Here is a 57,671-nt window from a genome sequence, read left to right as displayed (position 1 = left end):
GTATTCGGGACGTCTGAAATCAAAGGCTTACGGTCGGAGCGGATGCAATTGATCAATACCGATCCAAAAGGCGATGTCTACATATTGTCAGAAGGCGGCCAAATCCTGACGGTTCGTCCCAAACGGTCTTTTGGTATACCAGTTCCAGCCATCATATCCACCAAATCAATCCTACTTCCTACCCAGGGTTTCGCCAGCCTCGACTCGTCAACCTACAATATCCTCAACCAATTTTATAGAGACTACCCGGAGGGACGCCACTATAGCACATACATTACCACCAGCGGGCAGGTTTATTTGTCGGGAGCGTCTGGTGTTTTATATCTTTCAAAAAGCAAAAAAAAAATAATAGAGCTTGCCCGTTATTCAAAAAGGCATTCTCAAAAATACGCGCTTGTGAAGGGCCAAATTCTGATATCCATCAGTAATGGGAACAGCGTTGAGGCATGGGAGCATGGAATTTTGCTTAGAAGAGTACAAACGATTAGGGGCTCACTTGAAAGGGAAAAAGAATTCATCCGGGGCAATTTTATTGTCCTGATTAACCAGTCTGATTGCTTCATTTACGCCAATCGAAATTTACACGAACTAACCTTTAGCGGTAAAACTATCCTATCGGAACTGGCCATCGGGAATATAGATGTATCGACGCTGGGGACTGTATATCACGCGAAAAAGCAGAAAAAATACTATCTAGGCTCCTATACGGATGGTTTATTTGTTATCCAGAAGCCTTATTTTTCATACCCTATCCTCCCGAAAACAACGGGTGAAAGTTTTTACTCTCAGGCCAGAATAAACGATTCTACAATCTTCTGCCAAAATCTGATAGTGACACCAGGTGTCAAAACGGCCAAATTGAATTTAAATCACGAGCCCTTCGCCGGCGTTGAGGTATCGCAAAATCAACAATTATATTTTCAAAAAAGTAATCTTTCACTGGCCAGGTATGATTTCCAAATCAACAGGCTGACCAACCTTTTTCCACTCAACTACCCCGTTGTCTATCTACATCACAACAAAGCGGATGATGGATCATACTTTTTTTTCACGCAGAGAGAGTTTGGCAAAGCTATTCATGATTCATTATATGAACTCCGGACCTTCCCGCACGCTACCCAGATCAAGAGTGTAGCCCAATTGGGTAAAGGCAACTACCTTGTAGGCACGAATGACGGGTTGAAATGGTACGATAGCGATCGAAATAAAATCTATAAATCAGTTTTAGAGTCAATACAAGTACGGGCGATTCTACCGGAAAACGACTCGCTGCTTTGGATTGGCACCTATGGAAAAGGATTCTATCTACTAATGAACAACAAACTTCATAAAATGCCCTTCGGCCCAAAGCAGGCGCTCAAAACAGTGCATTCGTTTATCGATGACCGTCATGGCTTTTTCTGGCTGCCTACCAACAACGGATTATTTAAAGTTAGGAAAGCAGATTTGATCGGTTATGCGCAAAAAAAAGTGAGTAGTGTATTCTTTTTTCGTTTCGACAGATACGATGGTTTGAAGACAAACGAATTCAACGGTGGGTGCGACCCGTCTTATGTGTGGCTCAAAGATAGCCTGCTTTCTATATCCTGCCTGAAAGGATTGACCTGATTCTACCCCAACAAATTAACCGTAAATTATCCATCCAGGCCCATTTATATAGATAGTCTGGCTATCGACAACAAATTGGTTTTAATGAAGAACGGACCGATTGAGCTTCGGCCTGATTTTACCAGAATCTCGATGTTGGTATTGTCTCCATTTTTCGGAAATCCTGCCAATCTACACCTAGAATATCGGATAGACGGGCTAGACCCCAGTTGGCACCCGCTGGGAGACCGTGGGCTTTTTACGCTTAACAACCTCCCTGCTGGAGATTACAACCTACTATTTCGAAGAAGCGGTATCGATAACCCTGGCGCCACAGGCCGACTCTCCATCCCCATAAAAGTGTTGCCGTGGTTTTACAATACAATCTGGTTTAGGACTTTAACGGCTTTCCTGATATTTTTCATTTCGTATTTGATTTTCAGGCGCAGAATACGGCTGTTAAAGGCCAAATCCGAAGAACTTGAAAAAATCGTGAGTTCACGTACCCATGAGCTCAAACTGGCCGTCGAAGATCTGGCAAATTCGGAAATGGCACTGCTTGAAAGCAACCGCTTCAAAGACCTTGTCATCACCATGGTACTCCACGATATGAGATCTCCGATCCGGTTCCTTTCCCTGATGACCGGCAGACTATATAGAAATCATGCACGGATAGGCCGTGAGGACCTGCATGAGTCCTTGTCCGACATGTTTATCGGAACCCAGAACCTGCTGGGATTTACGGAGCAATTTTTCCTTTGGGTGATGACACAACAAAAAGGATTCAAGGCAAACAATACCTGGTTTTCGTTGCAAGATCTCTTCGATGAGATCGGAGGTTTATACTATGAGATCCTTAAAATAAACCACAACCAGCTTGTCATCTGCGACACCAAATTGCGCTGCCACGCCGACTATCAGGTTTTGTCCGTCATCCTTCGAAACCTGATAGACAACGCCAATAAAAACATGACAGATGGACGCGTATTTGTTTCAGCGCATTCGAGTGACGCCAAGATTACGATTTCGATTAGTGATTCGGGTCCTGGGTTGAACAAAGAGCAAATCCTGGCGTTCATGGACAGGAAAAAAGAAGTTGGTAAACAAGGTACTGGAAGCATACTCATTCACAGGATGCTGGATCACATAAAAGGTTTGCTGGACATCGCCAGTGAAGAAGGAAAAGGAAGTACGTTTTCCATCATTTTTCGAAATCCGCCAGAACCTGATCCTGTTGCGCAAGATGAGTAAGCTCGATCAGGCTTTTGACTTCCAACTTTTCAAATACCTGGTTTGACAGCTTATCGAAAGGATATTCTCGACATTATGATTACGGTATTGCAAAGAGAATCCTGGAAATTCGACTAGCCGAGAAAAGGAGCGCAGCCCAGCATCCAGTTTACCCTGGGACTATGCATCTAAGCCGAAATGCTGGTTTTGACTATGATTCTATAGTCAAAACCAGCATTTCGGCTTTATTCTCTTTTTACGATATCACCTTCAACCCATCGGCAAAGGCTTTCATCTGGTCCATTGTGCCCAGACTGACGCGGCACCAATACTGACCGTCGAATTTCCACTGGCGGATACTCACTCCCTGTTCCAGCATCCGGCCCACAAAATCTTCACCCTTCATCCGAATCGGGAACATAACGAAATTGGCGCCCGATGGTAATGGTTCGTAGCTGTGCTGTTTCAGTACGCCAAGCAAATAATCCTTTGATTCTTTGGCTTTGCCAAGTGAGAATTTGACAAAATCCTTGTCCTGCAAGCTAACCGATGCAGCCCGCAATGTAGTCATGCTGATACAGCTACCGCCAGTGGCGAATTTGCTGATCTGCTCCAGCAATTCAGGTTTGGCAACCATATAACCGGTCCGCAGACCAGCAAAACCATGCACTTTCGAGAATGTCTTGGTGATAATGACGTTGCTGCCTTTTTTCACCATATCAACCATCGAGTATGCTTTCGGATCGGGCGTATAATCGATGTAGGCTTCATCGACCAGGATTGGTGTCTTCGCTCCAACCGATTCGCAAAAAGCGCGCAGTTTGGCGGGATCAACAATGATAGCGGTTGGGTTATTCGGGTTACAGAGGTAAACCATTCCGGTTTGGCTACCTACGCGTTCGTTAAGCTTATTCAGGTTAATGTCATATCCATCGGCAGCAACGAGTGGAACACGATCCATCGTAATTCCGTGTTTTACGGCTGTACGTGGCAGAGCATCAAATGTCGGATCAGGCGCAACGATCGTACGGCCGGCATTCGGGCGGTAGGCAGCCCAAAGCGAAGCCGCTGTCAGCAACTCACCCGAACCGGCTCCTAACAGAATGTGATCTTCGGGAACGCCTTCGGTTTCTGCAACCAGTTTACGGAATTGCCGGGCATACTCCATAGCATAGAGATAGCCATCTGGAGCGGCTTCCGTAATGGTTTTGAGTGCTTTTGGCGAAGGACCATATGGGTTCTCGTTTGCAGAAAGCCGTGCCTTCAGCGTTCCTCCCTTCGGGGCTTTGTAGCCCGCAGGCATTTCGGGTTCTGGTTCACAAAAAGCAGCTGGTGCAGCAGCCAGGCTCAAACCAGATAACATACTGGCACGGAGCCAGTCACGACGATTGATTGACATAGGTGAGCGTTGGTATTAAGACAAAAGGAATGTTGAGAATAAGTACGAATAACTTAATTCATCGAGCGATTACTGCCTGTAATCCGGCGATAGGTAATCGATATAGAAAGACTGTTTTGTTGCACCAACTTTAATACAACAAATATAGGCACTTAATACGATTGTCAAATAATATTTTGAGTCAAACTCGATAAATACAAATAAAATTCTACTTAAATAGGTAAAGTCAAAATATAATCCAATATGACATAGCTATTTTTTCTGGATATAGTTCAAAAACAATCCCCTACTAGTCAATTCATCCTATATAGTTGCGTCTTTGGCTTTTTTAAGCCAATTTTGAGATAGTTTTCATCAATATTTTCTTAACCTTTTCTGCTTATGCAATCACTTATACGCAGCCTTGTACTGCTATTGGTTGGATTATCAGTGCTGGTAGAGGCTTATGCCCAGGATCGAGTGGTCACGGGTAAGGTCACATCAGCCACCGATGGCGCCGTACTGCCTGGCGCCAACATACAGGTCAAAGGCACCAGCCGGGGTACGACAACAGATGGTAATGGAAATTACAAAATTGCCGTTGGCTCAAATTCATCGCTCGTTATTAGCCTGATCGGCATGGTCAGTCAAACGGTTGAAGTGGGCTCCCGAGACCAGATCAATGTCACTTTACTTGAATCTTCCTCTGAACTGAACGAAGTCGTTGTCACAGCGCTTGGCATCAAGCAGGAGAAGCGGGCGTTAGGCTACTCGGTTGGCGAAGTCAAAGGCGCCGACATTTCCAATGCTCAGCGCGACAATTTTCTGGTAGGTATGCAGGGACGGGTAGCTGGTCTGACCATGACAACGACCTCCGGTACTCCGGGGGCTTCGGCCTCGATTCAATTACGTGGAGCCAGTTCCATTGGCGGCAACAACCAGCCACTGTTTGTTGTCGACGGTCTGCCCATCGATAACCGCACCTTCAATCAGGGAGCACTGGTGTCTAACCGCCCTAACCGCGACAATGACTACCTAAACCGGGCGGCCGATATCAATCCTAACGATATTGAAAGCATTACCGTACTGAAAGGCCCGGAGGCTGCTGCTCTGTATGGTATCGATGCCTCATCGGGTGCCATTGTTATTACGACGAAAAAAGGCGCTAAAGGCCCCGGACGCGTAACGTATGATAATCGTTTTCAGAGTACTGAAGTATACCGTTTCCCCGAAGCACAAACAACCTACGGACGCGGTACGCTCGGCTACCAGAATGCGAATGCAACAACGTATTTTGGTCCTAAATATGCGGCCGATGCACCGATCTATGACAACGTACACAGCTTTTTCAAGAAAGGGTTTACGCAGGTACACAACGTCGGCATCGAAGGCGGAAGCGATAATGCAACCTATCGGCTGTCGACGAACTACACCAACCAGTCGGGAGTAGTACCCACAACTGGCTACAAGCGCTTGTCGGTACGCTTGACCGGAACAGCTAAAATTAGCCCTAAGCTGGATGTGATGACATCGTTCAACTATGTTAACACACAGGTTGACAAGGCCATCCGGGGTAACAATGGCTTTTTGCTGGGTCTGCTGAGCTGGCCTGCCAACGACGATATAACAAACTATCTGAATCCCGACGGAACTCGCCGGATTCTACTCGGCAGCATTAACCAGCAGGAGCCCGACAATCCATTCTTCTCCGTCAATAAAAATAGGAGTGGTGATATTACGAACCGGACAATTACCAACTTCCAGCTGAACTACAATCCTACCCCCTGGCTAAGTCTGACCGGTCGGTTTGGTGCCGATATTTATTCAACCCAAAGCAACCTGTTCCTGAATCCGGAATCGTGGCAGGGAACCGACGCCACGCTCGGCGGTTTTACGACAAAGGGGTCAGTTGAAAATGCGCTTGAAAACAATCAGTTATTGAATGGCAACTTGCTGGCTACTGTAAAGAAAACCTTCGGCAAGCTGAGCACATCGCTGTTGTTAGGGACTACAATTGACGACCGCAGTTATAAAGTCACAACGGCTTACGGGGAAAAACTTTATCTGCCCGATTTCAATTCGACCAATAACACCGATCCGACTACCCAACGCAATAAATACACCCAGACCATGCAGCGGTTGCAGAGTGTACTGGGAAGTCTGACGCTGAACTACGATGAGTTGCTGATTCTAACCCTGACGGGCCGGAATGACTGGTCGTCGACACTGCCAGCCGCCAATCGGAGTTTCTTCTACCCGGCGGCCTCCCTGGCATTCAATTTCTCTGACCTGCCAGGGTTAAAAAATCGGGGCAATGTGTTCTATTACGGTAAACTGCGGGCCAGTTATGGACAAACAGGCCGCGATGCTCCGCCTTATCAGGTTAACTCAACGCTGGTTCCGCAGACATCTACCGGCGGTGGCTTTGCCTATGGCTTCTACGGCAGCAACCCAAACCTGAAACCAGAGCGGGGCGAAAGCTATGAATTAGGTACAGAGTTGATGTTTTTTGGTGGCCGGTTAGGACTCGACTTTGCTTACTACAACAAAACCCTGTCGCAGCAGATCGTGACCCAGCGTCTTAGCTACGGAACGGGCTTTATCTTCGGCCTGCTCAACGGTGGCACGTTTAACAACCGGGGCGTCGAGCTTCAATTAAAAGGGTCGCCGGTTAAGAAGGCGGATTTTGGCTGGGATGTGATTTTAAACTTTACGAAGCTGAAAACAGATGTTAAAAACCTGCCAGCAGATGTCCCGGAATATTATAACTCCGATACATGGGTATACCTCAATGCCCGCTCCAGTGCTTTTGTGAATAATCTCCAGTCGTATTTTCCCAGTGATAACCCGGCTTACCGGAGCTACAACTTTAACTATTACCAACGGGGAAGCGGCTCGGCAACCGCTATCGGCGGTTACAGTTATGCCCGCAACAAAAACGGGGATATTCTGGTCAATCCCGCCAATGGATTGCCCATTACGAACGCTAACTTTCTGCCCATTGGCGACCGGAATCCTGATTTCAGCATTGGTTTAACTAATTCGTTCCGTTACAAATCATTGAGCCTGTCATTCCTGCTCGACATCCGCAAAGGAGGTGATGTGTTCAACGGTACGGCCATGTATCTCTGGCGCAATGGCCTGAGCAAGAAATCGCTGGATCGCGATACGCCTGTCGTATTTAAGGGTGTACTGCGTGATGGTAAAGAAGACTCGGGTACGCCAACGCCAAACACAATTCAGGTAATACCATCGCTACGTTCGACCGATTATTACAACTCGATCCCAGAGTCAGAATTTGTTGAGAAAGACATTAACTGGCTTCGTCTGCGCGATGTAACGATTAGCTATGTGCTGCCGTCGTCGGTGCTGAACAAGGGGAAGGTTTTCAAGCAGGCCAGTGTTTTCGTGAACGGTACGGATCTATTTCTACTGACGAATTACACCGGAGCTGACCCGAACGTAAATGGCACAACGGCAACCTCAGGCGGTGTCGGTGCAGCTGGTATCGACTATGGTACGCTGTCTGTTCCCCGCGGTTTATCAGCAGGTTTCCGAATTGGATTCTAGAAATGGAATGTGGAGTCGATTGTCCATTTTCTGACTGAGGTAAAGTAGAAAACCGCTGAATACCGAAAATGGCCAATACAATTCCACAGCTAAATCCGACACTATAAACGTCATAACATCAATGAAACGACTGACAATTCTCACGTTACTACTGGGCCTGCTTACGCTAAGTAGCTGTGAAAAATACCTCGATATTAACCGTGACCCTTCGAATCCGCAAATTGCAGAGGGCTACGTCTTATTGCCACCCATGTTGGGCAATCTGGCCTTTGCCGAACAATTCGACTCCCGCTTTATCGGCAAATACATCCAGAACTGGGGCGAAGCCACAGCTAATGATACGTGGGATCGGATGGGTTATAATGCGGGTTCCGATAATGCCGGTAACATCTGGCGGACGCATTACTGGAATCTTGGCGCAAACATCCAGCTCATGCTGGACGATGCCACGGCCAAACAAAAATGGGATTACAGTGGTGTCGCAAAAGCCATGTTTGCCTGGAGCTGGCAGACGACTACCGACTACCACGGCGAAATTATTCTGAAAGAAGCCTTCGAGCCAAACCGTTATGTGTTCGATTATGACACGCAGGAAGAAGTATATGCGTATGTTCAGAAGCTGGCCAATGACGCGCTGACCGATCTTAACCGTACCGATGGCAATGTGTCGCAGGCATCACTGGCGCGGGGCGATCTGACCTATGGTGGCGATCGCAGCAAATGGATCAAGTTCGTTTATGGTGTATTGGCTCGTAATGCCAACCACATCAGCAACAAAAGCACATACAAACCCGACGCCGTCATTGACTTCTGTAATAAGTCGCTGGCCAGCAATGCCGACAACTTCAACGTCCCATTTACAGCAGGTGGCAATTCGGCTCTGGCAAACTTTTTTGGTCCTTCCCGAAGCAATCTGGGTACCTATCGGCAAACGGATTTTCTGGTGAGCCTGCTGGATGGCCGTGTTTTTAAAGGGGTTGTCGATCCACGTCAACCCATTTTGACGACTGCATCTCCCGATGGTGTTTATCGCGGTGTTACGCCAACGCAGGGCGACCCCAACAACCTGAATGGCAATACCAAACGCATTCCAACCTTCTGGGGCGAATTACCGAACCTGGTCGTAGCAGGCACCACGCCGGGTAAGTACGTTTACAAAGACGGTGCGCCATTTCCAATCCTGACGTACTCCGAAATCCAATTCATTAAGGCAGAAGCCGCGTTTATAAAAGGCGATAAGGCGATGGCACTGAGTGCTTATCAGGCCGGAATTGGGGCTGCCCTCGACTATGCTGGTGTGGCTGCGGCCGATAAGGCAAAATACCTGGCCAGTGCAGCGGTAGCACAATCGGCATCCGATCTGAAAATCAGCGACATCATGCTGCAGAAATACCTCGCCTTAGTCGGGCATGGTATCATCGAAACCTGGGTCGATATGCGCCGTTATCGCTATGCACCAACTGTTTACACCGGTTTCACACCGCCATCAACAGAGCAGCTTTTCCCTGATAACAACGGAAAAATTGCCTATCGGGTACGGCCGCGTTACAATTCAGAGTATGTCTGGAACCGGGCATCGCTGGACAAATACGGCGGAAACGCACTTGATTATCACACCGTTGAACCGTGGTTTATCCAGAAATAAATTGGGTGGTGTCGATTTTCTGGAATCGACACCTGCTTAAGCAAACTAAGACAGGTACTAATAAAAGCCGATACCACGTCAACATGAAACATATTCTAAAATCAATATTGCTCTTTAGCACAGGCCTGCTATTGCTCGCGTGTGGCGATGAAGCTAATTTTTTGGATTCAGTAGCTCCCTCAGCAGGTGCCCGGGTGAAATTTTATAACCTGGCCCCCGACGTGACAGGAGTCGATATTTACGTAAACGATCAAAAATTTTCGGGCGTAAATACCGTACCACCAGCCACGTCGCTTCCACTGAGTTACACAAACTCATTTCCAAGTCTGGACTACGCTCGCGTAACCCCTGGCACCGCTAAAGTGAAAATTGTAGCACCTGCCAGCACCACTGCCAGTTCGGATGCAACATTGGCTACAACCGACCTTACGACTCAGGCCGATACATATACATCGGTGTTCTTCTACGGTAATGCCCCAACTTACAGCAGCCTGGTTCTGACCGATAACCTCACGGCAGCCGATCCAACTAAAGCCTACGTTCGCTTTATCAATTTGGTTTCGGGTGCCGATGCGAGTGCCACGTATGACCTTGCCATAAACGGTGTTGTTGTGGCAACCGGCATAGCGCCATTGAAAGGAGTCGCTACGTTCACGTCTATTCCGGCCATTGCCTATAATACCACTGCCGTTCCTGTTCAGCTTCGGACAGCAGGTACAACGACGGTTGTCGGTGCGGCAACGACTTTACAGCCATACGCTGGCCGATTCTACACATTTATCGCCAGAGGAAATGTTGGCGGAACAGGCGCGAGAGCAGTCGGCATAACGGCATCTACGAACCGTTAATCGTCCAGTAAACTTTCCAGGGTCTTCATGTAGATATGCATGAAGACCTTTTTTTATGCTGCCGTTTTCCTGATACTGTCCCATTTTCTGGCTATCCCTACTGATTCAACCAGAACGAATTCGATATCATTTTACTTCTCGTAGCTGGGTCATGTGGGTAGCGATTGGTTACAATCGTTAGTGCCCACTATATCATCGTATCAGAAATTGAGTAATCGGGCAATCCTGGTGGTCAATTATGTCGTAAGTACCACACGGGAAGTTGTATCCTTTAGCGCGTGGTTATTTCTGGGTAGTAAACAATCATGAGATCATCCGACTTTTGGCGAAGCTTTCTAGTAACTAAAGGGCAGTCCCGAATTGCGGTATATAGGTGAAACCTGTTAATTGATTATGATGCTTAGCGTTATAATACCAACACTTAACGAAGCCAATAACATCGGGCAACTGGTGCGCGACATTAAAACGTATGGCGGTCAGTATGTAATTGATGTGCTCGTCGTTGACGGAGGCAGCTCCGATCAGACCATAGAACGAGCGAAACAGGCAGGGGCCAGCGTTGTTGTTTCACCCCGGCCCGGACGCGCCTATCAGATGAATTATGGAGCCCAACTCACTACGGGCGATATACTTTATTTTGTCCATGCCGATATAAAAATCCACCCTGATTTTGTGGCCGATATTACTAATTCACTGGCAGATGGGAATGAGGCTGGGTGCTATCGGTTTCGTTTTGCGTCGTCTCATCCTTTATTACGGCTGAACAGTTATGGCACTCGCTTTCCAGGACTAATGAGTCGCGGGGGCGATCAAACGTTGTTCATTACACGGCCACTTTTTGACAAATTGGGTGGGTTTCGCGAACGCTACGTTGTCATGGAAGACTTTGATATTATTGCCCGTATACGGTCTATTGCCCGATTTTGCATTATTCCCAAGGATGTTATTGTCTCGGCCCGCAAGTATGAAGCGAACAGTTGGTTGCGTGTCCAGATAGCTAACCTAACCGCATTTTCACTATTTTTTATGGATGTGTCGCCAATGCGAATTGCCCGCACGTATAAACGGATGCTGAAAAATGTATAGAAAATGAAGTAGAACAGAAACAGTTTGTGCCCTGCACTTTAGATCATGCATTGATAAGCGTATGAAAACAGTTTTACTGACGGGCGCTAACGGTTTTCTGGGTGGACATTTATGCCGGGAATTACTCCAGCGTGGTTATGCCGTCCGGGCGTTTGTTCGTCCAGGAAGTGACAACCGCGCGCTCGACGGATTACCATTAGATATCTGGACGGGCGATCTTCGTGAACCAGCGAATGTACGGGCTGCTACTTATGGTTGTGATTATGTTATTCATGCTGGTGCTTTGGCGCAGGTTAATCCAGCCCGTTCACGAACAGTTGTCGATAGTAACATTGGCGGTACGGCAGCCGTTTTAGCCGCTGCCGTGCAGGCCGATATTGAACGGCTGGTCTTTATAGGAACGGCCAATGTCTTCGGATTTGGTCCCAGGAATAATCCCGGCGATGAAACACTACCTTATATGGGAGCTCGCTATGGCCTGGATTATATGGATAGCAAACGAGCAGCAACCGATCTGGTCCTTCAGGCGGTTCAAAGCGATGCACTTCCGGCAGTACTCGTCCATCCGACATTTATGATTGGCCCTCTTGACTACAAAATCACATCAAATTCGCTGCTCCTGGCTCTTTATCGACGGCAAGTGGCAGGCATTCCGGTTGGCGGAAAAAATTACGTTCATGTCGCTGATGTCGCCACCGCAACGGTGAATGCCTTAACAATGGGGGCCGTTGGCGAATCGTATATTCTGGGCAATGAGAATTTGAGCTATCGCGATTTCTTTTCGCTTGTGGCCGATGTATCAAAAATAAACAAACCTGCCTTCTCTATTCCTCCCATACTGACTACATTAATTGGCCAGTTTAGTGAAGTACAGCATCGGTTACTTGGGCATCCAACCCGTCTTAATTCAGCGATGGCGATGGTCGCCAATGACGGCCACTATTTCCGTGTAAAAAAAGCAATTGATACACTCAACTTACCCCAGACTCCAATCCGGGTCGCTGTTAAGCAGGCTTTTGACTGGTTCCGAGCCCATAATTACCTCTAAACGGTTGAACATTGCCACTAACCCACCCTATCATCTCTGAGCAGCAGAAACTCAAAAAAAGTAGCTCTGGGGCATCCGCTCTTTTTGCCGCGAAAGTAGCAATAGTCACCGGTTCCGAATCAGGAATTGGTCGTGCCACAGCCCGTGCACTCTGCCAGCAAGGGGCTAGTGTGATGCTAAATGGCCTGCATCCTGAACGACTGGAACAAACCCGAATTGACCTTCAACGGGAAGGGCATCAGGTGGTTAGTTGCCTGGCAGACGTGACTGATTTCGCCCAGTGTGAATTACTGATTTCGACGACCGTAAAGGCATTTGGCCATATTGATATCCTTGTTACGAATGCGAGCATATCGATGCGAGCCTATTTTGTAGATCTCGCACCGGGTATTTTTCAACGTGTATTAGACAGCAATGTCTATGGCTCGGTCTATCCGCTTCAAGCCGCACTCCCCTACCTTATCCAGTCTGCCGGAAGTGTCACATTCATTTCGAGTATCTCGGCGCTGAATGGAATGCCTAGCGGTTCAGCCTATTGTGCCGGTAAAGCCGCACTTGTCAATCTGGCGCATACGCTACAGCTCGAGCTTCATCCCACGGGCATTCATTTTGGTGTGGTTCACATTGGTTTTACCGAGAATGACCCCGACAAACGGGTACTCGACGGCAATGGCAACCCCGTGCCCATTGCTTATCGAAATCCACGCTGGCAAATGACCCAGGCTGAAGTAGCCCAGGCCCTGTTAAAGCATATTCGTCGACGACGAAAAAAAACGATTCTCTCGCCCGCGGGTAAACTCAATTACTTCATGAATCGGTATTTTCCACGCCTGGCCGATCGTATTGTTCTATGGACAATGAAAAACTGGGCGCGCTTCTATGAATAAAGCGTTACCGCTTCACGAATCGTTGACGCAAGACACGGTTATCTGTTGTTCGGACTTCCAGTATATAGATTCCGGCTGGCAATGCCGACACGTCAAGCTGATTTATTGCACTCGTTGACTGGCTTACGTGGTGGCCCTGCATTGTATATACCATGACCTGCGCGATTTTGGCACTGCTGTTGATACGAATAGTCAAATCACGATCAGCAGGATTAGGCGACAGGCTGAGTTCATCGCCGGTTAAAGTAGCTTCATTAAGAACAGCTATTAGTTTAGAGTAGCTTGTTTTACCATCAAGGTCGACCTGTTTCAGTCGGTAATAGTTCCAGCCAGCCATAGGCACTTCATCGGTGAAGGAATACTGCTGCTTTGCATCACTTGTGCCTTTTCCCTCGACACGGCCAATCAGTTGAAACGACTCAATATCAGCACTACGCTCAATATCAAAATGTGCATTATCATGTTCTAATGACGTTGCCCAGGTAATTGCCACTGTTTTTGACTCTGTATAGCGGGCATTGAAGCCGGAGTAAGTGACGGGGAGGGGAATATCTGTGCCCTGTACAGTTACCATGTCGAAGCGATAAGTACCGCTTGTACTATATGCACCACTAACGCCTTCATAAGCAGTTCCGCCACTACCACTCATTGTCGAAACGACACGAAAACGAGCATTAGCATTGTTATTTAGTGCCGTAATTGATGAGAAATCATACGTGTTACCATTAACCCAGGTAGTAGCAGACCCTATTGTAAGGGTGCTAAAGTCGACAAAGCTAACCCCTCCATTTATGGAGTACTGGATCGTGGCCAATTTTGCGGCTGATGCACTCAGGCGAAGGTCAAACGAAAGTTTTATGTTCTGCTTGCCAGCCGTTGATACTCGTATCTCGAGGCCTGCGCTTTTGTTGTTTGTTCCCGGTGCAGGAAAGGATGCCAGGTTATCCCCGGAATTTAGAAGTAATGCGGGATCAGAGCTTCCTGCTCCACTGTTAAATGCCGTTGTAGTTCCGCCAACATTGACTACGGTACCCGTTCCTACAGAAGGCGTTGTCGTCCCAAGCCCAAGCAGTCCGTTAAAGTTCCATTGGGTGATTATCTGTGCCTGTACAGCCAGCGTTAAAAACGAAAAAATGATTACTAGATAAAAATGCTTCATAGAACAAACAATAGTTTATAAACTAATTAAAGTCAAATGTATAAAAATATATATTATCTTACTCATATCAAGATTATTTTTTGTAAAAAATAATTAATTATTAGGCACAAAAAAAGCTCCTGACGTTGAAGTCAGGAGCTTTCAATCTCTATTCTGCTTGTAGCAAAAACTAAGCTACAGTTTCCAGTTCTCTGTTCACTTTACGACTACGTGAACGATCAGCCGGTTTTAAGCGAAGCAGAATGCGTTCTTTAATGCGCATCCAGCGTTCATATAATTTAGATTCTTTCAGAAAATTCCACTTTTCTGTTTTCTCTTCCTGCTTATGCTCTTCCGGATCATAAAGCATACCGGTACAGAGACAATGCTTGCGGTTAGTGCGGGTCAGAATATCGAAATTAGCGCAAGTCTGACATCCTTTCCAGAATGCCTCATCACCTGGCAACTCACTAAGTGTCACGGGTTGGTATCCTAGATCAGAGTTGATTTTCATCACGGCCAGACTAGTCGTAATACCAATAATCTTGGCATCCGGAAACATTGTCCGGGAAAGTTCGAAGGCTTTCCCTTTGATCCGTGTAGCGATACCACTCTTGCGATGTTCAGGATGAACAATCAGACCGGAGTTCGCCACGAATTTACCGTGCTCCCATGTCTCGATGTAGCAAAACCCAACCCAATCACCCGAAAGGGTCATGGCAATAATGGCTTTACCTTCGAGCATTTTCTCCATAACGTAAATGGGTGAACGCTTGGCGATACCGGTTCCCCGGGCTTTCGCGCTCTCTTCCATTTCATGGCAGATTGTTTCAGCTAACCGCAGATGATTTTCATTGGCGACCTGAACAATGTATTGATCGTTTACTATTTCTGGCGTAATCATCGTCGTTAATAAGGCGGTTAGTTAACCGCAAACGGAGACGGCGTAATCCGTGCTGTTTGTTAAGATGAAAAATTGAGAAAAAGGCGGAAAACGTTTACCACATAGGCAAACAAAATGAAATGGTCCTTTCGGACCTAAACCGAAATGGCGTAGTATGGAAGAAGGTCGGTATGTATACGAGCTTAGCCATCGGTTTTTCGCTGAAAACGCGGACAATGTTAGAGAGATTATCCGGGTCTTGCAATAGAATAACGGTTTTTTTTTAAGATAGTTCGGCAACGGTCAAAACATTATCATTAATTGCTGTTCATACGCATCGCTCCACGAATTTCTGTCTGTTAATCAGCTTCATTTACTTATTATCGTAGCCCAAAAACTTTTATTAACTTACGTTCTAAGGCTTATTAACCCTTTCGACACGCTGGCCAACTTTAAGCGAAGGCTTTCTATTCTTCAATCTTACTGATTCCTTTACAAAGGTGTAGTGTAGCAAAAAACGGACCTATCCTCACTTTAGTATAAAGGAATGGTAAAATTGACCTGATCGCCGTACTTGATTATGGAGGTAACCACCTGTTTGACGATCTGAATCACACCAACGGTGGGACTCCTCGTGCTAGTATAGATGCGATTCGTGACTACTTTAGGAATAATAAGCTTCCGATTATGCCGATTACACGTCTACAGCATGAGTTACTGTATACTGGTTTAACCAGTGTTTTTGGTGAATTTGATGATCGCTTTTTTGCTTTAATTGAGCCTAAACTTCAGTGGGTCGAGATGAGCGGGGGCGATGTGCTCTTTAATCAAAATGATCCCGGTGATGCCATGTATTTTGTGAGTAGCGGACGATTACAGGTTTTCGTGGACGATAGCGATGGAAACCCCAGGCGAATCGGCGAAGTCATGCGGGGTGGAATCGTGGGCGAAATGAGTATTCTGGCCAATGAGCCTCATTGGGCTACCGTCATTGCCTTACGCGATAGTGTCCTGATAAAGCTCTCGAAAGAGGTTTTTGAGCTACTCATCGCGGCCTATCCAAAGGTGGCGATGAACCTGAGCAAACGAATAATTGAGCGGCTTAAGTTCGCTCATCTTCCGCAGAAATCCATTAAGAAACGGGCCAATATCTGTCTGCTTGCCCTTCATGAACATATTGATCTGGAGAAAATAGGCCATGCTTTAGGTCAGGTACTCCAGCAGAAAAGTACCGTTTACATTGCATCCAGTAAACTGGCGAATCAGCTATTTCAGAACGATATAGCCCAGACGGCTAAAATTGACTGCGAAGAAAACTGGCAACTTTCCAACTGGCTCGATGAACAGGAATTGCAGCATGATTTTTTGATTTTGCTGGCCGACAAACCGGCGCATCATGAACCTTATAGCGAGTGGACACGGCGGTGTTTACGTGAGGCTGATGAAATCGTGCTGATTGCCGATGCCCAGCAATCTCCCCAATTGACCGATGCCGAAAAATACCACCAGCCGGGGCGCTTGGTAACTGACCCCATGCAGACACTGGTGCTGGTACACCCCGCCAATACGGTTACTCCCCGCCATACCGCCGACTGGTTGCATCACCGGCCACTGGTAAAACAGCATTATCATATTCGGCAGGGGTTATCCCGTGATATAAGTCGTCTGGCCCGACTGCTTAGCGGAACGGCCATCGGACTTGTCCTGGCTGGGGGTGGCGCTAAGGGGTTTGCGCATCTGGGCGTATTAAAAGCCCTTCAGGAGTTCAATATTCCGGTTGATTTTGTGGGCGGTACCAGTGTAGGTGGTCTTCTGGCAGCTTCCGTCTCGTTCGATCAACCGCTGGATATTATGCGGCAGCATTTGAAAAAAGCAGCATTTTTTAATCCAACCAAAGATTATAACTGGCTACCGTTGATTTCGCTTATCCGCGGGAAACGAATCGACCAGATGATTCAGGATACGGTCAGGGCTTTTATCGGACATTCAGAAGCGAATATTGAAGATATGTGGCTGACCTTGTTTACGGTATCGAGTAATTACACCCTGGCTCGCGAAGAGATCCACTCGCGGGGGCCACTGGTAAAATACCTGAAAGCGACGACAGCTATTCCGGGCGTATTTCCCCCGGTTATCGATGGCGACAATCTGCTGGTCGATGGTGGGATGTTCAATAATTTTCCGGTAGATGTCATGAGCCGAATGCCGGTCGGCAAAGTGATTGGCGTTGATTTGAGCATCGATAAACTCCATAAGATGACTATCGATACCATACCAAGCCCAACTGAACTGTTGCGCGACCGGCTCCGTCCCAAAAAGCTGCGAAAATACCGGCTTCCTTCGTTACTCGCGATTATGCTCAATGCCACACTATTGAGTAGTGCCGCCCGACGCAACGAAACCAAACAGCACCTGGATCTTTACTTTAATCCCGATGTAACTCAATTTGGGCTGATGCAGTGGGCTTCGTTCGATAATGTAGTAGATATGGGTTATGAGCACGCCAAACGCATATTACTGCAAATGACCGAAGCTGAACGGGAGGCTTTTCGGGGATAAATTCGTCCTTATGTCCTGTCGGTCCTGATACATAAAGACGACGAATACAAGTCTCCAGTCAGTAGCTAAAGGTCGGCGATACGGTTCGGCTGGCGGCCGGTTCGGCAAAAGCATCAGATTGCTGCCCATAGAGCTACTGATTTAACTTACTGTAAATCAGAAGCAATAAATCTACCTTCACAACCTGCCAGCCATTCATCTTTAGATAAATCGTACTACTGTTACCGGAACCAGGTGATTCAACTTTCAGATTTGGTAAGTAGCTTGCAGTACTACCGGCCGTACTGTTATGCTACATCTCCGTAAATCCCTTTTCCGTATCCTCGAGACCTCGGCTGGCAAGCGTCGGGGAATCAGTTTGATCTTCAACCTGCTGCTGATTACCATTATTACGCTAAACGCACTTGCGATCGTACTTCATACTGTTCCGGAATATAATCAGCGTTTTGCCCGATTATTTTACGATTTTGAAGTGTTTTCAGTCGGGTTCTTTACCGTCGAATATTTGTTGCGCATATGGGTCTGCGTCGAGAATGAGAAGTATCATCATTGGTTCTGGGGACGGCTGCGCTACATTTTCTCTACCGCAGCCCTCATCGACTTTCTGGCCATTTTCCCCTTCTACTTTACCTTATTTGCCACTGATCTTGCCATCGTGCGGATTCTGCGGTTATTCCGAATTTTTCGTCTGTTTCGTATCTCGCGCTATTCCCACGCCTTCCGCATGATACAGAGCGTTGTCAATGACAAAAAAGAAGAACTGATCTTGAGCACAATACTTGTCATTTTCATGCTGATCATTGTCTCCAGTGTCATGTATTATGTCGAACATTCGGCCCAGCCCGACAAGTTTTCGAGCATTCCGGCTACCATGTGGTGGGGTGTTACGGCGATGACAACGGTTGGTTACGGTGATATTCATCCAATAACCCCGCTTGGAAAATTGCTGGGTGGTATTGCGGCTATTGTCGGAATTGGACTGTTTGCTTTACCAACCGGTATTTTAGTATCAGGTTTCAATGAACATATCCGTGTTCAGAAGAAACCAAGAATAACCTACTGCCCTCATTGTGGAAAAGAGATCGTCAATCATTAATCGATGGCAGAATAGCCAGTTTCGTAGACCGCAAAACAGGGATTTCATACTATTTCTGTCCTATTTTGATGATCGGATGACAGGCCTGCAAAAATCACGTTCATAGTACCAGAGGCCCTATTCTGGGTCATCTGCCATGAATAAAACAACGCTTGCCGACAGAGAATAATCGAGCAAACAGGGCCATCTGACCCAATCTCTCGTTTGAAATCCGGCCTGACCTTGCTAACTTTGAGTATGGAAAATTTCGTGGTCTCGGCCCGCAAGTACCGTCCTGCCACCTTCGACACCGTCGTAGGACAGGAGCACATTACCACCACACTTAAAAACGCCATCAAGACCAATCACTTAGCGTCGGCGTTTCTATTCTGTGGGCCGCGTGGAGTCGGCAAGACAACCTGCGCCCGTATTCTGGCCAAGACAATTAATTGCCAAAATCTAACTGCCGAGGGTGAAGCCTGCGATACCTGCGAGTCATGCGTGAGCTTCAACCAAAGTGCGTCGTTCAATATTCACGAACTGGATGCGGCTTCGAATAACTCCGTTGAAGACATTCGTAATCTGATCGATCAGGTTCGTTATCCGCCCCAGTCGGGTAAGTATAAGATTTACATCATTGACGAGGTGCACATGCTCTCGTCGGCGGCTTTTAATGCCTTTTTGAAAACACTGGAGGAACCCCCCTCCTACGCTATTTTCATTCTGGCAACGACCGAAAAGCACAAAATTCTGCCGACAATTCTGTCACGATGCCAGATTTTCGACTTTAACCGAATTCAGCCGCAGCATATCGCCAGCCACCTTGCCCAAATCGCCGAAAAAGAAGGCATCGTGGCAGAAAGTGAAGCGCTTGACCTGATCGCACAAAAAGCCGATGGTGGTCTTCGCGATGCGCTGTCGATGTTCGATCTGAATGTCACGTTCGCTGCCGACCGAATCATCCGGTATAAGGAGGTGCTGGATAATCTGCACATCCTCGATTACGACTACTATTTCAAACTGACCGATCTGCTGCTGTCGGGTAATCTACCGCAGAGTCTGCTTACGGCAGACGAAATACTGCGCAAAGGGTTTGATGGTCACCAGTTTGTGGTTGGTTTATGCCGCCACTTCCGCGATTTGCTGGTTTGTAAGGATGCGGCAACCGTTCAGTTACTGCAAGTGACCGAGAACGTTCGACGGCAATACCTCGACCAGTCGGCACGGGCCCCTATGTCATTTTTGCTGTCGGCGCTGAGCCTGGGCGGGCAGTGTGATATGAATTACAAACAAGCCAAAGACCAACGGTTACATACCGAACTTTGGCTGATGAAACTGGCCAATCTGCGTAACCTGCTCAACTGGGACGCCGTACCTGAGTTACCGCACAATGGCTCACTAGCCAGCGAACGTTCTACTGCCGATCAGCCGGCAGATGAAAAAAAAAACAGCGATCCAATTCACGAACAGCCCATTCAGTCAGCAGCTAGTATCGGCCAACTGATCGAGCAGCACCCAATTACCAGCGAACCCATTAATGGTTACAGGACTGCCCCGCCAACAAACGGCACCAATGGAACTGCATCTACAGGTAGCCATACAAACGGGAATACAGCCGCAGGAAATGCATCAACTACCGATACGGCTACCCTGCCAAACCCTTCTACAATAAAGCCAAAGATTGCTCCGCCAACACGCCCGGCCACGAGCCGTCTTCGGTCAACAGTTGCGCTTACTACCGGGCCTGTTCAGCCTGCGGCAGAAACGGCAGAAGAAGTTGTTGTAGCCGCACCCAGTCGGCCAGATAAACCATTCAGTCTGGAGGAGTTACAGGATTCCTGGCTAACATTTGCCAAAATCCGGCACAGCCAGAATGATTCCGCTACGGAACAGTTGGTATTGAATCGGACGATAACGCTCGATGGCACTACTATTCATATAACGCTGGACAACACGTTGCAGGTCGGCTACCTCACCGAACTAAAGCCCGAATTGCTTGGCTACCTGCGCACCGAACTACAGAATAGCAGGATCCAGGTTGAACACACAGTGATGGTTCAGGAGGTTAAGAAGATGATTTACAGTTCGCAGGACAAATTTAATTACCTCGCCGAAAAAAATCCGGCCCTGCATGAACTCAGAAAAGTGTTGAATCTGGAGGTTGATTATTAATCCAAACCGGGATTTAACTGATTCTAAGATTTACAGGAGTTTGTTAGTCTCTTTCCTGAATACGTGAATAAAGCTAAATCCGATTAATCCTAAAATCACTTAAATCCCGGTTCAGACAGGCTAAACGCTTCTGCTGGATTATCGACCAGAATCTGTTTCCAGTCGTTTTTCGTGAATCCCTGTTTATTCAGGGTAGGCATAAGCCGTTTAAACAGGACTGTATAATCCCGGTCAATGGAGCCTCCATCTGGTTTCGCAGGATCATACCAGCCCGCATCGTGCGAAAGGAGCGTCCGGTGAAGAAATCGGTTTTCTTTCATCAGCAATAGTGTTTCGGCATATTTATCCACATTGCTGTTGTCTAAACCGTCCAGGCTAACCCAGGCACCTTCCCGAACAAAACGGGCGTAATGAACTGAATTACTGCCCTGCGCATGAACCCACACAAATGCATCAGGCCGAACACCTTCCTTTTTCAGGATAGCTAACTCCTCAAAAGCGGGGACGTAAGGACCTGTATGCGAGCAGATGGTCAGACCTGTACGTTTGTGCGTACGGGCAGCCGCCATGACGAGCTTCCGGTGAAGTTCCGACAATGATCCGGGGTTAACGCCGATTTTGATAAACCCCGGCCGAACACCTGTCCCGTCAATCCCCCTCTCAAAATCAGCGACCCAGCGTTCGGCCAGTTGGTCGGCGGTTTCGGTTAGGCCATGAGCCGGTAAAAATTTATTATCGGACGCTCCATAATAACCCGTATTCGTCAGTATCCGGACGCCCGACTGCTGTGACAGCTGTTTTAATAAAAGTGGATCTTTACCCAGGAAAGATGGGGTACAATCCAGTATGGTCTGACAACCCAACTGTTTCAACTCCGTCAGATGAGGTAGCATTTTTGCAACGACCTCACTTCGATTCCAGCGATCCGGACTAATCCTGTCCGCGCCAATAAAGTCTACCAGCACGTGTTCATGAATGAGTGTCAGACCCATAGCCGATGCCGATAACGGTCCCGTTACGGTCTGAACCATCCGTTTGGGTTTGCGAACAAACAACAGGCCAGCCAGCGAGCTTTGCAAAAACGAACGACGAGAGTACATGGTCTAACAGTGAAAGACAATCAATACAGGGTCAGTCATAAAGTGTAAAGCCGTGCCACGGTTGAGCATCATTCACGGATGAACCGTGGCACGGCTTTACACTTTATGACTGACAGAAGATTCTGCACAGAACAAGTCAATCATTGGCCTGTTTTACCTATATGCTTTCGCTTCCCGGATCAACGACTTATATTCCCCAACAGCCAACGCTTTTTTATAGTATTGTCTGGCCCGGTTCCGATCGTTGGAACGAGCGGCAATCCGGGCAATTCCGCTATAGGCAAAGGCATGATATTCCTTCGTATAGGACTCACTGAAGGGTAATTTAAGCGCAGCCTCGTAGAACTGGGCAGCCGCTTTATCATCTTTATCAGCATATTCGGCCAGCATACCCTCGAATGTATTGACAGCCAGTGGTACGAGCTTATTGGGCATTTGCTTCAACCGTTGCACGTAAAGTCGCGCTTCGGCATACCGCCCCGACAGCAATAAAGACTCTGCGTTGATCATACCAAACAACGGGTTATTTGGGTATTTATCGGCCAGGTATTTCGTGTAAACAACCGCCCGGGCGGGGTTCATCTCATGCTTAAGGTAGATATGAGCCAGGTAATAATTGGCCACTGGTCGCATAAACATACCTTTTTTGCTGGCCACGTCCATCTGTTTCAAGCCTTGTGCCATATCGCCATCCTGAAAAAAAAGCATGAACGGCCGAACAACCGAATGATCCATCGGGTAGCGTTCTATATAATAATTGTATAGACCCGACGTGAAATGAAAATCGGGGCTCTTATTCACTAAGGCGAAACCCGTCCGTAGAAAACTATACGCTTTTTTCGACTCACCGACAGCTTTCAGAGACTCGCCTTTGTTATTATACAGCGAAGCCAGGTAACTGTGGGCCGTCAAGGCAAAAAACACGCCTTCCGGATCATCTTCGTTTTTATCAAGCATCTTCTTAGCCAGTTCCAGCCCCTGATTAGCTGCCTGAACGAATTGCGCTGTAGCCACTTTATTTTCGTGAAGGGGCAAATATTGCAACTCCAGTTCAGTAGCTTTAAGAATGGGACTGACGGGGTGCTGTGGATAGCGGGACTGAATCTGCCGAATTAACCCATCGGCTTCCGAAAACTCGAAATTATAGATATGATCCAGCGTTTTCAGAACAGTTTGTTGGAGGCCCGAGTCAGTTAAGGCCTGAGCCCGCATCAGTAGCGGCAGGCACAACAGGCTGAGAAAAAAAAGGATATTTTTCAAGATCAATACTATTGGAGTCAAGAACCATCGTTTGATTCTATACAAGCAGGACCGTACTTTTGTTAACGGCGTATTATCTAACGAGGGCTATACGCAAAAGTTTTACCATGATTTATTACGAACAGTTTGTGCTGGACAATGGCCTGCGGGTGTTTGTTCATGAAGATGAATCGACGCCCATAGCGGCTGTTAATATTCTCTATAATGTTGGTTCCCGCGACGAAGATCCGTCACGCACAGGCTTTGCCCACTTGTTCGAGCACCTGATGTTCGGCGGATCACGGCACATACCGAGCTACGATGAACCGTTGCAGAAGGTCGGGGGCGAAAACAATGCCTTTACCAGCCCCGACATTACGAATTATTACATCACCCTTCCGGCTGCTAATCTGGAAACGGCTTTCTGGCTCGAATCAGACCGAATGCTGGGCCTTTCTTTCGATCCACAGGTGCTCGATGTTCAACAGAAAGTAGTGATCGAAGAATTTAAACAGCGGTATTTGAATCAGCCTTATGGCGATGTATGGCTGAAACTGCGACCGCTGGCCTACCAACAGCATCCCTACCGCTGGGCAACTATTGGCAAAGACATCAGTCATATTGAACATGCCACACTGGACGATGTGAAAGCATTTTTCTTTAAATATTATCTGCCCAATAACGCGATTCTGGTGGTGGCAGGCAACGTAACCGTTGAGCAGATCAAGCAGTTATGCAAGAAGTGGTTTGAGCCGATTCCAGCGGGCGAGCAGTACATCCGACAGTTGCCGTCGGAGCCGATCCAGACCGAAGCCCGAAAGCTGGAAACATCGGCAAAAGTGCCCTTAAATGGCTTATATAAAGCCTACCACATGCCCGGTCGTTTTGATCTTGATTTCTACCGTACCGATCTCCTGAGTGATATGCTTGGCCGGAGTAAATCGTCACGACTCTATCAGAAACTACTGCGCGACAATCCATTATTCAGCAACGTAGGCGCTTACCTTACCTCGTCTATCGATCCTGGCCTTCTGGTCGTTCAGGGAACGCTGAATGCGGGTATTTCTCTCGAAGAAGCTGATGCAGCTGTCGAAGCCGTTATCCAGGAATTCGTTGAGCAGACCGTGCCAGAAGATGAGTTGGCCAAAGTGAAAAATCAGGCTGAAGCAACGCTTGCCTTTGCGGAAGTTGAACTGCTGAATCGGGCCATGAATCTTGCCTTCGCAGCCAATTCGGGAAATCCGGATCTTGTCAATGAGGAAGCTGCTCACATTCAGGCCGTCACCGCCGATGATGTACAGAGCATAGCTGGTAAGGTGCTGCAGAAAGAAAACTGTTCGACGCTGTATTACCGGGCTGCGTAAACGCTAAACGAACTATATGGAAACAACCTATAAACCCAAAGCACTCACTCCGGATGAATTGCAAGCCTTATCGCAGGAAGTCAGACAGGCGCTGACTGAACTTTATGGTGACCGTCTTGACCGGGTGATCTTGTTCGGCTCGTATGCAAGAGGGGATTTTCGCCCCGAATCTGATGTGGATTATATGGTTGTTCTATATGATAAAGAGGTAAAAGCAGGTAACGAAATTTGGTTTTTTGGCGAACGGGCAAGCGATTTAACGGACAAATTTGGGGTTTTTGTTTCGTTCAAGCCCGTATCACTGACAAAGTATATGTCTTCTGATCTGCTTTTCTACCAAAACGTTCGTCGTGAAGGCAAAACCTTATGAGTACAGTTGGGAATTATATGTTAATTGCTGAAGACTGCTTACAGGAGGCAATTATTTTATATCAGAATGGGAAATTCCGAGGAGCTTGTGGTAGAGCCTATTACGCTTACTTTGATGCGATTCGAGCCTTACTCGCAACTAAACGTATTACAACAAAATCGCATGCTGCCGTACGTGGGCTGTTTAGTGCTAATTTCATAAAGGGCCATTTGTCAAAAAAGACTCGACTTTACTCAACGAGTTATTCGAATTATGTCAGACTGGTGAGTAGGATCCAGATGAAGACGTTTCAGAATCAGATGCCCAGAAAGCCATTGACATAGCATCCGAATTTCTCCTCCAGACCGAAGCCTATTTACGAGAACACGGGTTTACCTTATGAAAATACGAGTAGGACAAGGATACGACGTTCACCGCCTTGAATCAGGACGCCCCTTCTGGCTGGGAGGCATTCTGATTCCGAGTGCATTTGGACCCGTTGGTCATTCCGATGCCGATGTAGTATGTCATGTGTTGTGCGATGCGTTGCTGGGTGCTGCCAACATGCGAAATATTGGCTACCATTTTTCGGATAAAGACCCACGCTGGAAAGGTGTAGACAGCAAATTACTGCTGGCCGAAGTACTCAAAATGGTGCGCGGGGCTGGCTACGAAATCTCGAATGTGGATGTGACCGTCGTTTTGCAGGAGCCAAAACTCAATCCGCACATTCCGGCCATGAAAGTGTGTCTGTCTGAGGTTATGGCCATTCCGGAAGATGATATTTCAATTAAAGCAACCACCTCCGAGCACATTGGGTTTGTGGGGCGGGGCGAAGGTATTGCAGCTCATTGCGTGGCCCTTATCTTTAGGGGTTAGTTTGTAAATACAATCTGTCTATGAAGAACCTCCTCTACCTTCCGGCAATCCTGCTGACAGGATTAGTTGCCTGTGGTCAGCCTAAACCTGCCCAACCCGCCGAGCCCCTGGGCTTTGAAGAATATGATCCGGTTTCGACGCTAAAAGTGCCGGAACATAAACTAACACGCTCGAAATATCCATTCATCGATGTGCATAACCATCAGTATCAGATGGATAATGCCGATCTGAGCAAGCTGATTGCGCAGATGGATAGCCTGAATATGGGGTTGATGGTTAACCTGAGCGGACGCGGATTTAGCAGCAACGAAACCGAAAGCACTAAATTTTTCGACAATGCGCTGGCCAATGTTCAGAAAAGTAACCCGAAACGACTGGCTCTGTTTACGAACCTTAATTTCGGCGATGTGAACGATAAAGACTGGACAGCCAAGGCCGTAAAAACTCTTGAAGATGACGTAAAGAAAGGAGCCAGGGGGTTAAAGATCTATAAAAATCTGGGGTTCAGCGTTAAAGACGACAAAGGCAAACGCGTTCGGGTTGATGATCCTCGTCTTGACCCCATCTGGGCCAAATGTGGTGAACTGGGCGTTCCGGTCCTGATTCATACGGCCGATCCCAAATCGTTCTGGGACCCCATGGACCGCTACAACGAACGCTGGCTCGAACTGAAGCTCCACGCTGGTCGCAAACGCTCTCCGAATGATCCTGTCCCCTGGGAACAACTCATTGCCGAGCAGCACAATGTATTCCGCAAACATCCGAAAACTACATTCATTGCAGCACACATGGGCTGGTACCCGAATGACCTCAATAAACTCGACAGTTTAATGAAGGTTTTCCCGAACATGAATGTCGAGATTGGGGCTGTTATTGCCGAACTGGGCCGCCAGCCACGAGCCTCCCGGAAGTTCTTCGAGAAATATCAGGACCGGATTTTGTTCGGCAAAGACAGTTGGGTTCCGGCCGAATATGCGACTTATTTCCGCGTTCTCGAAACCGACGATGAATATTTTCCTTACCATAAAAAATACCATGCGTTCTGGCGCATGTATGGCATGGGGCTTCCCGATGAAGTGCTGAAAAAGGTGTATTACAAAAATGCCCTGCGCATTATTCCCGGTCTTGATAAAGGCCAGTTCCCGAAGTAATTTTTAAACGCACAGGTCGCAAAGGGCAGCGTTCATTAAGCTGAATGACTTTGCGACCTGTGCGCTATCCTTTGCTTGTAAGCATGAAAATCACCCAGATTGCCCTCTATCGCTTCGATATTCCGCTGAAAGCGCCAATTGCCATTTCACTGGGTACGATTGAAAACGCCCGGAACATACTAGTCGAAATTCAAACCGACGAACATATTACCGGTTGGGGCGAAGGGTCGCCTTTCTGGATGATCGTCGGCGAAACGCAGGCATCGGGCATGGCCGCTGCCGATGACATGGCCCGGCTGCTGATCGGTCGTGACCCGCTCGATATAGAAGGTTGTATCAATGCACTGACACGATACCTGCCCGGCCACCCGACTACGCGATCGGCGTTCGATATGGCTCTTTATGACATTGCTGCCAAAGCCGCCCGGATGCCGCTCTACCAATTTTTAGGCGGATCGAAACGACCACTCGTCACCGACGAAACGATCTATATCAATACGCCCGAACGGATGGTGGAAGATGCGCTTCGGATTCAGGAAAAGGGCGCAGATGCCATCAAAGTAAAGTTAGGCACCACATTGCAAGACGATATTAGACGCATCGAAGCCATTCGAAAAGCGATTGGCGATAGTATACCCATCCGCACCGACGCCAATCAGGGATGGGATGTGGTGACTGCTTCAGGTGTGCTCCGTGCTATCGGTAATTGGAATGTACAATACTGCGAGCAACCGATTAAGCGTCACGATATTGCCGGATTACGCCAAATTCGTCAGCTTTCGACCGTGCCGATCATGGCCGATGAAAGCCTGTTCGATTCGACGGATGCGATCCGGCTGGTACGTGAAGAAGCCGTTGATTACTTCAATATTAAACTCTCCAAAAGTGGGGGTATTTTTGAAGCCCTCAAAATCAACGCCATCGCCGAAGCCGCCGGTATACCCTGCATGATTGGGTGTATGTCGGAGTCACGGTTGGCATTAACAGCCAATGCCCATTTTGCTGCTGCCCGGCAAAACGTGCGTTTCTGCGACCTGGATGGCTGTTTTGAGCATGCCCATGATCCGATCTACGGCGGCATTACCTACAACGGTTATCAGATTACACTACCCGATACGCCCGGCATTGGCGCTGAAGTAGATACCGCATTCCTGGCAAAATCTGAGCGAATGACAATTAGTTAAAAATGAAGGGTCAACACGTTTCACTCTTCATGCATAATCCTTCATTAGATGACCATCACCACCGTCCAGTCTGAAGCTGATGTGCAGGGAATTCTGGCACTGCAACAGGCAAACCTCCGCAAAAATGTATCCGTCGAGGTGCAGGTCGATCAGGGATTCGTAACGGTCGAGCATGACCCCGCCATTCTGAGTCGCATGAATCTGGCGGCTCCAAGTATTATTGCCAAAGATGGCGAAACGGTAGTCGGTTACGCCCTGACGATGCTGCCTGAATTTGGAGCCGATGTTCCGGAATTATTACCTCTTTTCGGATTGATCGACACACTACAATACGACGGCAAACCCCTACGCGACCATGCCTGGTATGTAATGGGTCAGGTTTGTGTGGCGGAGGGTTATCGGGGACAACGGATATTCGACCGGATGTTTCAGCACCACCGCGATGTCTATAGCGATCGCTATCAGGTATTAATAACCGATATTTCAGCCAACAATATCCGCTCCCTTCGCGCCCATGCTCGCGTTGGCTTCGAAACACTACACGAATTCTACGATCCAGCCATTGGCGAAACCTGGGTGATTGTCTTGTGGGACTTCCAGAAGTGAAGTTAATCCAGATGAGCAATAATCTGTAACGTTCTGTTTTTCAGCATCAAATTATACTTACCAAACAAACGAACTCCTTCACGTTACTACCGCGATTTTGCCAAAAGTTTCGAATCATAGCCGGGCAGGCATTGGAGTAAACACAACCTTCAGGGTACTTTAGTTAATAAAGAACCGCTCGTCCACGTTCCAGATAATACAGAAAGGCATTCGCTGAAGAATACTAACAAACCTTTAAAACCAAACCGTCATGAATCCGCAAAAAACCGCCGTCGTCCTGATCGAATATCAGAACAATTTTACGTCGCCGGGTGGTAGCCTGCACGATGCCGTTAAGGGTGTAATGGAATCAACCAACATGCTGGCCAACACTCTCGATCTGGTCCAGAAAGCCCGTGAAGCCGGAGCCGTTGTTATTCATTCGCCGATTAGCTTTCAGGAAGGCTATTTTGAGATTACGAAGCATCCATATGGCATTTTGAAAGGTGTGGTCGACAGTCAATCGTTCCGGAAAGGTTCGTGGGGCGTTGACATTATCGACTCGCTGGCCCCACAGCCCGGCGATATTGTGCTGGAAGGTAAACGCGGTCTGGATGCGTTCGCCAGCACCAATCTTGACTTTATTCTTCGGAGTAAAGGCATCGAAACGATTGCGCTGGGTGGTTTTCTCACCAACTGCTGCGTGGAATCGACCATGCGTTCCGGCTACGAAAAAGGCTTTGAAGTCGTAACGCTTACCGACTGCACTGCCACCCTTAGCGAAGAAGAACAAAAATTTGCCTGCGCCAAAAACTTCCCCATGTTTTCTAAACCCATGACTCACGATCAGTTTTTAGATGAACTGACAGGTGAAGCTGTTCAGGAAGTAGAAACACGGGGTTACTCGGCCTGATTCTGCTTGAAATTCTACAGTTTCGGGAGACGCGACTGGTGCCGATAGATTAATGCGGTGCCAGTCGCGTTATTTTTAGTTGATTTATGAACAAATTCTGTTGACGAAACTTAGGTGATAGCTGCCATTCTCGTAAATGAGTAGGCATACACCCTCAGATTCTTATCAGAGAAGGCGCGTAAAACGTTCTGTTTCTGAACACGGCAGGAAAGAGCAGGAAAGTTCTCTCGTCATTACGTATCATCTTTACAAGTTACTGTCTTTTTCCCTGACCGGTGGGCGGTTGATCCGTCTGACATTTTCCTAAACCGTTTTTCTATGAATGCCATTTTGGGAGTTTTTTATCATGCTGTCGGCGGGTTTGCTTCCGGCAGTTTTTATTTGCCCTTCCGTAACGTTAAGCAATGGTCGTGGGAGAGTGCCTGGATTGTGGGCGGGGTGGCATCATGGATCATTGTGCCCTGGGTGATGGGGAGTTTAACCGTACATGGGCTGATTCCAAGTATCACATCGGCCAATAGCAATACCCTCTTCTGGACCTATTTTTTTGGCGTTCTTTGGGGCATTGGCGGATTAACCTTCGGCCTGACCATGCGATATCTGGGTATCTCTCTGGGTATGGCTGTAGCATTGGGTTATTGCTCGGCGTTTGGAACCCTTGTACCACCGATCTGGGACGGAAAAATAGATATGCTTCTCCACACCAGTACGGGTCATTACACACTGGGCGGAGTGGCGTTATGTCTGGCTGGAATTGCCGTTTGTGGCTGGGCTGGTGTCTTGAAAGAGCGGGAACTCAACCCGGCGCAACAAAAAGCCACCGTTGCCGAATTTAACCTCAAAAAAGGAATTATCGTCGCCACCATTTCGGGCATTCTGAGCGCCTGTTTCGCTTTTGCGCTGACAGCAGGAAAACCGATTGCAAAAATGGCCGTTACGAACGGAACCGACCCGCTCTGGCAAAACAATGCAATTTATCCGGTGCTGATGTTCGGTGGCTTTACAACCAATTTCATCTGGTGCATGATTCTAAATCGCCGAAATCGGTCATTCGGCGATTATACGGATAGTCAGACACCGCTGCTTCGTAACTACATCTGGGCAATGCTCGCCGGAACGACCTGGTATTTCCAGTTTTTCTTCTACGGCATGGGCGATAACTACCTGCCAGATGGCATTCGGTTTGCGGGCTGGACAATGCACATGGCCTTTATTATTACCTTCAGCACACTCTGGGGTTTAGTACTTTGGGAATGGCGGGGAGCCAGCCGCCGAACCTATAGCGTGGTGTTTGCTGGTTTACTATTGATTGTTCTGTCGACCGTATTAATCGGTCTGGGAACCCAGGCTTAATGAGCCTGTCGTTGAGTTTATTCACAGAAATAGGCCCGTTCATGCGCCATATTTCGTTATTTTCGTAGGTGATTTCATGTAAAAGATGAACGTAGGCTTATTTATTCCCTGTTACGTCGATCAATTTTATCCGAATGTGGGCATTGCCACACTACGCTTGCTCGAATCACTCGGTGTTAAGGTTGTGTTTCCAATGGAACAGACCTGCTGCGGTCAGCCAATGGCCAACTCTGGTTTCCAGAGTTTATCGGCCGGTTGCGACAAAAATTTTATCCGCAATTTCGCTGATTGCGACGTTGTTGTCGGGCCTTCCGGCAGTTGTGTCCTGCATTTAAAAGAGCACCTTCATTCCGACGAACAACCCGCGGAAGCAACCCGGTTACGCAACAACGTTTACGAACTCTGCGAATTTCTGACTGATGTTCTGAAAGTCGAAGAATTGCCCAAAGCGCGTTTTCCGCATCGGGTCGGGTTACATACCAGCTGCCACGGCCAGCGGGGTCTGAAATTGTCGTCAATGTCAGAACTGGTCGCGCCCAAGTTTTCGAAACCCGAACACTTGCTGAATCTGGTCGATGGCCTCGACCTCGTACCGCTCTCTCAGCCTGACGAATGCTGTGGCTTCGGTGGCACGTTCTGCGTGTTTGAAGAAGCGTTGTCATCCAAGATGGGAAAAGATCGCGTCGATGATCACCTCCGTCATGGCGCTGAAGTAATTACAGGTGGCGACATGTCGTGCCTGATGCAGTTAGAAGGCGTATTACGTCGTCAGAAGAGTCCGGTACGCGTGATGCACATTGCCGAAATTCTGACCTCAGGAAATTAAACAACAAACGAATGGATACTGCTTCTCCCAAACACGCCAAAGCCGCTGAGGCTTTCCTGCGTGACGAGGAAAATACAGACTGGCATAATGAAACACTCTGGTTTGTGCGCAGCAAGCGCGACCGGGCCGCTCAATCGCTGCCTGAGTGGGAGCAATTGCGTGAACAAGCCTCGCAAATAAAGGCACACACCCTCTCGAAGTTAGACGATTACCTGATCCAGCTGGAAGAAAATGCCCGGCAAAATGGCATTATTGTTCACTGGGCAGCCAACGGCGACGAACACAATCAGATCGTGCTGGATATAATGCGGAAGCATAAGGCTACCAAGATCGTCAAGAGTAAGTCCATGCTCACCGAAGAGTGTCATTTGAACCCTTTCCTGATCAAGGAAGGAATTGAGGTTATCGACACGGATTTGGGCGAGCGGATCGTGCAGCTTCGCAATGAGCCGCCGAGCCATATTGTTCTGCCCGCCATTCACCTCAAAAAGAAACACATAGGTGATCTGTTTCACATCCATTTAGGCACCGAAGCTGGAGCAACCGATCCGCAATACCTTACCGAAGCCGCCCGAATTCACCTTCGCCAGAAATTCCTGCTGGCTGATGTAGCCATTACGGGTGTCAATTTCGCCATCGCCGAAACAGGTGGTTTTGTTGTCTGCACCAACGAAGGTAACGCCGATCTGGGTGCCCATCTGGCCAAAGTTCACATTGCCTGCATGGGTATCGAAAAAGTCATTCCGCAGGCCGAACACCTTGGTGTATTCCTCCGATTACTGGCACGATCAGCTACAGGTCAGGCAGTAACGACCTACTCCAGCCATTTCCGGAAACCCGCGCCGGGCCAGGAAATGCACCTGGTACTGGTCGATAACGGCCGGACACGCCAGTTGGCAAGCCCCGATTTTCGCAACTCGCTGAAGTGCATTCGCTGTGGAGCCTGCATGAATACCTGCCCGGTCTATCGGCGCAGTGGCGGGCATAGTTACCATACGGCTGTTGCGGGGCCTATTGGCTCCATTCTTGCCCCAAACATCGACATGAAAGAGTATGCCGATTTACCTTTCGCGTCAACGCTCTGCGGCTCATGCACCAATGTGTGCCCCGTTAAGATCGACATCCATCAGCAGTTATATAAATGGCGGCAGGTATTGGGCGAAGCAGGCGCTGTGGAGTCTACCAAAAAGGTGGGAATGACCGGTATGGACGTTTTATTTAGTCATCCGTGGCTGTATCGGTTTGCCGGTCGGGCAGGGCGTTGGTTCATGCAGAAATTTCCGTCGCTGGCCAACAAACCCAGCCTGAATCCGTGGGCCATTCATCGCGATATGCCTAAGCCCCCCGAGCAGAGTTTCCGGGATTGGTATGCTCAACAAAACCAGAAAAAAAATGGCTAACCCAACCACCCGAGAAACCATTCTGGCCGCTATTGGCCGGGGCAAACCCGATTTACTGCCCTTACCTGAAACGATCGGTTTCCCGCCCAATATTTCGGCGGATAATCTGGTAGACTCGTTCATGAAAATGGTGCAGACCAATGGGGGCCAGGCCATACGGGTAACTTCACTGGCGGAGGCAAGCGCATTCCTGTCCGAAGAGTATGACCTTACGTTACCGATACTAAGTCGCGTTCCGGGCCTTGAAATTAGTAACTTTACCCCGCAGGAGGATCTCCGCCTTTTAGTTGATCTTCATCTTGTTGTCCTGCAAGGTATTGTTGGCGTTGCCGAAAATGCAGCGATCTGGCTCGATGAAACAGCTATCGGTATTCGTGCCATGCCCTTCATTACGCTCAATCTATCGATCGTTTTGTCAGAAAAGAATCTCGTTGGCAACATGCACGAAGCTTACCGGCTCATCGACACCAGTACGGGGTTCGGAACGTTCATTGCGGGCCCATCCAAAACCGCCGACATTGAACAGTCGCTGGTGATTGGTGCTCATGGCTCCAAAACATTAACCGTATTTTTATTGCCCTGAAAAGGAGAATCGGTTCAGGCCAGGCTTTTGACTGCATACTTTTATCTAAGAACGTATGCAGCTCAATCGTAGGCTTTTTCTGAAACAATTAGGTTTTGGTGCCGCGGGTATTGGCCTCCTCTCATCGCTTCCCGGCGAGGTATGGGCCAAAGGCACTACCAGGCTTCTCCGCAGTACGCCCGAAGCACAGGGCATATCATCGGCGGGTTTGCTGAATTTTGCCAATGCTGTCGAAACGCAGAAACTAAACGTGCATAGTATGATGGTGCTGCGTCATGGCAACGTAGTAGCCGAAGGCTGGTGGGCTCCCTATGCACCCGATCTCAAACACACGCTTTATTCGCTGAGTAAAAGCTTTACATCAACAGCCGTTGGCATGGCCGTTGCCGAAAAACGCCTGACGGTCGACGACAAAGTTATCAAGTTCTTCCCGGACGATGTTCCGGCTACAGTCAGCGAGAATCTGGCGGCCATGCGTGTGAAAGATTTGCTCACCATGTCGACAGGTCATGATAAAGAACCTGCCGTTCGTGCTGAAAAGAACTGGGCGAAAGCATTTCTGGCCCAGCCGGTTGAGCATCAGCCCGGCACATTTTTTCTCTATAACAGCATAGCCACCTACATGCTATCGGCCATTGTTCAGAAACTAACCGGCCAAACGGTGCTGGCTTATCTGAAACCCCGCCTTTTCGACCCGCTCGGTATCGAAGGAGCTGACTGGGAAGTCAATCCACAAGGAATTAATACCGGCGGATGGGGACTTCGCGTCAAAACCGAAGACATCGCCAAATTCGGACAGCTTTATCTGCAAAAAGGCGTCTGGAATGGCAAGAAATTATTGCCCGCCAACTGGATTGAGGATGCTACCAAATTCGAAATCCAATCGAAAGGCGGATCGCGAAAAAAAGAAGAAAATGACTGGCTACAGGGTTACGGCTATCAATTCTGGCGCTGTCGGAATGATGCCTATCGGGGCGATGGTGCCTACGGTCAGTATTGCATCGTTCTGCCCAAAGTAGATATGGTTGTTGCGATCACAAGCGAAACCAGCGATATGCAGGCCGTTCTGGACAATGTCTGGAACCACATTCTGGGAGCCGTGAAAGAGAAAGCACTGCCAGCGGATGCGAAAGCACAGACTGACCTGAAACAGAAACTAACGTCGTTGGCTCTTCCTGTACAAAATGTGCAGTCGACTTCGCCAATCATCGCACAGATCGACAATAAGACGTTTAACATCGCCGAAAATGCCCTCCATGTCAAAGCGGTTTCGCTGAATTTTGGGAAAGACGGCGGCATTTTCAGAATTCAGGACGATAAGGGCGAACACCGCATCAACTGCGGCATGGGTCGCTGGGTCGAGAAAGAAACCGACCTGTCTGCGCTGCCGCTAAAATTGACACCAACGCTGATTCCGGGAGAAACTCAGACCAAAATTGCCTCCAGCGGCACCTGGACCGACCCCAACACCTTTGTGTTGACTGTGCGGTTTATTGAAACAGCCCACTACGAGACCATAACCTGCAACTTCGACAAAGACACGGTCAAGGTCGAATTCAAGAAAAGCCTGGCAATTCTCAACTCAGCCATAAAAGACGACCGGCCTGTATTGCAGGGGCGTTTGCTGGCCTAAATCCATTAGGTAGTCGACAGTAGGCAGTGGGCAGTATTCAGTTGGCGCAGGCCCATTGTTACTGCCCACTGCCTACTGTCGGCTGGATCTTGTATGTTTGTAGTCGGATTCTCCGATTTTGTATGTGGAAAAAGATTGCTTTAGGGGTACTATTAATTTTAGTTGTCTTAGCTATATGGCAGCGGGAACTGGTCAGTTATGGATGGATGCAGGCCCGTGGTCAGCTACGCATTTTATGGAATACAAAGCCCGTTGATGAAGTTCTGGCCGATAGGACTTATCCGGACTCATTAAAACGAAAAATAGAACTTATCCGCGAAATTAAACGTTTTGCTATTGACTCGCTTGGGTTAGACAAGTCAGGTAGCTATGAATCCTTTTATGACCAGCATGGAAAGCCAATCCTGTGGGTTATTACGGCGGCAGAACCCTACCAACTTGTTGCCCGACAATGGCATTTTCCAATAATTGGCACGTTTTCGTATAAAGGTTTTTTCGAAAAAGATCGGGCTGATTCAACAGTTGCCGAGTTGAAACGAGAAGGCCTCGATACGCGTATAGGTGAAGTGTCGGCCTGGTCGACTTTAGGATTTTTGAATGATCCGGTCCTGTCCAGTTTTCTCGACCGACCGGTAGGAAGTCTGGCAGAACTGATTATTCACGAATTGACGCACGGGACATTGTTCGTCAAAAACAGTTTAGAATATAACGAGAATCTGGCTGATTTTGTGGGCGAGTACGGTACGTTGCGCTTTCTGGCTCAGAGATATGGCATAAATTCAACGCCCTACCGTGACTATTTGGCCACGAAAGCGTTTTATGAACGGTACGACCAGCACATACTGCGTGGAACCCAAATGCTTGATAGTCTCTATCGAACATTTAACATTACAACGGTTGTATCGGTTAAAGACTCATTGAAGTGGCAAACCATCCGGCAGATTGTTGTCTCGTCGGATACAATTACCGACGAACGGAGCAAGGATGCGATACGTTCAATAAAAAAACGACGTTGGGACAAACTAAACCTACCGAATAATGCGTATTTTATTGGTTATCTGACCTATAGAAAGCAACAAAATCGCTTCAGGCAGGAATTTGAGCATAAATTTGGCGGAGACTTTAAACGGTATCTGACTTTTCTTAAACAAACTTATCCATCTTTATAAACGATGCCCGAAGTGGGCGGTTGTTCCTATGAAGAAGTACTTAATTGGCCTTGGTATCATCTCCATTTTGGGAACTGGTTTTTCGGCCCTGAACGCTTACCGGCGCGTGGTCAATACCAGCTTTGGACCGGGCGAACATCTTGAATACCGGGTTCACTACGGGTTTCTGAACGCGGCCGAAGCTATTGTAGACGTTAGTCCGACGGTTTACAAAGTTAATGAACGGCCCTGTTATCGCGTCAATGTGGACGGGCGTACTGTTGGCGCTTTCGACCTCGTAACGCGTATTCGTGATACCTGGCGGTCATACATCGACACCTCGGCCATTCTTCCACAGAAGTTCTATAGCAACCTTCAGGAAAACAATTATCGCAAAGAGGAAAACATTACCTTTAACCATGAAGCCAACACGGTAAAAGCGGAAGAACGTACTGAACGCGACGTGTTTAAGGTTCCCGATAACGTCCATGATTTTATTAGTGGCTACTATTTCCTGCGAACGTTTGATTTCAGCCGAATCAACAATGGGCAGGTCATTGAGCTGCCTGCGTTCTACGACGATACGGTCTACAACATGAAGGTTCGTTACCGCGGGAAGGATGTTATAAAAACGAAATTCGGCAAAATCAACGTCCTGAAACTCAACCCTGTTCTCCCTCAGAACAAACTATTTAAGGACGAAGAATCGATCCGTATTTTTGTGTCCGATGACGCCAACAAGGTTCCGGTTAAAGTTGAGGTTGATTTGTGGGTTGGCTCGATGGTGATGGACCTGAAACGTAATGGTGGCCTGAAACAGCAACTGAAATATTACTAGGCATCTGTATTTCCTTTTTTTGACGTGACCAGACGACTTAAGCGGATTAACACTCGCTCGAATGCCGTTAATCGGTTCCATCGAAAGGAATAAAATGGTTCTCTGGCCGAGCCAAAGCTCTCATAGAAGCCTGCAATAGAGGGCTTCTCCGGACTCTCGAAATCGAACACGAATTTCTGACCTGCATAGTCCCGGATGACCTGATCGATCAGGAGCGTCCGGGCATTTTTTTTTCGTCCGGTCTCCGATGCCGCATTAAACAGGTAAATAATTCGGTTGCCTTCCCGCACGAATAGGGCTCCCGCTTCAACGCGTCCATCTCGCGTAGCATACCGCAAAATGCCGAACCCTCGCCTAAATAACTCATCACCAAGACCAGCAAAGATCGTATAGGCCCAATCGGCTACACCACCCCGAATGGCATCAGCATGGTTCAGGCGAAACAGGTCTAGAAGCGGATTCAAATCGGAGGAGTCACTAACAGTCCAGTTGGCGGCTTCGGCCCGACGGAGATTCAATCGGCGATCAGACGAATACTGACTAAACACGGTATCGTAACCGACCGACAAGTCAAGTACATGCGTCGTAAGCGTTCGTACCTCAGAGGAAAGTGGTTTCGATACATTCAGGCTTAATGAAGACCCATAGCGAAACCGCTGCTGAACCACCAACAAAAAAAGTGTAGGGTCAATGGTTGTATCAAGGCTGAAAACGGATAGGAACTGACAGAAAAACGGCTGATGAACGACCCACTGGTGCCGTATTCCGAAAACCTGCTTCCGGCGAAGTGGCACAGGCATTACAGCCCGATACTTTCCTCGCTCATCGTACACGACTAACCCCATCCAGCACCAGTCGGGGGCTGGCAACACGGCATCCAGATACCACGAATAGCCATAGACGATTCGTTGCGGTGATTCCAGCACACAGGCATCCCAGGCAGCTATATCCAGTTGCTGCCGAGACACAAACGTTGGCATTATAGGATCAGCAGGTTGCCTGGAAGAGAGTTGGCTCATCGATTATACTACCTGCTATAGACTTCTCGAAGCCTATTTAAAAAGTGCCTTTAATTTTTCGATCGAAGCACGGGTTTCGGCATTTTTAGACACCTGATCGCTGATTGTCTGAATGGCGTGAATAACGGTGCTATGGTCTCTCCCACCGAAATGATAGCCAATCGATTTGAGTGATAGATCCGTTTTTTCTTTAGCCAGATACATAGCCACCTGACGCGGATAAACCAGTTCACGTTTGCGGCTCTTTGCCTTTAGATCGGCGATTGTTACGTTAAAAAAACCAGCAACAGTCTCCTGAACCGAATCGATCGTGACTTCACGTTCCGAATCTACGACGATGTTTCGAAGCGTATGTTTGGCTAATTCCAGGTCGATTTCGCGTCGGTTCAGCGATGCCTGCGCCATCAGTGAAACAATAACACCCTCTAATTCACGGACGTTAGTATTCACGCTATGAGCCAGATACTCGATCACGGTATCTTCGATATAAATACCTTCAGCCTGAAGTTTTTTCTGAATAATGGCAATGCGCGTTTCCAGATCGGGCGTCTGTAAATCGGCCGAAAGCCCCCATTTAAACCGCGACAGTAGCCGATCTTCCAATCCATCTAATGCCCGCGGAGCACGGTCGGACGTCATAATAATCTGTTTACCAGACTGATGGAGATGATTGAAGATATGGAAGAAAATTTCCTGCGTCTTCTCTTTTTTCTGTAAAAACTGAACGTCGTCAATAACGAGCACATCCACCTGCATATAGAACGCCGTAAAATCGCGTATACCATCGCTACGGATAGCGTTCAGAAACTGGTTGGTGAACTTCTCCGACGTTACATAAAGAACAAACTTATTCTGATTGTTATTCTTGATGTAGTTCCCAATTGCCTGAACCAGATGCGTTTTGCCAAGCCCTACTCCCCCGTGAATCATGAGCGGGTTGAACGACGTAATGCCCGGACGTTCGGCCACGGCATAGCCAGCCTGCCGCGCCAATCGATTACAGTCTCCTTCCACATAATTGTCGAAGGTGTAGGTGGGATTCAGATACGAGTCAAGCGTGAGCGAATCGAGGTCTTTAAGCTGGAACGGGCTTTTTAAAATGTCGGGATTGACGTTATCGGGTTTGGATGTCTGGGGAGATTTTGTCGTTGGCACATTAACCGTCAGCGGGCGATTTTGCTCATTGCCTTTGTCAACGATGATTGAATACTCCAGCTGCCCATCGCGCCCAATGGCCGTATCCAGCGCTTTACGCAGGGCATGAACGAAGTTTTCTTCAAGCCATTCGTAAAAAAATTCACTCGGGACCTGAATCGTCAGTACATTACCACTGAGCCGAAGGGGCACAATTGGCTCAAACCATGTATTGAAGCTTTGTTCGGGTACAATCTCCCGAATAACGCTCAGACAGCGATTCCATACCGTCATCACTTCACGCTGCATGGTTGTCTGGGTAGTTACATTCACGGGAGTACATTTCTGTTACGTTGGTGTCGCAAAAAAAGGGAGACAAATGTAGGGAATAATCTGACCGAAACTACCGGGCCGGATGGCGTTTTTTTTGAACCACTACGCCTACCCCATCATTCATTAAGCTAAAATTAATTGTTTCAGACGGAACGTCAATGACTTACGGTAATCCCTTTGAATAATGCAACAGACTCGTTACCTACGGGGATAAGAAAGCGTTTTTGTCCCCAAAAAGAGAAAATACTACTTTTACTTACGCACTTTATAATTATTCAATGGAGCCACTTTTGAGTGACCTCTTTCCGGACGCCGACAAGTCTGCCTGGCTGATGCAGGTTCAGAAAGAACTGAAGAGCACAAGTACTGGCAATTCTCCGTATGAGAGCCTCCGTTGGCCTACTGACGAGGGTTTTGTTGTTGACCCCTATTACACAGCCGATGACCTGAATGGCCTGCCCCTCGAAACGATACAGGCGGCACAAAAGCAAGTTCCTGGCTGGCTCAATGTGCCGGAGCGACAAATCACCAACGAACGAACTGACGGTATAATTTTACGTGATTCGATCAATCGAGGGGCCGATGCGCTTATTCTTAACCTGCCCTCCTCGGCCGATATTGATTTATCCTGGCTACTGAACGGGATAAAATTAAGTGACACCCCTGTTTTTTTCAAAACCAACCACCCGACGGCATTCGTTGAATCATTGAAAACCGTTGCCCCTTATCAACTGCGGGGCGGCTTACTCACTGATCCGATGGCACGATGGCTACAATCCGGACAACCCATTGGTGCTGATTATCAGACTGTAGCTGATGTCACGAAAGCCACTTCCGACTCTCCTCAGTTCCGTACGATCTGCGCCAGTAGCCATTTATTCCACAATGCCGGGGCGACCGCAACGCAGGAACTGGCCTTTCTGCTGGCATCACTCGCCGACCAGTACGACCATCTGACCAATCTGGGCTTGACGATTGAACAGCTCGTTGCCAAAACGCTGCTGTCTGTATCGGTTGGCACCCATTATTTCATGGAGATCGCCAAGCTTCGTGCCCTGCGCGTCCTGCTGGTCCGATTTCTTACAGCCTATGAGTCAGTTCAGTCATCGTTGTTTATTCACTGCCAAACCTCAACGTTCTACGACGCAGCCGTTACTCCTTACGCCAATTTATTACGGGCAACAACCGAAACAATGGCGGCCGTTCTGGGCGGCTGTGATGCCCTAACCGTTCATCCCTACGATACAGTTTCAGGCATCGCATCCGATCATGAGTTTGCTGACCGCATTGCCCGAAATATATCGATCTTACTAAAAGAAGAAAGCTATTTGAACAAAGTCGCTGATCCGGCAGCCGGTTCGTATTACCTCGAAAATCTGACCCAACAGCTGGTCGAGTCAGCGTGGGCATTGTTTCTGGAGGTTGAAAAACGGGGAGGATTTGAACGAGCATTTGCCGATGGGTTTATTCCCGGCGAAATTGAGCAAGCTTATCAGGCTAAAGTCGACGCAATAAGGGCTGGTAAGGTATTGGTTGGCGTCACGAAGTTTCGATCCGATGAAACCACGAATCAACTGAATCAGTCGTCAGAAACGTCGGCAAGTTTATTACCCGATCGCCGATTAGCCGCCGAATTTGAGTAAACTCACCGATCTATGAAACCCGACTTCAGCAAGATACAAACCCAGTTGCCCGTTCAGCGTGAGCCGTCACCCAATCTCACTCAACAGCCTGACGCCTTCGCCACCGCTGAAGGCATCAGGCTCAAACCTCATTTTTCGGCTGGCGATATCGAAGATGCCAAACACCTGAATTATGCGGCTGGAATTCCGCCGTTTCTGCGTGGGCCATACGCGAGTATGTACGTCCGCCAACCCTGGACAATCCGCCAATATGCAGGTTTTTCAACCGCCGAAGAGTCGAACGCGTTCTACCGCAGAAACCTCGCAGCCGGACAAAAAGGCTTATCTGTTGCTTTCGATCTGGCCACGCACCGGGGCTATGACTCCGACCACCCACGCGTTGTGGGTGACGTAGGCAAAGCTGGGGTAGCCATTGATTCTGTGGAAGATATGAAGATTCTGTTCGACCAGATCCCACTCGATCAGATGTCGGTGTCGATGACGATGAATGGGGCTGTATTACCGATCATGGCGTTTTTTATCGTTGCGGCCGAGGAACAGGGCGTTCCATCCGAAAAGCTATCCGGTACAATTCAGAACGATATTTTGAAGGAGTTTATGGTTCGGAATACCTACATCTACCCACCCGAACCGTCGATGCGAATCGTTGGTGACATTTTCGCGTACACCAGTCAGCATATGCCCCGGTTCAACTCCATCAGCATCAGCGGCTATCATATGCACGAAGCGGGTGCACCGGCTCAGCTCGAACTGGCCTATACGCTCGCAGACGGACTCGAATACATTCGTACAGGGTTACGCGTGGGTATGGGCATCGACGATTTTGCGCCACGTTTGTCGTTCTTCTGGGGTATTGGCATGAACCACTTCATGGAGATCGCCAAACTACGGGCAGGGCGGCTCCTTTGGGCAAAAATTGTGAAGCAGTTCGATCCTAAAAATTCAAAATCACTGGCGCTGCGAACCCACTGCCAAACCTCCGGCTACAGCCTGACCGAGCAGGACCCGTTTAACAATGTTGCCCGCACAACGATCGAAGCGCTGGCAGCCGTACTTGGTGGCACACAGAGTTTACACACGAACTCACTGGATGAAGCCATTGCGCTACCAACCGATTTTTCGGCCCGCATTGCCCGAAACACGCAGCTTTACCTCCAACACGAAACCGAAATAACCCGCGTGGTCGACCCGTGGGGCGGCTCTTACTACGTTGAATTTCTAACAAAAGAATTAGCCGAAAAGGCATGGGCCCTGATTGACGAAGTCGAGAAATTGGGTGGCATGACAAAAGCCATTGAAACGGGTTTGCCCAAACTACGCATTGAAGAAGCAGCGGCTCGTAAACAAGCCCGTATCGACGGGGGTAAAGACGTGATCGTGGGCGTTAATCGCTATAAACCCGCATCTGACACCCCGATCGAACTCCTCAACATTGACAATCAGGCTGTGCGGGAAGCTCAGATTCAACGGCTGGAGCGAGTAAAGGCAACTCGGGACAATGATCGGGTAAAAGCCGCGCTTGCCGCACTTACAGAAGCAGCCGGGAACCAGGTTCCGACTGCCGGAACGAATCTACTGACCCTTGCTGTCGAGGCCGCCCGCCAACGCGCCACGCTGGGTGAAATTTCTGACGCTATGGAAAAAGCATTTGGCCGCCATAAGGCCACGATCCGGGCTGTATCGGGTATTTACTCGGCCGAAGTATCGGATGATGAGAATTTCCGGTTAGCCCGTGAGATGAGTGATCACTTCGCCGAACTCGACGGTCGACGTCCCCGGATTCTGGTTGCCAAAATGGGGCAGGATGGTCACGACCGGGGTGCCAAAATCATTGCCACCAGCTTCGCCGATCTGGGCTTCGATGTTGATATGGGGCCGCTATTCCAGACACCCGCCGAAGTGGCCCGACAAGCCGCCGAAAACGATGTGCATATTGTGGGCGTATCGAGCCTGGCAGCAGGCCACAAAACACTGGTGCCCCAACTCATCGACGAACTGAAAAAGATTGGCCGCGACGATATTCTGGTTATTGCCGGGGGTGTTATTCCGGCACAGGATTATCAGTTTCTGTACGACGCGGGCGTAAAAGGCGTTTTCGGGCCGGGAACCGTCATTTCGATTGCCGCCCAGAAGATTCTGAGCGAATTGATGAAGGAGTGAGTTTTTTGTATCTTCACGTAAGAACCCTATTACAACATGACCGACGAACTCATAACCGAACTCCTTGATGCTCCAGACGCACAATTGATTATCAATCGCGTTCAGGCAGTTCTGAATGATGAGAAAAAACGACGGCAAGAGTTCTATGAGTGGCTAACAGATGATGTAAAAGCTGAGTTTATCAATGGTAAAGTCATTATGCATTCGCCTGTTAAACGTGGGCATTTACGAGCGAGTAAGTATCTCTTCAATCTGTTACAAAACTTTGTAAGTCAACACAATTTGGGAGAAGTCGATATTGAGAAAGCGATGGTTTCGCTGACCCGCAACGACTATGAACCTGACATTTGCTTTTGGCGTAAGGAGGTAGCCGACGAGTTCGATGACGAAACCATGCAGCATCCAGCCCCTGACTTAATCGTTGAAGTTCTATCGAAAGGAACGGCCAAACGCGACCGCGGGATTAAGTTCGAAGATTATGCGTCGCACGGTGTCCGTGAATACTGGTTAGTTGATCCGATACGGCAAACTGTCGAGCAATTTCAACTAGATGAGGAATTTATGGCTTTCGACGCTGTTGGGAATTTTCATCTCAATGATACAATAACAGCGCTGACTATTCAGGGGTTTATAATCCCGATACGGGCTATTTTTGATAAAGACGCGAATCAGAGTGCTTTACAAAGTCTATTAAACTAGCCATGCAATCCTCCCTCCGTTGCGTCATTATTGAAGACGAACCCCTGGCGCAGGAGCTACTCGAAAAGTATGTTCGTCGTGTGCCATCGCTTCAATTAATCGCCACATTCGACGATGCCATTGAAGCATTTGAGCAATTGCCCGCCCTCCAGGCCGATCTTATTCTGTTGGACATCAATATGCCTGAAATGACAGGCATTGAATTTTTGCGGGCCTACCCAACCCCTCATCCCGCCGTAATTCTGACAACGGCCAATCCCAATCATGCACTCGACGGATTTGATTTTGGCATAACCGATTACTTGCTCAAGCCCATTCCGTTCGACCGATTTCTGAAAGCTATTGGCCGGGTCAAAGAGCGATTCCCACAAGCGAAAGCGGGTATTACTCCCCCCTCCCCTCCAGCCGTAGCGGATCAACCGGCCCCTGAGCTTACGAATGAATTCATCTACTTGAAAACGGATAAAAAGCTGGAGCAAATTCGATTCGATGACATCATCATGGCCGAGGCTCTGGGTGATTACATCAAGATTTTCCTGCCCGATCGGTTTGTCGTTACGAATCTTACGATGAACAAACTAACCGAAAATCTGCCTGCTGACCGTTTTTTGCGTATTAATCGTTCATTTCTGGTTCAGTTGAAGCATGTCAAAACAGTCGAAGGAAATTCAATAGTACTCACCAATGGCCGTGATCTGGTTATTGGGTCAAGCTATCGGGATACGGTAAAAGATCAGATTCGACGGTGGTTAGTGGCCTAGCTTTTACGGCTTGGCAGGCAGCTTTCCGGACTGGAGCTGCTTTACGGCGACGTCCAGCCACTCCGATTCGGGCAGGTGAGCCAGGCTGATATCGGGCAGAATACCCGTTGGATCGATTGGAGCCGTGTCGGTCCAGGGCGATTTGGCCATCGGGACCACCAATCGTAAGTCGGGGCAGGGAAGCGGTAGCGGGTGTCGTAGATCGCCGTAATCCATCATACCCGACGTGGGGCTACCTATCACCGAAACACCGGGACTCTGCTTGGCAATCTGAATGATAAACTCTGAGCTACTGGCGCACACATCGTTGATAAGCACGACTACCCGCCGGGGATTTGGGCGAACATTGTCGAGTTTTATCGTTACATCAGCACTACCATTATTGACCAGTTCGCCCATGTGTTGCTTCAACTGCTCCACGAATAGCTTTTCTTTGGCCCATTGGGCTGGTGTATAGTAGCCTGAATCCCGTTCGATCATCTGGATGTTATCGACCGACGATCGCATGAGCCACCCTCCCGGCCACGTAACAGGTTTCGAATAAACGTAGGGCAAGAGTTTTTCCCAGGTATTATTCCCTCCGCCGTTGTCGCGCAGGTCGATAATCAGGTTGGGAGTTTGACTAAGCATAGGCTCATGATAGCGCAGCACCGAATCCATAACTTTATCGGAGAGCGAAAAGCCACGGCGCAAACTGATCAGGGCAACATCGTTGGCCAGCGGTTTTACATAAAACCCGTTATTGATCCGATTGGCAGCGAGTTCGGCCTGTTCAGCGGCTGTTGATGTAAACGGGAATTCGCGAATAAGCGTCATCCCCCAATAGGCATAGAAAATATTACCATGCTGCTTTGTTGGGGGCTGGTGATTACTGCGTCCAGCCAAGATGGCTTTTACGTAATAGGACTGCCCACGCCGTTTGGCTCTGAACAATTCCAGCCCCGGCCGAATAGTAGTGTCCTGGCTGCTCAGAACAATACCCTGATAATCGAATCCATTGGTGGAACGGCCCGGCTGATGCAAAATAGCAACCTCAACTTTACCATTCTCGCTGCGCCAAATGCCCACTGGCTCTTCTCTGCGGGCATTACGCGTCAGCTGTCGAGCCTTATCCAGTGTTAGTGGCTCGTAGGTTCTGGGTAGTTTGGCGGTTTGATAGTTGCCCAGTTGCAGATGCCTGTCCTGGAAAAATAATGTGTAGGCAGTCAGCAAATCAAAACAGGTACCCTCAACAGTCGTGCGGGCAGCCACCGTACGAAGGCTATCGCACAACCGATTATAGGCTATCTGTTTCTTTCCACTGGTCTTATCCATAAAACCAGCATAATTGAGCTGAACTTTCCTGACAATAGCATCAAAATTACTGACGCACCCGCAATTGGGCTGTGCTTTCAATACAATTGCATTTAGTACCAGAAACCAGAGCAGTAAAAAACGTAAGTTGGGCATCGGAAGCGTTTCGTTTAATAGATGATGGCCTAAAATTGGTCATCTGTCAAGCCCTGGTCTATTTTTTTCGATGAACATGCTTTTTTTTTCGATGAATCTATCGCCTGGCATTTCAACGATTAACTATCGACATCCAGCGAATGTATTTGCTTTAGCCGGACAGGAGTCAAATCTTTGTCTTAAAACCAATCAGCCTATGCTACTAAGCCTGCTCACGAACGAAATCCGATACCGGGGTTATATACGGCTTCTGTTTCATGCCCTGATGCTGGCTGGTATTGGCACCTTAGTGGGCATTTTCTATCTATCCTGGTTTGGGCAAGGAGGATTTACAATAGGTACCTGGGCGCCATATTTACGCGAAGTGGCCGGTGTGGCGATGCAATATTATATGTTGGTCTGGCTATTCCGAAACGTTGGGACCAGACTTATTTTCCTGCTTCCTGGCCTATTGGCTTATTACTGGCTTACGTATACCTATTATTTTGTAACAGCCATTCAGGTCTATCACTACACAAATGTCGATGACTTTTCGGGTGCAGCCTATCACTTTATCCAGCATAAAGACCAGTACTGGCAAACGCTGTTCTCCTTCAATACTCTGATGCGACTGGTGCGTTTCCCGATGCTGATGACGCTCTTTCCGCTCCTGTTGTGGGCTGGTGTAGAAGCTTACCGTCGGCAAATTCTCCACACTCAACTGGAATACAATTATCTTAAAAGTCAGGTTAATCCTCATTTTCTGTTCAATGTACTGAATAGCATCTACGCCCTGACCGAAGAAGAAAACCCGCGAGCCGCTCAAATTGTGCAGCAACTGTCGGGCATGATGCGGTATACACTGTACGAAACCAGCGAAGCATTAGTACCGCTTACGAGGGAACTGGATTTTATACGCGACTATGTGGCCTTGGAAAAGCTACGAACGGGCAAACGCCTTTCGTTAACGATAGAGTTACTCGATACGATTGATAAACCCCTACAAATCGCCCCATTTATTCTGATCACGTTTGTCGAAAATGCCTTTAAGCATGGTGTTGAGAACACCACAAAAAAAGCCTTGGTCACGATTTCCGTTCAGTTACAGAATGAGCGACTTCATTTGCACGTGTCGAATAGTAAACCCCAGACCCAAAAGTCAACTACGAATGGGTTGGGGCTGGCTAATGTTCGTAAACGGCTAACGATGCTATATCCAGGCCGATACTCCCTTCAGGTTAACGATACCGATAGTGCTTATTCCGTTGATCTTTACATACAGCTTCGGTCGTTATCACTACCTACCAGCTCAAAGGCAACGGCAACAGAAAACCCATTATTATTCAACAAATAAGTTATCATCAAAAATCTGCACCATTACCCCCTCTTTTCATGTTAGTTAGTCACTAACTAACTCCCAACGTATCATGAAGATTGGAGTAATCGGGGCCGGTAACATCGGCCATACAATCGCCCGTTTGCTGGTCAACGCCGGTCATGAGGTTGCCTTAAGTAACTCGCGCGGTCCCGAATCATTGAAAGATGTTATTAATGAACTGGGTCCACAGGCCCGTGCCGAAACCGTTGACAATGCAGCCGCTTTCGGCGAAATTGTCTTGCTGGCGGTTCCCTGGCGATCACCCGAAGCACTCCCTCACCCCGATCTGGTCGCGAATAAAGTGGTAATCGACGCCATGAATCCCTACAGCACGGGTGGCAGCGTTATTGATCTGGGCGAGTCAACATCGAGCGAGGAAGTCGCCCGTCGCCTTCCCGACACCCGGCTGGTCAAAGCCTTCAATACGATCTGGTTTAAGCATTTAGCCGAACTGGGCGACGTTTCGAAACCCGAAGCCGAACGCCGGGCGATCTTCGTTGCCGGGAATGATTTAAACGCCAAAGCAATCGTGTCAGACCTAATCCGAGCAATAGGCTTTGCCCCCATCGATGCGGGTTCACTCCGCGAAGGCGGGCGAAAGCTAGAGCCTAACGCGCCCTTATATGGCAAAGAGTTAACCGCAACCGAAGCCCAGGAAACGCTGGCCAACTTATAAAATAAGTCCCCGCCAGATGATCTTCCGGCGGGGACTTATTGGTTTTCAGGCACTAAATAAACACTTGATATTGCAGGATCAACTGACCACGTCGACCACCCGAAGAAATTTGTGAAGTGCCCGATGATGGCTCATAGTAAGGTCGATTCTGGTAATCGAGTGTAAGCTTACCATTATGGCCTTTAATCAGGTAATTGACGCCGATATTGTAAACGCCAAGCGTGTTTGATACGCGCTGATACGTAGCAATTTGAGCCTGTACGTAAGGCATTAGCGTGCCATTACCGGGACCAAACAGATCTCGTTTCAGGAGGTAGCCAAACTGACCGTATACCACATTACCCGTTCCGAACATTGGGAACGCATTGCCCTGGGTGCCACCTAATGCACCGGGTCGCTGCGCGGCCGCAATATCACTGGCTGGGTTCATCGCACCGTTGAAACGGAGGTAATTCGTTCCATAATCGGTGTGGAAATAACCAAGGTAGGCGTTAAGAGCCGTTCCTTTTTCCCGATTCAGGGGCATATCCAGAAAGGAAGCAATCGACCACAGGTTCATGTTCTGATAAGTCGTATCACCGGGTGCGGCCACGCGCACCATCGCGTCTTTCTGAGTAATAAACCCAGCTTCCAGGTTAAATACTTTCTTAGTTCCCAGATACGTACCCGTATTGTAGCCAGGTGTCTGGTGCGCTTCCTTATCGAAGAATTGCCACATCAATAATCCCTGGAATTGTTTATTGTGGCCTTTTAACGCGAAAATAGAATTAGGTCCATAAGCAGGTAATGCTGAACCATTGGTCTGGATTGGGAAAGGGTCGCTGATAGCCACACGGTAATCGAGGTGGCCAACCTGTCCACGAGCATAGAGGCTCAATTTGCGGGAAAACTGGTCCGTTTGATCAACGGTAGCCTGCGCAAATACGGGTACATCCATCGTCATGATGGTACCCACGCTGGGTGCACTGAACCGCGAAAGTCCATTCACAATGGTCAAACCAGCGCCAATGTTCAGGTAATTTTTGTTCTTGAACACTAAATATTCGCCAACTGCATCGTGGAAGAAAGCCTGTATTTTTCGCTGCGATGATGCCGTTTGATTAAATCCACCATTCAGGTAGTTAAAGTTGTTCATCCCAAACTGAAAGTACAGGAAAACGTGGTCGCTGAGTTGGCCGAACATCTGGATTCGTGTCCGACGTAGGCCAATGGAGAACGTATTATCCTTTGGAATACCGATAACGGTCGATCCGGGGTTATTCTGGTTGAACTGCAACCAGGCCTGATTCAGAAACGTAGCTTTAAAAAAGTGCGAACCCGATTCGTTGAGGTTGAATTTCAACTCGTTTTTTTCGGCTGATGTCTTTGGAGTAGTAACTGGTCTGTCAACAGGCGTATCGACTGATGGGGTAATGGGTTGTTGAGCAAAGGCAAACTGGCTGGTTAATAAAAGTGCCCCAAGCCACACAGTTTTCGCGGTTTTATTCATGCTACTTCTGTTTTTGGAAATTCAATAAAGCTTTGATCACGGTAAGGAGATAAGTCCGGCCGTTCGTTAAATTGTGATTAAACTTAGGATAACATCGCGTATTATGCCGTTATATTTTTAGGAAGTAAAATCAAAAAGCCGCCTACTGTTAAAATAGGCGGCTTTTTGATTTAATAATTATCGCCCAAAGCTGTAGAATAGCTTCCAGCGAGAGACCAGTTTGGTTTATACCTCTGCTGGATTTGCGGATACTGGCTTATCTTTTTTGCCTGTCACTCGTCCATAAAAACGGCGGAAACTATTAAAAATATTCTCAAATGTCAGGTATACAGTCGGAACCAGTACCAGCGTTAACAGCAGCGAACTGATAAGTCCACCGATAATAACCCAGGCCAATCCATTCTTCGATTCCGAACCATCGCCCGTAGCCAGTGCCATCGGTAGCAGACCAATAGCCATAGCGATGGTCGTCATCAAAATCGGGCGAATCCGTTCACGACCTGCTTCCACGAGTGCATCAACCGTACTTTTCCCTTCTTCTTTCTGCGCGTTGGCAAAGTCTACCAGCAGAATAGCGTTCTTAGCCACCAGACCAATCAGCATGATCATACCCAGCATAACGAAGAACGAAATAGGCTGCTCGGCCAGCGCCAACGCCAGAAATGCCCCAATAATGGCCATCGGAATGGAGAACAGGACCACAAACGGCCGGAAATACGAATTATACAAGGCAACCATCAGCAAGTACACAAACGTAATAGCCAGTCCCAGCGCAATACCCAGACTACTGAAAGCATCTGACTGACGTTCCAGATCGCCCTTTAGTTTATAGGTTACGCCACCGGGCAACTCTTTGGTCTTCAGAATATTATCAATCTCCGTACCGACCGTCCCCGTTGGGCGACCCACCACGTTGGCGTTAACGAACAGAGAACCAACCCGGTTATACCGTGTCAATTGAGTGGCCCCCGTACCGAGTTGCAAATCAGCAATCTGCCGGACTTCGATTAGTTTGCCCTGCGCATCGGGCACCGTAAGATTACCAACATCGTCTTTACTCTGGCGGTTGAATCTATTCAGCTCTACCCGAATATCGTAATCGCGACTACCAACCCGGTATTTACTGTCTGTATTTCCCGAAAAAGCGGTTTGTAACGTCGCCCCTACATTCGCTACGGAAACCCCATATTGCGCCATTTTACGCCGGTCGAGGTTTACTTTGAGTTCCGGCTTCGGATCGTCTACGGCTAATTCGACATCGGTGGTTCCGCTTACCGATTTCACGACCTGCTTCACAATGGCCGCTGCCTGTTGTAGCTCCTGCTGCGTATTGCCCTGCAACAGAATTTGAATCGGAGCGGCATTAGCGCCACCCGTAATGCCTACTGGTGCCGATTTTACGTTCAGGCCGGGCGTTTTCAGAATCTCCGCTTTCGTTTGAGCAGCAAATTGTTCAATCGAAATAATACGCTCCTGTTTCGGAACAATGGTTACCGTAATTTCTGCTTTATGATAGGGTGTTGAACCCAGTCCTCCACCCGATGCCGAACTCGAATAGCCAACGTTGCTGTTGACTTTCCTGACCAGTTTATTACCCATCAGTTGCTTCTCGATCTTCTGACAGATACGGTTCGTCTCGGCCAGGCTGTTGAATGGTTCGCCCTCAATCTGCACGATAAATTCGCCCTGATCGCTCTGTGGGAAGAACGTCGTCCCAATAAATCCTCCACCAACCAGGCCAAACGACCCGATAAGGAGCACAATAGCCGTAAGATATACCCAGCGTTTATGGCGAAGGCTCCAGATCAGTAGTCGGGCATACCCATGCTTGAGTGAATCGAACTGCCGCTCGAACCATGACAAAAACCGCTTGCCCAAACCAGGTCCATTGAGATCTGTTTCTTTCGCAAATCGTGAGGCCAGTAAGGGTGTAATGGTAAACGACACCACCAGCGACATGAGCGTTGAAAACACCACTACCAGCGAGAATTCACGAATGATATTCGCGATCAGTCCCTGTACAAAGACAAGTGGCAGAAACACCACCACGTCTACCATTGTAATGGCCACCGCCGTGAAACCAATTTCATTCCGGCCATCGAGTGCAGCCGTCCGTCGGTTTTTACCCATTTCGAGGTGCCGGTAGATATTTTCCAGTACCACAATCGAGTCATCGACCAGAATACCGACCACCAGCGACAGGGCCATCAACGTCATCAGGTTCAGCGTGAAACCGAGCACATACATCGGCACGAAGACCGAGATAATCGAAGCCGGTACCGACACCATAACGATAAAGGCATTTCGGATGCTGTGCAAAAAGAGCAGCATCACCAGCGCCACGAGCACCACCGCAAATTCAAGATCAAATATTACCCCGTCGGCCGAAGCAAGTGTATAGGTCGACGAATCGCTGGTAATCTCGAATTTCAGTCCAATGTTGGCATATTGTTTTTCAATACCGCCCAGAATGCCCCGCACCTGCTGACTGATCGCTACCGCGTTGGCATCCGTTTGTTTCTGAATGGATATACCGATGGATTCGCGTCCATTGATCCGGTTAATGGTTGTTGCGTCGGCAACACCATCTGTCACGGTTGCTACATCGTTCAGTACGACTTTCGTGCCCGTGGCCGATGTGATCAGAGCAGCATTCCGAATCTGGTTGATGTCGGTAAATTTACCAGCCAGCCGGATGGCATACTGAGCCTGATCGGTTTCGATACGACCGGTTGGGTAATCGAGGTTGGCCGAGTTGACCGCCTGTGTTACCTGTGCCAGCGACAGGTTATAAAGCTTCAGTTTATTCGGATCGATACCAATCCGGATTTCGCGCTCGCGGCCACCCGTCAGTGTAACCTGACCGACGCCGTCTACTTTTGTCAGCTGTGTCCGAATCTGATCATCGACCAGATCATAGAGTTTGGTCGCTTCCAGATTCGCACGAATCCCCATCCGAATAACGGGCACATCGTCGGTCGAGAATTTTTGCAGGGTCGGTGACTCTACTTCGTCGGGCAATTGCGAAAGAACCGCATTCACTTTTCGTTGTGCATCCTGCAAGGCCTGATTAGGGTTAGCACTGGCAGCCAGCTCGATTTGAATAATCGACAACCCTTCCTGGCTCGTCGAACTGATGTTTTTCAGATTTTCGAGCGACGACACGGCATCTTCGAGTTTGCGCGTCACCGAATTTTCGACCTCCCCCGCAGCGGCCCCCGGATAGGTCGTAATGACGGTCACGACCGACGCATCGAACTTTGGCAACAGGGTGTAGTTCAGGCTTTTGTAGGATATAAAACCTAAAATGCCCAGGATAGTAAAAGCCACTACAACCAGCGTCGGGCGTTTAATGGCTATTTCTGTTACTGACATAAGACTATTATTTTCAGTTTGTAGTGTTCAGTTTAAGGTTTTCAACTGGTTGAGGTAAACAGGTCTAAGTGCTTCTCTCCCTGTAAACCCAAACTGAAAACTGAATTAAGGATTTACCGCTACCGACGTATCCGTTTTTCCCTGAGCTGCACCATTCTGGTTAACAGTAACTTTGGCTCCGTTGCTTAGATTCAGCTGACCATTAACAACCACTGGTTCGCCCTGTTTCAGGCCATCGAGCACCTGATATTGATCGCCATTATCGTAGCCAAGCCGGATTTTACGCAGCCGGGCTATGTTGTTCTGCACCACATAAACACTGGCACTGTCGGCACCACCAACCAGGGCCCGACGCGGAATAAACAATCCGGCAACCCCTTTTTTGAAGGTAAAGTTGGCATTAGCCAGCGTGCCTGCTTTCAGTTGATTTTTGCTGTTGTTGCTCAGATAAATTTCGACCGGGTAATTGTGCAGGTCATCACCTTTAGGGCTGATATAATGAACACTTCCCGAAAAAGTTACCCCCGGAAACGCCTGAGCTGTAATGGTTGCCTTATCACCCTGTTTAAGCTGATAAACAGCCTGTTCCGGCACATTAACGACCAGTTTCAATTCCTGTAAATTAATCACCGATGCCAGAACCGCGCCCACGGCAACATATTCGCCATTTTCCACTTTCTTGTCGTATACATACCCACTGATAGGGGCAACCACCGCTCCATTGCCCAACACACGCTGCTGCTGTTTCGAATTCAGAATAGCGGTTGCATACTGGTCTTTGTATTTCTGATAGGTCTCCTGTGTTACGGCTCCACCTTTCAGAAGTCGCTCGTAACGCTCCATTTCGCGTTTGGCATTTTCGACGGCAGTCTGATTGTTTTCGACAACAATGCCCTGTACTTCGTCCTGAATATAACCAACCTGCTGGCCTTTTTTGACAAAGGAGCCCAGCACCAGTTTGAAGTTCTGAAGCTTTCCGCGCGTTTCAGAAATGATGTTCCCTTCATACTGTGCTTCTACCGTTCCGAGCAGCGCCAGATTCTGGTCGAGACGCTCATAAGAAACAGGTTGTACATCCACAACGGGCGTTGTCTGGAATTGTACCGAAGACGTCTTGGCGGCCTCAATATCTTTTTTGTTGTTTATCAACCGGAAGACAATCAGTGCGATAAGGGCAGCTACCGCTCCAATAATAATAATTCGTTTCATGGTAACTGTTTATTTTTGAGTGACGTATTGAAGAATGGTTCCCTGCGAGTTTTCGTAATCCAGCCGGGATTGATACAGACTAATCAGTTTATTCGCCAGGTTGTTTTGGGCGGTGGTTAATGCATCTTTGGCATCGATCAAGGTGACCGATGTAGCGATTCCTTCCTTGTACTCCAGTTCGGTAACGGTCAGAATCCTGCGCGCCAGTTCGATGTTATCACGTTCACGCTGAATATCGGTCACCAGATTCTGGTAGCTTACCTGGGCATTGGTCAGACTTAACTGCGCCGACTCGCGCGTCAGAATCTGCTGAAGCCGCAGCGTTTCGAGATTCAGTTTGTTTTCACGATCACGATACCGGCGCTGATTACCGTCGAAAGGCGTCCACGATAAGGTCAAGCCAATTGTCGAGCTTTGGAACCAGGGGAAATTTCCGCTGAAAAAATTAAACTCTCTACGTTGGGCATTGGTAGCATATGTACCATAGAGACCGAGCGATGGATAATACCCCCGGTTGTTTGACTGCCGATTTAGATCCTGCAACTGTGTATTCAACACTAATTGTTGAAAATCAGGGCGATTCTCGAAAAAGCGGCTATCAGCAGCGGGTAATTCATTCACCTGTAACTCTTTTTCAATGGCCAGCGGCTGAAGCGCCAACGTTTCCGAAAGTGGCATTCCCATCTGGAATTTCAGCTGGTTAATTGCCTGTTCGTAGTTTCGGTTTGCCTGTTCCAGCTGCGACTGTAAATTATTGCGGTTTAACTGAATACGCCCAAAGTCAATCTCACGTGTAGTGCCGTTTTTTAGCCGAACCTGCTCCTGTTGCAACAGCGTGTCGGACGAGTTCAGATCGCGGATGGTCAGGCGTTTCTGTAAATCAATAACCAGAGTCTGGTAATACGCTCTGGCAATGTTGTAGGCTTGCGTTTGTTCAGCCAGTATGGTTGCCTGCGCCTGTACCTTGGTCGAAATTTTAGCGGCTTTCAGTGCCAATCCAAACGAAGGATCGAAGAGTTTCTGATCGACGCGCCCGGTCAGGGTTGTATTATATTGGGTACCAAACTGGATAGGAATAAATGTGCCCGGCGGTTGCCCATTTAACTCGCCTGGTAGCAACTGCACCGGAATCTTAACGTTATCCAGCACCGAACCCGAAACGGAAACCTGCGGAAGATTTCGACCGATAACCTGCTGCGTTTGCGCAAGCGATATCTGCTCATTAACCCGCGCGATCTTAATGTTCGGGTTATTTACCCGTGCGTACTCAACACACTGTGCGAGCGTGTACCCACCCGACGGCGCATCCTGTGCACTGACCCAGTTTGCCAGTAGACCCAGCACTATCAGCATAGTCTGCTTCATGCCTTTCATTGTTTCTAAAAAATTATAACCTTAAGATGTGAATGATGGGAGTTAAAGGCTCCGAATAAACCGGCGAATGGCCCGTTCAAAAAGCAAATCTGGTTGCTGAAACAGGGCTACCATTTTAGGGTCTTCCACTCGCTCAAGCAGTTTGGCACCCTGTTCGGGCTGAATGTTGATGATCAAATTGATATAACCCTGCATCAGGCAAAACCAGTTAAAGATCACTTCACCGATATTTTCTGGCCCTGAGCAGAGCTCCCGGAATAAACTTTCTATTTTCTGTTTGCCTTCCTGCATGCCTTCCCGAACCATTTCCCGTTGCTGGGCCATTCGTTCCGGGTTATGCATGAGTCGGAATACTTCCGGTTGTTCGCGGGCAAATGTCCACTGTACCATCGATAGCCGAACTATTTTCTCTTCAGCGCTCAATTCCATGGCCAGAATCGCGTCAAACGTCTGTCGATTGGCCGTGTGCCCTTCTTTTACTATGTTGAGCAGGACATCTTCTTTATTTTCGAAATGCTCATATACAATCGGGGGCGTATAGTCAATAGCGTCGGCAATACTGCGAATGGTTACAGCATTCCAGTCTTTCTCGCGGGCTATTTGCCGGGCTGCATCCAGAATACGTTGCCGGATTTCTGCTTTCTGCCTTGTTCTGCGGTCTATTACACTCATTTTCTAACGGTATGCAAAATATCTAACAAAGATAGATTTTATTTGTTTCGTTAAATTCGATTTTTTCTAATTTTTTGATAAACGGCCGTTTCTAAACGGCAAATGGCTTCCGCATTTCAACGATGCGGAAGCCATTCCTTAAAAAATACTATAGTTTATGCTTAAAATTTGATTCTGGATTGCTGGTTCCTGAGCCGATGATCCTATACGCCCTATAGCTGCCCAGCCTGAGCTATTGTTTCCCATGAAATTAGCATAAACCAGACTAACATGAGTCTACTTAGCCGTTATCGATATGCCCTTGAGTCGTGTTTTTGTTAGTTAGGGACTGTCAATATCAATTGAGATTATTTTTGTTTAGAATAATTATAAATAATTTTTTATCCTCTGGTTTTTACCGTTCATTTGTATAAAAAATCACCAGATAACAGTGTTGTAGACGACTATCCCACGTAACTGTCTCATAATCTTTTACTATAAGCATAAGCAGCTTGTAAGTAAATCAGGTTGTTTATATGAGATGCAGCAAAACGGGGCGTAACGAGCAATATCAAACTTAAAACCAGGGAGTTGCTACAGCCAGGTGGTAGAAAACATGAGTGATCGTGTAAAGTCAGGAAATGCCTAAAATTTAGTAAATAGAACGGACCAGATGCAAAAACGGTATCGA

At 48.1% G+C, this 57,671-nt stretch carries 45 protein-coding genes (1 of these 45 cut by a window edge); 32 read left to right on the top strand and 13 right to left on the bottom strand.

The features are described from left to right. Positions 1 to 1,608, top strand: partial view of a ligand-binding sensor domain-containing protein gene (locus GJR95_RS19490; protein ID WP_162387454.1) — the 3' portion only. 219 nt of this gene lie to the left of the window's left edge; only the last 1,608 of its 1,827 coding nucleotides appear in the window; its start codon lies off the left edge, out of view; its stop codon occupies positions 1,606 to 1,608. Between the two features lie 84 nt (positions 1,609 to 1,692). Further along, positions 1,693 to 2,838, top strand: a complete 1,146-nt coding sequence (locus GJR95_RS19485; RefSeq protein ID WP_162387453.1) for a sensor histidine kinase — start codon at positions 1,693 to 1,695, stop codon at positions 2,836 to 2,838. A 235-nt stretch (positions 2,839 to 3,073) separates the two neighbouring features. Here the strand turns inward: GJR95_RS19485 and GJR95_RS19480 are convergent, their stop codons facing one another. Beyond that, positions 3,074 to 4,216 carry a pyridoxal phosphate-dependent aminotransferase gene (locus GJR95_RS19480; RefSeq protein WP_162387452.1) on the bottom strand — a complete coding sequence of 381 codons (1,143 nt, stop codon included), beginning with the start codon at positions 4,214 to 4,216 and terminating at the stop codon, positions 3,074 to 3,076. A gap of 381 nt (positions 4,217 to 4,597) precedes the next feature. On the opposite strand from GJR95_RS19480, the gene GJR95_RS19475 reads away from it, so the two are divergent. The 6 genes from GJR95_RS19475 (at position 4,598) to GJR95_RS19450 (ending at position 13,279) form a co-directional block, all read left to right on the top strand. Then, positions 4,598 to 7,765: a SusC/RagA family TonB-linked outer membrane protein gene (locus tag GJR95_RS19475; RefSeq protein WP_162387451.1), complete on the top strand. Its 3,168-nt coding sequence runs from the start codon at positions 4,598 to 4,600 to the stop codon at positions 7,763 to 7,765. 121 nt (positions 7,766 to 7,886) lie between these two features. Then, on the top strand, positions 7,887 to 9,410 hold the full coding sequence (locus tag GJR95_RS19470) for a SusD/RagB family nutrient-binding outer membrane lipoprotein (protein WP_162387450.1): 1,524 nt from the start codon (positions 7,887 to 7,889) through the stop codon (positions 9,408 to 9,410). Positions 9,411 to 9,493: 83 nt separating this feature from the next. Then, positions 9,494 to 10,258 (top strand): DUF4397 domain-containing protein, encoded by a 765-nt coding sequence (locus GJR95_RS19465; protein WP_162387449.1) that lies wholly within the window; start codon positions 9,494 to 9,496, stop codon positions 10,256 to 10,258. Between the two features lie 393 nt (positions 10,259 to 10,651). After that, positions 10,652 to 11,344 (top strand): TIGR04283 family arsenosugar biosynthesis glycosyltransferase, encoded by a 693-nt coding sequence (locus GJR95_RS19460; RefSeq protein WP_162387448.1) that lies wholly within the window; start codon positions 10,652 to 10,654, stop codon positions 11,342 to 11,344. A gap of 61 nt (positions 11,345 to 11,405) precedes the next feature. Continuing rightward, a complete protein-coding gene (locus tag GJR95_RS19455; protein ID WP_162387447.1) occupies positions 11,406 to 12,392 on the top strand; it encodes an NAD-dependent epimerase/dehydratase family protein in 987 nt (328 codons plus the stop codon). A gap of 11 nt (positions 12,393 to 12,403) precedes the next feature. After that, positions 12,404 to 13,279 (top strand): SDR family oxidoreductase, encoded by an 876-nt coding sequence (locus GJR95_RS19450; protein WP_162387446.1) that lies wholly within the window; start codon positions 12,404 to 12,406, stop codon positions 13,277 to 13,279. Positions 13,280 to 13,283: 4 nt separating this feature from the next. Here GJR95_RS19450 and GJR95_RS19445 read toward each other — a convergent pair whose 3' ends face one another. Together GJR95_RS19445 and GJR95_RS19440 are read right to left on the bottom strand one after the other, a co-directional pair. Beyond that, the gene (locus GJR95_RS19445; protein ID WP_162387445.1) at positions 13,284 to 14,438 is read right to left on the bottom strand and encodes a T9SS type A sorting domain-containing protein; all 1,155 of its coding nucleotides are present in this window, start codon (positions 14,436 to 14,438) and stop codon (positions 13,284 to 13,286) included. A 169-nt stretch (positions 14,439 to 14,607) separates the two neighbouring features. After that, complete coding sequence (locus GJR95_RS19440) at positions 14,608 to 15,321, bottom strand: GNAT family N-acetyltransferase (protein WP_162387444.1); 714 nt, start codon at positions 15,319 to 15,321, stop codon at positions 14,608 to 14,610. Positions 15,322 to 15,987: 666 nt separating this feature from the next. On the opposite strand from GJR95_RS19440, the gene GJR95_RS19435 reads away from it, so the two are divergent. The 3 genes from GJR95_RS19435 (at position 15,988) to GJR95_RS19425 (ending at position 21,106) form a co-directional block, all read left to right on the top strand. Then, positions 15,988 to 17,859 (top strand): patatin-like phospholipase family protein, encoded by a 1,872-nt coding sequence (locus GJR95_RS19435; RefSeq protein ID WP_162387443.1) that lies wholly within the window; start codon positions 15,988 to 15,990, stop codon positions 17,857 to 17,859. 289 nt (positions 17,860 to 18,148) lie between these two features. After that, positions 18,149 to 18,955, top strand: a complete 807-nt coding sequence (locus tag GJR95_RS19430; RefSeq protein WP_162387442.1) for an ion transporter — start codon at positions 18,149 to 18,151, stop codon at positions 18,953 to 18,955. Positions 18,956 to 19,192: 237 nt separating this feature from the next. Then, the gene (locus tag GJR95_RS19425; protein ID WP_162387441.1) at positions 19,193 to 21,106 is read left to right on the top strand and encodes a DNA polymerase III subunit gamma/tau; all 1,914 of its coding nucleotides are present in this window, start codon (positions 19,193 to 19,195) and stop codon (positions 21,104 to 21,106) included. 95 nt (positions 21,107 to 21,201) lie between these two features. On the opposite strand, the gene GJR95_RS19420 is transcribed toward GJR95_RS19425, so the two are convergent. Continuing rightward, positions 21,202 to 22,206, bottom strand: coding sequence for a phosphotriesterase family protein (locus tag GJR95_RS19420; protein ID WP_162387440.1), 1,005 nt, complete (start codon positions 22,204 to 22,206; stop codon positions 21,202 to 21,204). Positions 22,207 to 22,359: 153 nt separating this feature from the next. Next, positions 22,360 to 23,466 carry a tetratricopeptide repeat protein gene (locus GJR95_RS19415; protein ID WP_232541244.1) on the bottom strand — a complete coding sequence of 369 codons (1,107 nt, stop codon included), beginning with the start codon at positions 23,464 to 23,466 and terminating at the stop codon, positions 22,360 to 22,362. Positions 23,467 to 23,573: 107 nt separating this feature from the next. On the opposite strand from GJR95_RS19415, the gene GJR95_RS19410 reads away from it, so the two are divergent. The 15 genes from GJR95_RS19410 to GJR95_RS19340 all read left to right on the top strand — a co-directional run bounded on the left by GJR95_RS19410 (position 23,574) and on the right by GJR95_RS19340 (position 37,651). Next, positions 23,574 to 24,809, top strand: coding sequence for a M16 family metallopeptidase (locus tag GJR95_RS19410; protein ID WP_162387439.1), 1,236 nt, complete (start codon positions 23,574 to 23,576; stop codon positions 24,807 to 24,809). Between the two features lie 16 nt (positions 24,810 to 24,825). Continuing rightward, a complete protein-coding gene (locus GJR95_RS19405) occupies positions 24,826 to 25,179 on the top strand; it encodes a nucleotidyltransferase domain-containing protein (protein WP_162387438.1) in 354 nt (117 codons plus the stop codon). Then, positions 25,176 to 25,502 carry a HEPN domain-containing protein gene (locus tag GJR95_RS42840; RefSeq protein WP_162387437.1) on the top strand — a complete coding sequence of 109 codons (327 nt, stop codon included), beginning with the start codon at positions 25,176 to 25,178 and terminating at the stop codon, positions 25,500 to 25,502. Before GJR95_RS19405 ends, GJR95_RS42840 begins: the two co-directional genes overlap by 4 nt. Positions 25,503 to 25,557: 55 nt before the next feature. Then, positions 25,558 to 26,037, top strand: coding sequence for a 2-C-methyl-D-erythritol 2,4-cyclodiphosphate synthase (gene ispF / locus GJR95_RS19395; RefSeq protein ID WP_162387436.1), 480 nt, complete (start codon positions 25,558 to 25,560; stop codon positions 26,035 to 26,037). A gap of 20 nt (positions 26,038 to 26,057) precedes the next feature. Next, the gene (locus tag GJR95_RS19390; protein ID WP_162387435.1) at positions 26,058 to 27,188 is read left to right on the top strand and encodes an amidohydrolase family protein; all 1,131 of its coding nucleotides are present in this window, start codon (positions 26,058 to 26,060) and stop codon (positions 27,186 to 27,188) included. An 83-nt stretch (positions 27,189 to 27,271) separates the two neighbouring features. Further along, positions 27,272 to 28,372, top strand: coding sequence for a mandelate racemase/muconate lactonizing enzyme family protein (locus GJR95_RS19385; protein WP_162387434.1), 1,101 nt, complete (start codon positions 27,272 to 27,274; stop codon positions 28,370 to 28,372). A gap of 48 nt (positions 28,373 to 28,420) precedes the next feature. Beyond that, a complete protein-coding gene (locus GJR95_RS19380; protein ID WP_162387433.1) occupies positions 28,421 to 28,978 on the top strand; it encodes a GNAT family N-acetyltransferase in 558 nt (185 codons plus the stop codon). Positions 28,979 to 29,228: 250 nt separating this feature from the next. After that, positions 29,229 to 29,870 carry a cysteine hydrolase gene (locus tag GJR95_RS19375; protein WP_162387432.1) on the top strand — a complete coding sequence of 214 codons (642 nt, stop codon included), beginning with the start codon at positions 29,229 to 29,231 and terminating at the stop codon, positions 29,868 to 29,870. Positions 29,871 to 30,188: 318 nt separating this feature from the next. Further along, on the top strand, positions 30,189 to 31,223 hold the full coding sequence (gene rhaT / locus GJR95_RS19370; protein ID WP_162387431.1) for an L-rhamnose/proton symporter RhaT: 1,035 nt from the start codon (positions 30,189 to 30,191) through the stop codon (positions 31,221 to 31,223). A gap of 85 nt (positions 31,224 to 31,308) precedes the next feature. Next, positions 31,309 to 32,049 (top strand): (Fe-S)-binding protein, encoded by a 741-nt coding sequence (locus tag GJR95_RS19365; RefSeq protein ID WP_162387430.1) that lies wholly within the window; start codon positions 31,309 to 31,311, stop codon positions 32,047 to 32,049. Positions 32,050 to 32,060: 11 nt separating this feature from the next. After that, entirely contained in the window at positions 32,061 to 33,449 is a 1,389-nt protein-coding gene (locus GJR95_RS19360; RefSeq protein ID WP_162387429.1) for a lactate utilization protein B, read from the top strand. Then, entirely contained in the window at positions 33,442 to 34,032 is a 591-nt protein-coding gene (locus GJR95_RS19355) for a LutC/YkgG family protein (RefSeq protein ID WP_162387428.1), read from the top strand. Before GJR95_RS19360 ends, GJR95_RS19355 begins: the two co-directional genes overlap by 8 nt. A 55-nt stretch (positions 34,033 to 34,087) precedes the next feature. Continuing rightward, on the top strand, positions 34,088 to 35,665 hold the full coding sequence (locus tag GJR95_RS19350; protein WP_162387427.1) for a serine hydrolase domain-containing protein: 1,578 nt from the start codon (positions 34,088 to 34,090) through the stop codon (positions 35,663 to 35,665). Between the two features lie 122 nt (positions 35,666 to 35,787). After that, positions 35,788 to 36,834, top strand: coding sequence for an aminopeptidase (locus GJR95_RS19345; protein ID WP_162387426.1), 1,047 nt, complete (start codon positions 35,788 to 35,790; stop codon positions 36,832 to 36,834). Between the two features lie 28 nt (positions 36,835 to 36,862). Beyond that, on the top strand, positions 36,863 to 37,651 hold the full coding sequence (locus GJR95_RS19340; protein ID WP_162387425.1) for a DUF3108 domain-containing protein: 789 nt from the start codon (positions 36,863 to 36,865) through the stop codon (positions 37,649 to 37,651). Here GJR95_RS19340 and GJR95_RS19335 read toward each other — a convergent pair. Continuing rightward, positions 37,648 to 38,670 carry a GNAT family N-acetyltransferase gene (locus GJR95_RS19335; protein ID WP_232541243.1) on the bottom strand — a complete coding sequence of 341 codons (1,023 nt, stop codon included), beginning with the start codon at positions 38,668 to 38,670 and terminating at the stop codon, positions 37,648 to 37,650. The two genes, GJR95_RS19340 and GJR95_RS19335, sit on opposite strands and share 4 nt — an antisense overlap. Before the next feature lie 33 nt (positions 38,671 to 38,703). Next, positions 38,704 to 40,113 (bottom strand): chromosomal replication initiator protein DnaA, encoded by a 1,410-nt coding sequence (gene dnaA / locus GJR95_RS19330; protein ID WP_162391773.1) that lies wholly within the window; start codon positions 40,111 to 40,113, stop codon positions 38,704 to 38,706. Between the two features lie 302 nt (positions 40,114 to 40,415). On the opposite strand from dnaA, the gene GJR95_RS19325 reads away from it, so the two are divergent. From GJR95_RS19325 to GJR95_RS19310, 4 genes are read left to right on the top strand one after another with little or no spacing between them, the layout of a single operon-like run. Continuing rightward, entirely contained in the window at positions 40,416 to 41,780 is a 1,365-nt protein-coding gene (locus tag GJR95_RS19325) for a methylmalonyl-CoA mutase family protein (protein ID WP_162387424.1), read from the top strand. A gap of 12 nt (positions 41,781 to 41,792) precedes the next feature. Further along, a complete protein-coding gene (gene scpA / locus GJR95_RS19320; protein ID WP_162387423.1) occupies positions 41,793 to 43,940 on the top strand; it encodes a methylmalonyl-CoA mutase in 2,148 nt (715 codons plus the stop codon). 36 nt (positions 43,941 to 43,976) lie between these two features. Then, on the top strand, positions 43,977 to 44,639 hold the full coding sequence (locus GJR95_RS19315) for a Uma2 family endonuclease (protein WP_162387422.1): 663 nt from the start codon (positions 43,977 to 43,979) through the stop codon (positions 44,637 to 44,639). A 2-nt stretch (positions 44,640 to 44,641) separates the two neighbouring features. Further along, positions 44,642 to 45,400: a LytR/AlgR family response regulator transcription factor gene (locus GJR95_RS19310; RefSeq protein ID WP_162387421.1), complete on the top strand. Its 759-nt coding sequence runs from the start codon at positions 44,642 to 44,644 to the stop codon at positions 45,398 to 45,400. Between the two features lie 3 nt (positions 45,401 to 45,403). Here GJR95_RS19310 and GJR95_RS19305 read toward each other — a convergent pair whose 3' ends face one another. Continuing rightward, positions 45,404 to 46,849, bottom strand: coding sequence for a S41 family peptidase (locus GJR95_RS19305; protein WP_162387420.1), 1,446 nt, complete (start codon positions 46,847 to 46,849; stop codon positions 45,404 to 45,406). Between the two features lie 91 nt (positions 46,850 to 46,940). Here GJR95_RS19305 and GJR95_RS19300 point away from each other — a divergent pair, with 91 nt between their 5' ends. Continuing rightward, the gene (locus GJR95_RS19300; protein WP_162387419.1) at positions 46,941 to 48,182 is read left to right on the top strand and encodes a sensor histidine kinase; all 1,242 of its coding nucleotides are present in this window, start codon (positions 46,941 to 46,943) and stop codon (positions 48,180 to 48,182) included. Positions 48,183 to 48,255: 73 nt separating this feature from the next. Beyond that, positions 48,256 to 48,882, top strand: a complete 627-nt coding sequence (locus tag GJR95_RS19295; protein ID WP_162387418.1) for an NADPH-dependent F420 reductase — start codon at positions 48,256 to 48,258, stop codon at positions 48,880 to 48,882. 52 nt (positions 48,883 to 48,934) lie between these two features. Here the strand turns inward: GJR95_RS19295 and GJR95_RS19290 are convergent, their stop codons facing one another. From GJR95_RS19290 to GJR95_RS19270, 5 genes are all read right to left on the bottom strand, one after another. Beyond that, positions 48,935 to 50,371: a hypothetical protein gene (locus GJR95_RS19290; protein ID WP_162387417.1), complete on the bottom strand. Its 1,437-nt coding sequence runs from the start codon at positions 50,369 to 50,371 to the stop codon at positions 48,935 to 48,937. Positions 50,372 to 50,596: 225 nt separating this feature from the next. Continuing rightward, entirely contained in the window at positions 50,597 to 53,746 is a 3,150-nt protein-coding gene (locus GJR95_RS19285; protein ID WP_162387416.1) for an efflux RND transporter permease subunit, read from the bottom strand. 105 nt (positions 53,747 to 53,851) lie between these two features. Further along, on the bottom strand, positions 53,852 to 54,955 hold the full coding sequence (locus GJR95_RS19280; protein WP_162387415.1) for an efflux RND transporter periplasmic adaptor subunit: 1,104 nt from the start codon (positions 54,953 to 54,955) through the stop codon (positions 53,852 to 53,854). Positions 54,956 to 54,964: 9 nt separating this feature from the next. After that, complete coding sequence (locus GJR95_RS19275) at positions 54,965 to 56,320, bottom strand: TolC family protein (protein WP_162387414.1); 1,356 nt, start codon at positions 56,318 to 56,320, stop codon at positions 54,965 to 54,967. Positions 56,321 to 56,371: 51 nt separating this feature from the next. Further along, a complete protein-coding gene (locus GJR95_RS19270) occupies positions 56,372 to 57,001 on the bottom strand; it encodes a TetR/AcrR family transcriptional regulator (RefSeq protein ID WP_162387413.1) in 630 nt (209 codons plus the stop codon). Between the last annotated feature and the right edge of the window lie 670 nt (positions 57,002 to 57,671).

Source organism: Spirosoma endbachense (assembly GCF_010233585.1).
Taxonomy (GTDB): Bacteria; Bacteroidota; Bacteroidia; order Cytophagales; family Spirosomataceae; genus Spirosoma; species Spirosoma endbachense.
This window is presented reverse-complemented; position numbering and strand designations above follow the sequence as displayed.

Excerpts from the sequence above, each read along its gene's own strand:
- GJR95_RS19485 (WP_162387453.1), top strand. The coding sequence starts at position 1,693 with ATGAAGAACGGACCGATTGAGCTTCGGCCTGATTTTACCAGAATCTCG.
- GJR95_RS19480 (WP_162387452.1), bottom strand. The coding sequence starts at position 4,216 with ATGTCAATCAATCGTCGTGACTGGCTCCGTGCCAGTATGTTATCTGGT.
- GJR95_RS19475 (WP_162387451.1), top strand. The coding sequence starts at position 4,598 with ATGCAATCACTTATACGCAGCCTTGTACTGCTATTGGTTGGATTATCA.
- GJR95_RS19470 (WP_162387450.1), top strand. The coding sequence starts at position 7,887 with ATGAAACGACTGACAATTCTCACGTTACTACTGGGCCTGCTTACGCTA.
- GJR95_RS19465 (WP_162387449.1), top strand. The coding sequence starts at position 9,494 with ATGAAACATATTCTAAAATCAATATTGCTCTTTAGCACAGGCCTGCTA.
- GJR95_RS19460 (WP_162387448.1), top strand. The coding sequence starts at position 10,652 with ATGATGCTTAGCGTTATAATACCAACACTTAACGAAGCCAATAACATC.
- GJR95_RS19455 (WP_162387447.1), top strand. The coding sequence starts at position 11,406 with ATGAAAACAGTTTTACTGACGGGCGCTAACGGTTTTCTGGGTGGACAT.
- GJR95_RS19445 (WP_162387445.1), bottom strand. The coding sequence starts at position 14,438 with ATGAAGCATTTTTATCTAGTAATCATTTTTTCGTTTTTAACGCTGGCT.
- GJR95_RS19440 (WP_162387444.1), bottom strand. The coding sequence starts at position 15,321 with ATGATTACGCCAGAAATAGTAAACGATCAATACATTGTTCAGGTCGCC.
- GJR95_RS19435 (WP_162387443.1), top strand. The coding sequence starts at position 15,988 with ATGCCGATTACACGTCTACAGCATGAGTTACTGTATACTGGTTTAACC.
- GJR95_RS19430 (WP_162387442.1), top strand. The coding sequence starts at position 18,149 with ATGCTACATCTCCGTAAATCCCTTTTCCGTATCCTCGAGACCTCGGCT.
- GJR95_RS19425 (WP_162387441.1), top strand. The coding sequence starts at position 19,193 with ATGGAAAATTTCGTGGTCTCGGCCCGCAAGTACCGTCCTGCCACCTTC.
- GJR95_RS19420 (WP_162387440.1), bottom strand. The coding sequence starts at position 22,206 with ATGTACTCTCGTCGTTCGTTTTTGCAAAGCTCGCTGGCTGGCCTGTTG.
- GJR95_RS19410 (WP_162387439.1), top strand. The coding sequence starts at position 23,574 with ATGATTTATTACGAACAGTTTGTGCTGGACAATGGCCTGCGGGTGTTT.
- GJR95_RS19405 (WP_162387438.1), top strand. The coding sequence starts at position 24,826 with ATGGAAACAACCTATAAACCCAAAGCACTCACTCCGGATGAATTGCAA.
- GJR95_RS42840 (WP_162387437.1), top strand. The coding sequence starts at position 25,176 with ATGAGTACAGTTGGGAATTATATGTTAATTGCTGAAGACTGCTTACAG.
- ispF (WP_162387436.1), top strand. The coding sequence starts at position 25,558 with ATGAAAATACGAGTAGGACAAGGATACGACGTTCACCGCCTTGAATCA.
- GJR95_RS19390 (WP_162387435.1), top strand. The coding sequence starts at position 26,058 with ATGAAGAACCTCCTCTACCTTCCGGCAATCCTGCTGACAGGATTAGTT.
- GJR95_RS19385 (WP_162387434.1), top strand. The coding sequence starts at position 27,272 with ATGAAAATCACCCAGATTGCCCTCTATCGCTTCGATATTCCGCTGAAA.
- GJR95_RS19380 (WP_162387433.1), top strand. The coding sequence starts at position 28,421 with ATGACCATCACCACCGTCCAGTCTGAAGCTGATGTGCAGGGAATTCTG.
- GJR95_RS19375 (WP_162387432.1), top strand. The coding sequence starts at position 29,229 with ATGAATCCGCAAAAAACCGCCGTCGTCCTGATCGAATATCAGAACAAT.
- rhaT (WP_162387431.1), top strand. The coding sequence starts at position 30,189 with ATGAATGCCATTTTGGGAGTTTTTTATCATGCTGTCGGCGGGTTTGCT.
- GJR95_RS19365 (WP_162387430.1), top strand. The coding sequence starts at position 31,309 with ATGAACGTAGGCTTATTTATTCCCTGTTACGTCGATCAATTTTATCCG.
- GJR95_RS19360 (WP_162387429.1), top strand. The coding sequence starts at position 32,061 with ATGGATACTGCTTCTCCCAAACACGCCAAAGCCGCTGAGGCTTTCCTG.
- GJR95_RS19355 (WP_162387428.1), top strand. The coding sequence starts at position 33,442 with ATGGCTAACCCAACCACCCGAGAAACCATTCTGGCCGCTATTGGCCGG.
- GJR95_RS19350 (WP_162387427.1), top strand. The coding sequence starts at position 34,088 with ATGCAGCTCAATCGTAGGCTTTTTCTGAAACAATTAGGTTTTGGTGCC.
- GJR95_RS19345 (WP_162387426.1), top strand. The coding sequence starts at position 35,788 with ATGTGGAAAAAGATTGCTTTAGGGGTACTATTAATTTTAGTTGTCTTA.
- GJR95_RS19340 (WP_162387425.1), top strand. The coding sequence starts at position 36,863 with ATGAAGAAGTACTTAATTGGCCTTGGTATCATCTCCATTTTGGGAACT.
- GJR95_RS19335 (WP_232541243.1), bottom strand. The coding sequence starts at position 38,670 with ATGAGCCAACTCTCTTCCAGGCAACCTGCTGATCCTATAATGCCAACG.
- dnaA (WP_162391773.1), bottom strand. The coding sequence starts at position 40,113 with ATGCAGCGTGAAGTGATGACGGTATGGAATCGCTGTCTGAGCGTTATT.
- GJR95_RS19325 (WP_162387424.1), top strand. The coding sequence starts at position 40,416 with ATGGAGCCACTTTTGAGTGACCTCTTTCCGGACGCCGACAAGTCTGCC.
- scpA (WP_162387423.1), top strand. The coding sequence starts at position 41,793 with ATGAAACCCGACTTCAGCAAGATACAAACCCAGTTGCCCGTTCAGCGT.
- GJR95_RS19315 (WP_162387422.1), top strand. The coding sequence starts at position 43,977 with ATGACCGACGAACTCATAACCGAACTCCTTGATGCTCCAGACGCACAA.
- GJR95_RS19310 (WP_162387421.1), top strand. The coding sequence starts at position 44,642 with ATGCAATCCTCCCTCCGTTGCGTCATTATTGAAGACGAACCCCTGGCG.
- GJR95_RS19305 (WP_162387420.1), bottom strand. The coding sequence starts at position 46,849 with ATGCCCAACTTACGTTTTTTACTGCTCTGGTTTCTGGTACTAAATGCA.
- GJR95_RS19300 (WP_162387419.1), top strand. The coding sequence starts at position 46,941 with ATGAATCTATCGCCTGGCATTTCAACGATTAACTATCGACATCCAGCG.
- GJR95_RS19295 (WP_162387418.1), top strand. The coding sequence starts at position 48,256 with ATGAAGATTGGAGTAATCGGGGCCGGTAACATCGGCCATACAATCGCC.
- GJR95_RS19290 (WP_162387417.1), bottom strand. The coding sequence starts at position 50,371 with ATGAATAAAACCGCGAAAACTGTGTGGCTTGGGGCACTTTTATTAACC.
- GJR95_RS19285 (WP_162387416.1), bottom strand. The coding sequence starts at position 53,746 with ATGTCAGTAACAGAAATAGCCATTAAACGCCCGACGCTGGTTGTAGTG.
- GJR95_RS19280 (WP_162387415.1), bottom strand. The coding sequence starts at position 54,955 with ATGAAACGAATTATTATTATTGGAGCGGTAGCTGCCCTTATCGCACTG.
- GJR95_RS19275 (WP_162387414.1), bottom strand. The coding sequence starts at position 56,320 with ATGAAGCAGACTATGCTGATAGTGCTGGGTCTACTGGCAAACTGGGTC.
- GJR95_RS19270 (WP_162387413.1), bottom strand. The coding sequence starts at position 57,001 with ATGAGTGTAATAGACCGCAGAACAAGGCAGAAAGCAGAAATCCGGCAA.